Consider the following 56,277-nt stretch of genomic DNA (forward strand, 5'->3'; position numbering starts at 1 on the left):
GTCCAGCACCAACCGCCGACGCTCCGGCGACAACTTCGATCTCCCCACAACAGCCCTCCAACTCTGAAAGGCGTTGCGACAATCCCCTGACACCAGGGTCGCCAGGTGCAAGTTTGTTTCCACCTAAGCCCTTCCCTCAAAGGGTTCCTAGCTCGGCTGGCTGTCCCGAGCGACAGGACATAGTCGGCCGTTCGGCCGGCCACCACGCTCACGAAGGGCTGCGGCCGGCAGCGGTAAAGGCACTATGTCCTGTCGGTCGGGACACTGCAGATCATCGTCGAGGCAGATGCCGATCCGCGTGTTCAAAGGCCATTACCCAACAGGTAATCGCAGTGCCATAGCCGGACCGAGGGCGAGCGTAGCCGGTCGTCTATCCGGCTGCGCGGGCCGTGGTCCGGGATTCGAGGACCTTGGCCAGTAGGCGGTGTAGTTGTTGCTGTTCGCGGTCTCCGAGGGCGGTGAACGGGGAGCGCGCGTAGGCGCCGGCGAGGAGGCGGTCCCTGGATCGCTTGCCTGCTCTGGTCAGGACGAGGGTGCGGACTCTTCCGTCCTGGGGATGGGGCGCTCGCTTGGCGAGACCCTTCTCCTCGAGTTTCGCGCTGAGCAAGGTGACGTTCGACGGGTCGCACTGCAGCCGGAGGGCCAGTTCTCGCAGGGGCACCGGATCCGCCTGTGGGTCGATGAGCCACAGCAGGTTGGCCTGCGATTCGTTCAGGCCCTCCTTCTCGACGACTTCCTTGGTCATCGCGGTGACCAGGGAATTCAGCCCGAGCAGTTGTTCGACCAGGACGGCATTCAGCTCGAGGTTCTCCATCAGCCGATCATACTACTTGAGCTGCTCAACTATATTCGCTAGGCTGCGAGTTCTCCACCTCAGGGATGACTCGCGCCGGCGCAGGCTCATCACATCGCTCGATGGGTGAAGCGCCCGGCGGCTCTAGCGTCGAGGGCAGGACCGATCGACGGGAGAGCAGTAGATGATCGAAGTAGCAGGACTGACGAAGAGGTACGGCGACCGGGTGGCCGTCGACGACCTCACCTTCACCGTGCAGCCAGGGAAGGTGACCGGCTTCCTGGGGCCGAACGGTGCAGGCAAGTCGACGACCCTGCGGATGATCCTCGGCCTGGACGCGCCGACGGCAGGAACGGCCCTGGTCGACGGGAAGTCGTACGCCGACCACAGGGCTCCGATGCGCGCGATCGGCGCTTTGCTCGAAGCGCGGTCGATGCACGGCAGCCGCAGTGCCCGCAATCATCTCCTGGCGCTCGCCGCAACCACTGGGATCAAGGCGCAGCGGGTGGACGAGGTGATCGAGCAAGTCGGGCTGACCGACGTCGCGGGCAAACGCGCGGGCCAGTTCTCACTCGGCATGGGCCAGCGACTCGGAATCGCCGTCGCCCTGTTGGGCGATCCGGCGACGATCATGCTGGACGAGCCGGTCAACGGCCTCGACCCGGAAGGCATCCGCTGGATCCGCGGCCTGCTCCGCGGACTGGCCGTGGGCATCTACAAGCGCTACTTCGATCTGATCGCCAACGGTCGGAAGACCACCGAGATACGGGTCAACGACTCCAGCCGCAAGAACATCAAGGAAGGATCGCTGATCCGGTTCCGCTGCCAAGGCGACCAGCTCCTCACCCGCGTCACCCGCGTCACCCGCGTCACTCGCTACGCCGACTTCGATGCAATGTTCGACCGCGAGTCCGTGGCATCGGTCAACCCATTGGCCACCCGCGAAGAGCAACTCGCCAACATCCGCCAGATCTACCCACCCGAACGCGAAGCCCTCGGCGTCGTGGCCATCGGCATCGAACTCCTCGACCCGCCCCGGGCGCCTGACGCAATTCCCCCGGCCGAGGCAGAGAGTCAATCGACGTCCAGATCAACACCGTCTCATTGATCGATCTACACCGTGACGACCGCAGGTACATATGGCAAATCCGAGCAGCCCGCGACACGGCTGCAGTCGCTAAGCGGGCGACGGAGGAGGTCGCGCGACCAGGGGTGGGCGGGAGCGGGCGGCGGAGGGAGCGTAGCGAGTGGAGCTGGACGGGTCGGAAGGAAGTACTAGCTGACGAAGACGGCGGTGGGTTTGGCTAGGGGGCCGTGGGGTTCGTACAAGGCTAGGAAGGTGCCGTCGGGGGCGAACATGGCGGTTTGCTGGTCGGGGGTCAGCTTTAGGCCGGGGAGGGGGCGGCCGGTGCGGATGGCGGTGGCCTGGTCTTCGTCGGCGTCGAAGCGGGGGAAGGTGTCCGCGGCGACGTCTGCGATGGGGAGCATGACGAAGGACTCCCCCAGGGACTCGAGAGTGTGGGCCGATGAGATGTCGAAGGCGCCTACGCGGGTTCGGCGGAGGGCTGTGAGGTGGCCGCCGACCTCCAGGTCGGCGCCTAGGTCGCGGGCCAGGGCTCGGATGTAGGTGCCGCTGGAGCAGTCGACGGAGATGTCGACCTCGATGCCGCCGTCGACAGCCCGGACGTCTAGTACGTCGTACCGGCTGATCGTTACGTTGCGGGCCTTCAGGGTGACTTCTTCGCCGGCTCGGACGCGTTCGTAGGCGCGTTTGCCGTCGACTTTGATCGCCGAGACCTTCGACGGGATCTGGGAGATCGGGCCGCGGTAGGCGGCGACGGCGGTTTCGATCGCCTCGGCGGTTACCTCGGCCAGGGCAGCGGGAGACGCCGTCGGCTCGATCTCCCCCTCGGCGTCGTCCGTGGAGGACGTGGCGCCGAGGAGGATGGTCGCGTCGTACGACTTGTCTGCCAACTGGAGATGACCCAGCAGGCGCGTGGCCCGGTTGAGTCCGACCACCAGTACGCCGGTGGCCATCGGGTCCAGCGTGCCCGCGTGACCCACCTTGCGCGTGCCTGCCAACCGCCGGACGCGAGCGACCACCGTGTGCGAGGTCAGCCCCGCCGGCTTGTCCACGATGACGATTCCATCGGCAGTCGAGGCATCAAAGGCAACAGAGTCGACAGTCACGTCGACCGCGTCACTCGTCGTCGGAGTCATCGTCCTCGCGGCGCTTGTACGGGTCTGCGTCGCCGGCCGGCTTGGCGCCGGCGGCGGACTTGGCTACCTCGGCGTCGGCCTGGCGGGCCTTTGCCAGCAGCTCTTCGATCTGGCCGGCGGTCTCCGGGACCGCGTCCAGGTAGAACGCCAGGGTCGGGGCCCGGCGCAGGCCGAGGGCCTTGCCGACCTCGCTGCGGATCAGCCCACGGGCCGACTCCAGCGCGGCCGCGCTGGAGACGCGGTCCTGCTCACCGCCGTACACCGTGTAGAAGACGCTCGCCTCGCCCAGATCGGCGGTCAGCTTGGCGTCCGTCACGGTGACGAAGCCGAGCCGCGGGTCCTTGATCCGGCGCTCGAGCAACTCCGCGACCAGGACCTGGATCCGGTCGGCCAACTGCTTCGCCCTTGCTTGGCCCATCAGGGCTCACTCCTTCTGTGTCCTGCTTGACGTCCATCATGCGTAACGTCCGGGGTGACGGTAGCGAAACCCGTCACCCCGGACGTTACTAGTGCCTCAATGCTGTGCCCAACGACGGGCAGATCAGCTGCGCGGCTTCTCCCGCAGTTCGAACGCCTCGACGACATCGCCGAGCTTGATGTCGTTGTAGTTCTGCACGGTCAGACCACACTCGAAGCCCTCGCGGACCTCGGACGCGTCGTCCTTGAACCGCTTGAGCGACGACAGGTCGCCGTTCTCGACCACCACGACACCGTCGCGGATGAGCCGCACCTTGGCGTTGCGCTTGATGACGCCACTGGTGACCCAGCAACCGGCGATGTTTCCGACCTTCGAGGAGCGGAAGATCTCGCGGATCTCCGCCGTACCGAGCTTGAACTCCTCGTAGATCGGCTTGAGCATGCCCTTCAGGGCAGCCTCGATGTCGTCGATCGCCGAGTAGATGACCGAGTAGAACCGGACATCCACGCCCTCGCGCTCGGCCAGGTCCCCGGCCTTGCCGGCCGGCCGCACGTTGAAGCCGATGATGACGGCGTTCGACGCGATAGCCAGGTTGATGTCGTTCTCGTTGATCGCACCGACGCCGCGGTCGATGACGCGGAGGTTGACCTCGTCGCCGACCTCGATCCGCACCAGTGCGTCCTCGAGTGCTTCCACCGAACCGGACACGTCGCCCTTGAGGATGAGCAGGAGCTCCTGGCTCTCGCCCTTCTCCATGGAGGCCATGAAGTCCTCGAGCGTACGACGCACGCGGCGCTTGGCGTTCGAGGCCGCACGGGCTCGCGCTTCCCGCTTCTCAGCGATCTGGCGGGCCATCCGGTCGTCGTCGACAACGAGGAAGTTGTCGCCGGCTCCCGGTACGCCGGACAGACCCTGAACCAGGACCGGTCGCGACGGCAGCGCCTCGGTGACGTTGTTGCCGTGCTCGTCGAGCATCGCCCGGACCCGGCCGTACGCCGGACCCGCGACCATCGAGTCGCCGACCCGCAGCGTTCCGCGCTGGACCAGCACGGTCGCGACGGGGCCACGGCCCTTGTCCAGGTGCGCCTCGATCGCCAGACCCTGCGCCGGCTGATCCGGGTTGGCCCGGAGATCCAGCGAAGCGTCGGCGGTCAGGACGACGCCCTCGAGCAGGCCGTCGATGTTCAGTCGCGCCTTCGCGGAGACGTCGATGAACATCGTGTCGCCGCCGTACTCCTCGGGGACCAGGCCGTACTCGGTCAGCTGACCGCGCACCTTGACCGGGTCGGCGTTCGGCACGTCGATCTTGTTCACCGCGACCACGATCGGGACGTTCGCCGCCCGGGCGTGGTTCAGTGCCTCGATCGTCTGCGGCATCACGCCGTCGTCGGCCGCTACCACCAGGATGACGATGTCGGTGGCCTGCGCACCACGAGCACGCATGGCGGTGAACGCCTCGTGACCCGGGGTGTCGACGAAGGTGATGGCGCGCTCCTTGCCGTCCACCTCCGTGGTGACCTGGTAGGCACCGATGTGCTGGGTGATGCCACCGGCTTCCTTGGCCACGACGTTCGCGTGCCGGATCGCGTCCAGCAGCTTCGTCTTACCGTGGTCGACGTGACCCATCACGGTCACGACCGGCGGACGGGCCGCCAGGTCCGCTTCGCCACCGTCGTCGGTGCCGAAGTCGATGCTGAACGACTCGAGCAGCTCGCGGTCCTCGTCTTCCGGGGACACGACCTGGATGTCGTAGTTCAGCTCGGTGCCGAGCACCTCGAGCGTCTCTTCGTTGACGGACTCGGTCGCGGTCACCATCTCACCGAGGTGGAACAGCACCTGGACCAGCGCCGCCGGGTCGATACCGACCTTCTCGGCGAAGTCCGTCAGCGACGAGCCACGAGCAAGCTTCACGACCTCGCCGTCACCGTGCTTGACGCGCACGCCGCCGACGGCCGGAGCCTGCATGTTGTCGAATTCCTGGCGCTTGGCGCGCTTGGACTTGCGACCACGACGGGCCGGACCACCCGGACGCCCGAAGGCACCCTGTGTTCCGCCACGGCCCCGGTTGCCCGGGCCCGGACGACCGCCGCCGCCACCACCGGGGGGACCGCTGGGGCCACCACCCGGACGGAAACCGCCACCGCCACCGCCGCCGCCACCGGGACGCGGAGCGCCACCGGGACCGCCGCGAGCGCCACCGGGACCACCGGAGCCGCCGCGTGCACCACCGGGACCACCAGAACCGCCGCCAGGACCTGACGGGCGGCCGGTGAACGTACCGGCTGAAGACTTCGGCATCATTGCCGGGTTCGGACGCGGTGCGCCCGGAACTCCGCCACCTGACGGACGCGGACGGTCGGAACCGCCGCTACGGGCCTGCGCCGGCCTCGGCGGCATACCTGCCGGGCTACCGCTGCCACCCTGGGCCGGGGCCGCCGGAGCGCCACCCGGACCCGGACGTGCGCCACCGCGCTGCATGCCCTGGGTCGAGCTGAAGGGGTTGTTGCCCGGACGCGGTGCACCCGGACGGCCACCGGCGGCACGATCGCCACCGGGAGCTCCCGGACGCGGAGCGCCACCCGGACGGGGTGCACCCGGACGCGGCGCGCCACCAGGACGCGGAGCACCACCCGGAGTACTCGGACGGGCCGAGCCACCCGGACGGGGCGAATCGCCCGCAGGACGCGGAGCGGACGGGCCGGGACGCTGAGCCGGAGCCGAAGGCGCCTCGGAGGCGGCCGGAGCCTGAACCTCGGGCGTCTGCGGAGCCTGTACTACCGGTGCCTCTGCTGCCGGAGCCGGAGCGGCCGGGGCCTCGGCGGCCTTCGCCGCGGGAGCCTCGAACGCCGGCGTGGCAACGGGGGCAGGGGTTTCGACGCGCGGACCAGGCTTCGGGCCGGGACGCGGTCCCGGACGGGCCGGAGCCGGCGTCGCGGGGCTCGCCGGGGCGGAGCTGACCGGAGCCGGGCTGCTGGCGACCGGGGCCGGGCTGCTCGGGGCAGCCGTCTCGGTGACCTCGGCGCCGGACGTGCCTGCGCTCGCGGCGGTCTCGACCACCGTGGGCTCAGCCTTGACCGGAGCTGCCGGTACCGGCGCTGCGGCCGGTGCGCTGGTCTCCGCGGCCGGAGCCTGCGGAGTGGCCGGGGTGACCGGTGCGGTCGCCTGCGGCGCTGCTGAGGTGCTGGCGGCGGCCGTCTTGGCCGCGCGCTTCTTCGGCGGGTTCTTCTCGAACTCTTCCGCCAACCGTCGGACGACGGGTGCCTCGATCGTCGAGGACGCCGATCGGACGAACTCTCCCATGTCGTTCAGCCTGGTCAGGACGACCTTGCTGGTAACTCCGAGCTCTTTCGCGAGCTCGTAGACTCGGACCTTTGCCACTACTCTCCCTCTGGTCCGAGCCTGGGGGGCCGCGGACCGTTAGTTGACGTACATGCTCATCGCATTGCACTCATCGTTCGACACTCATCGAGTGGTCATGAGTCGATGACCCGCCTTCATGTCTTCACGGTTTTCACCATGGGCGGCCAGGCGGCCGCTCTTCTTGAAGCAACTCATTACTGCTGCTCGACCTGTGCCCGCACGAGCGTCAGATCAAGCGGACCCGGGACCTTGAAGGCCCGCGGAAACGCTTTTCGCCGCTCGGCGAGGTCGAGACACTCGGTCACCGGGTGCAGATGCGCCCCACGGCCGGGTGCCCGATGCGCGGGATCCGGGAGGACAAGTCCTCCGGACACCGTCATCCGCAACAAGCCGGACGGGCTGTCTCGTTTCCGACACCCGATACAGGTGCGCTGCTGAACCTTCTCAGAGCGCGCTTCTGCAGTTTGGATCGCAATTCCTCAGGGTGTGGTGACGACTCAGTCGACCGACCGAGAGATCAGTCTACCTTCTCGTCCCCACGAGTCACATCCGTATCCGGTCTGATGTCGATCCGCCACCCGGTCAGCCGGGCCGCCAGGCGGGCGTTCTGCCCTTCCTTGCCGATCGCGAGCGACAGCTGATAGTCCGGTACGACGACCCGCGCGGCGCGGGCCGCCGCGTCCACGACCTCTACCGAGGAGACCTGCGCGGGCGAAAGCGCATTCCCGACGAAGGTCGCCGGGTCGTCGCTGTGATCGATGATGTCGATCTTCTCGCCGTGCAGCTCGTGCATGATGTTGCGCACCCGCTGGCCCATCGGGCCGATACAGGCGCCCTTGCCGTTCACGGACGGGTTCAGCGTCCGGACGGCGACCTTGGTCCGGTGCCCGGCCTCGCGCGCGATCGCGGTGATCTCGACGGTGCCGTCGGCGATCTCCGGCACCTCGAGCGCGAACAGCTTCTTGACCAGGTTCGGGTGCGTCCGGGAGACGGTGATCTGCGGGCCCTTGAAGCCCTTGCGGACGCCGACCACGTAGACCCGCAGCCGGGAGCCGTGCTCGTACTTCTCCCCGGGCACCTGCTCCGGCGCCGGCAGTACGGCCTCGATCTTGCCCAGGTCGATCATCACCGATCGCGGGTCGCGGCCCTGCTGGACGATGCCCGACAGGATGTCGCCTTCCTTGCCCGCGAACTCGCCGTACCGGACCTCGTCCTCGGCGTCGCGCAGCCGCTGCAGGATGACCTGCTTGGCCGTGGTGGCGGCGATCCGGCCGAAGTCGGCGGGGGTGTCGTCGAACTCGCGCGCGACCGTGCCGTCCTCGGCGATCTCCTTGGCGTGCACAGTCACGTGCCCGCTCTTGCGGTCAAGCTCGACCCGGGCCTGCTGCTGCGCGCCCTCGGTCCGGTGGTAGGCCACCAGCAGGGCCTGCTCGATCGCCTCCACCACGATCTCGAAAGCGATGTCCTTCTCGCGTTCCAGGGATCGCAGGACGGCCATGTCGATATCCATCAGTTCTCCTCTACCGCGCCGTCAGCGGCGGATTCTGGTTCAGGTTCGTCGGTGCCGGCGGGCCGGTTGAACTCGATCTGGATCTTGGCCTTCGTCACATCGCCGTACGCGATCGTCCGCGGGCGTCCCTTGACGTCCAGCTCGGCGGCCTCGTCGGTGGCGGCCGTGATCCGGCCCGTCACCTTGCCACCGGCCACCAGGGTGACCTCGACCAGGCGGGAGATGTTGCGGCGCCAGTGCCGCGGCAGCGTGAGCGGCCGGTCGACGCCAGGGCTCGACACCTCCAGCGTGTACGCGCCGTTCCCCATCACCTCGTCGGCGTCGAGCGCCTTGGAAATGGCCCGGGTCACCTCGGCGACGTCGTCCAGGTTGATACCGCTGTCGCGGTCCACCAGTACCCGGAGCAGTCGCCGCTTGCCGATCGGCGTGACTTCGGCGACCTCCAGGTCGCAACCGAACTGCTCGACGATCGGGCGCAGGAACTTTTCGAGGCTCTCAGGGTCCGTGTGGTCAATTCTTCGGCTCACAGGTAGACCTGCCTCTCTCTCCAGTTGTGTGCACCCCGTTTTTGTGGCGCAGTGCGGCCCCGGCGTTCCAACCGAGGGCAGTGGGCCATCATATCCGGCCCGCCGGAGTGGCTGAGCACATACCTGGGTTCGGGTTAGGGTTTCGGCCTATGCCGAACGATCCTGAGCCCCTCACTCGCTGGACGGCAGCGCTGGTCTCCCGCCGGACAACCCTGCGGACGGCTGCCCTGTCCGCCGGTACTGCGGCCCTGCTCGCGGGCTGCAAAGACGACCCGGACGGCCCTGCGGCTGGAGGCGGCACCCAGAGCGGCGGTACGAAGGGTCCGGACGGCACCAAGCAGCCCGAGCCGAGCACCGACCCGGCCGTGGTGGCCGCCATGTCGACCGCCGCCGGCCAGGTGGCTCAGGTCGCCCAGCGGCTCACGGCGGCCGGCAAGCGCTACCCCGCGTTGGCTGCTCAGTTCGCGACCGCTGCGAAGTACCACGCTCAGCATCTGGCGAAACTCAACGAGGTATCCGGGGCCGCGCCGGCGACCGTCGCCCAACTGCCACCGCTGCCGCAGGGATCCGCCGCCGCGCTGGCAGACCTGGCGACGCGCGAGCAGAAGCTGTCCGTCGCACACGCGACCGCCGCCGCGAAGCTGTCAGGGACGAACGCGCGCCTCCTCGCGATGGTCGCCGCCTCCGAGACCCAACTGGCCGCCTCCTTTACCGTCAAGAAGAAGCAGGCTGCCCGGTGACCCAGGTTGAGGCGCTCCAGGCAGCCCTGGCCGGCGAGCACGCCGCCCTGTACGGCGTCGGCGTGGCGGGCGGCAAGCTGAGCGGGGCCAAGTTCCAGGCGGCCAACGAGCTCTACGAACAGCACCGCAGGCAACGCGACAAGCTCGCCGACCTGCTCACCGCGGCCGGGGAGACTCCGGTCGCAGCCGAACCGGCGTACGACCTGCCGATGGCTGTGACGACCGCGCAGACCGCGGCAAGCCTGATCCTGGTGATCGAGCGCCGCCTGGCCGCCGTCTACGGCGACCTGGTCGAAAACGCCGAGGAAGCGCCGGTACGCGCCCTGGCGATCCAGAACCTGCTCACCACCTCGTCGGCGCAAGTCAGCTGGGGCAGCGCGCCGGTTGCTTTCCCCGGCGCGGTCTGACTCCGTCACCAAGGGTTAGCTCGGGCGCCGGTTGGTGGACACCGGAGTACTGGAGACTGCCGGGCATGAGGCTGGGAGAGCTGGCTCGTGGGCGGCGGCGGTTGGCGGCGTACTGGGGTGCGACCGTCGTACAGGTGGCTGCTGTTGCCTTTGACATCAAAGTGCTGAAGCAGGCCAGCAAGGTGACGTTGATGCCGTTGCTGCTGTCGTGGACGCGGGCGCAGGACGACATCCCCCCGCTGATCCAGGCTGCTCTGCTCGCGTCGGCGGCCGGCGATCTGCTACTGGAGACCGATCTGCAACTAGCTGGCATTGCCGCGTTCGCCGCAGCCCATGCTTGCTACCTCGCGGTGTATCTGTCCAAGCCGGGCGAGCGGTCGTGGCGGGTACTGGCGGCGTACGGCGCGTTGTGGGCGGCGCTGATCGCGCTACTGTCGCGCGATCTCGGGTCGCAACGAGTACCGGTCGCCGCCTACGCATTGTTGCTGACGGCAACCGCTGTCGCCTCGAAATGGCACGGCCCGCGCAGTGGGCTCGGTGGCGCGCTGTTCCTCGTCTCCGACGCGCTCATCGCCATGCGCCTGGCCGGCCGCGACTTCCCCGGACGCGGCGCCCTGGTGATGTCCACCTACGCCACCGGCCAGTACCTGCTGGCCTCGGGCGCCAGGAAGCGGGAGCATCCTTCACAATCGGTGCATGGCTAAAACCCCTTGCCCGTGCGGTTTGCCCGCACCGTACGCCGACTGCTGCGGAAGCATCCACGACGGCCGTACGGCGGCGACGACGGCCGAGCGACTCATGCGCTCGCGCTATACCGCGTTCGTAGTACGCGATGCGCCTTATCTCCTTCGCAGCTGGTACTCCGCAACCCGCCCGCGCGACCTCCAGCTGGAAGACGACATCGAGTGGACCGGCCTGGAGATCCTGAACACCACCGGCGGCAGCCCCTTCCATACCGAAGGCACCGTCGAGTTCCGCGCGAACTACATCGCCGAAGGCGAACCGGGTAACCAGCAAGAGAACAGCCACTTCACCCGAGAGGCCGGCTCCTGGGTCTACACAGGCCCGGCGAGCCGCGCCCCGGGGCGGTAGGCGCGGCTGGCCGGGGGGTCAGCGGCGGCGGCGGCGCCAGGGACCGGTGATGGCGAAGGTCAGGCCGGGGGTGTAGATGTTGAAGAACATCGTGCGGCCGTCGGCGGAGAAGCCGACGCCGGTCAGTTCCCCGTACTCCGGGGCTTCGGGGGTGCCGTTGTTGACCCGGTTGCGGGCGAACTTGAAGACCTGGCCGTCCTCGGTGGTACCGAGCATGTGCTGCTCGCCGAGGCCGTCCTCGCACATCATCAGGCCGCCGTACGGTGACATCGTGATGTTGTCGGGGGCATCGAACTCGGGGTCGTCCGAACCGGGCGAGGGACGGGTGAAGATCACTTCGAGGCGCAGCGTCTTGCGGCGCGGGTCGAACTTCCAGACCTGGCCGTCGTGGTTGACCTTCGGGCCGAGCTCGGTCCGGGCGAACGACGAGACGAAGTACACGCAGCGGTCCAGGGCGCCCCACCAGCAGCCCTCGAGCTTGTAGCCGCCGGTGATCGGCTTCGCATAGTCCTGCGCGCGCACCGACTCGGTGGTGGCCAGCGGGTCGGGCACTTTCACCCACTGCACGTTGTGGAAGAGCGAACCGGGCTCCTGTACTACGGAAAGGTCCGGCAGCCCGTCGATGTGCATGGCCTGGAGCTCGCCGCCGGCCCGCAGACTCCCCCAGCCACCGCGGGGGCGGTTCGGGAGGAAGCGGTAGAAGCCGCCGAGCGGTGCGACGAAGGCGTCCTCGGTCTCGTAGACGATGCCGTTGGACGGGTCGATCGCCACGGCCTCGTGCTGGAACCGGCCCATCGCCTTGAGCGGCGTCGGGTGCAGGTTGCGGCGGTCGTCGTACGGGTCGACCTCGAAGATGAAGCCGTGGTCCTTGGTGTAACCGCTGACTCCGGCCTTGAGCTCGGTCTCCTCGCAGGTCAGCCAGGTGCGCCAGGGGCTCGGGCCGCCGGAGCAGTTGATCGCTGTCCCGCCGAGGCTGACGTACTCCTTCGTGGCGTGGCTGTGCCGGTCCACGACCAGCGTGCTCGTACCACCGGCGCCGCCCGGGTCGTAGGTGCGCTCGGGCGGAGCGACGACCTTGATCGGGGCGGTCGGGCTGCACTCGTGGTTGCGGACCAGCCGGCTGCCGCCGTGCCGGTCGGGGAAGGTCCCCATGCCGTCGAAGCGGGACGGCACCTTGAGCCCGTCCGGCCGGACCGTCCCTTCCCGCGAGACGATTCTGTAGCTGAACCCCTTCGGCAGATCGAGCATGCCTTTCGGGTCCGGGAGCAGCGGGCCGTAGCCGACCTTCGGGCCGGACGTGCCGAGCGCCGGCTCGGCCGTGTACAGAGCTTCCACCGACCCGGCAACACTGACGGCAACACCCGCCGCGGCCGCGCGAGCGACGAACTGGCGTCTGGACAGGGGGTTCTCAACAGTCACGGGCGGTCTCCTTGTCAGCACAAGCAGTGGTCGCCAGTGAACTTACGGTGAACGGCACCCGAACGGCAAGAGAACGCGCGCGCGGATCTCGAAAGACCCGCGCGCGCCGGACGTCAGCTCCTTACTGGTAGCAGGGCTTGCTGAAGTCGTACTTCGCCGCGGTCTTGCCGGTGAAGAAGTCCTTCTCGACCTTTACCCCGGTGGGCGCCGCCGGGTCCACCTTGGAGATGATGCTCTGCCGGAAAACCCGGTCGTTCGGCTCGCCGCCGAACTTGCCGGCCTCCGCGGGCAGCATCCCCTCGTAGTCGACCGTCGTCAGCGACTTCACCGCCGCCAGCAGCCCGGCCCGGGTGAGGTCCTTGGAGTCGACGGCCTTCTGCAGCGCCGCCTTCATCGGGTAGGACCAGACCCAGCCGGCCGTGTAGCCGTCGTTGGGTGCGGCCTTGAACGTCGCCGGGTCCAGCGACTCGGTCAGCGCCTTGTGCCCCGGAGTGTCCGTGCCGTACGGCGCCCACGGTCCCGACTGCCGGTAAAGCGCTGTCAACGCGGGAGCGGCCGGGCTCTTCAGCAGCGCCGGGTTCCAGGTCGGGCTGGTGCCGATGAACTGTCCCTTGAAACCGGCCTGGGCGGCTCCACCGACGATGGTCGCCGCCTCGGTCGGACCGGTGGTCAGGATGACCAGGTCGGGCTTGGCTGCGACCAGTTTCTGGATCGCCGCGCCCTGGTTCTCCTGGCCGGCCGCGGTCGGGATGTCGGTGAACTTCATCCCGTTCGCCTCGGCCGCGACCTTCGTACCGGCCGCCGCGTCGTCGCCGTAGTCGCCCGGGAAGTGCACCGCGGCCACGCTCTTGGCCTGCAACGTCTCGGCCCCGAAGTCGACCGAGTTCATCGACTCGAAGCAGTAGTTCGTGCCCGACTCCAGGATGGTGTCCTCGAACGCCCAGGCCGACGTCCACGAGGCCGGCACGCCGACCATGCTGCTCGATTTCAGGTCACCGAGGATGGCCGCGGTGGTCGGCGAACCGAGAGTCTGGGCCAGGCCGAGCACGTCCGGCTTGATCTCGGAGTACACCTCGTTGTGGATCTGCGGGTTGTACTTGTTGTCCTTGACGAACTTGGTCACGTCGACCTCGTAACCGCCGATCCCGCCGGCGGTGTTGACCCGCTTCCAGAACGCCTTCTGGCTCTCGGTGATCGGCACGCCGAGCGCCTTGAACGGGCCCTCGGTCAGGTCGGAGATCGAGCCGAGGTAGATACATCCCTTGGCCTTGTCCACCGCGGCCGGGCACGGTTCCTTGGTGACGCCGACGTCGAACTTGACGCCTTCGCTGCCCTCCTGCGTCTCCGGGGCGTCGTTGCGGCACCCTGCGACGGCCAGTACGGCGGCCACCAGGCCCACCGCGACCGTCCTGCGACTTCTGTACATCGCTCTTCCTCCTCAGGCTGCCGGCACCGACAAGGTGGGTCAGTGCGAGAACGGCCATGACTTCCAGTAGGTGCGAATGCGGACCCAGATCCCGAACAGCCCCCGCGGTTCGAAGATCAGGAACCCGATGATCAACAGGCCGTACAGAATTGTCTCGACCTGGAAGACCGTGATGCCGCCGGCCGTCGAACTGCTGCTGATGAACGGCAGCACGGCCGGGAGTTCGCGGGTGACCCGCGGTAACAGCGTGATGAACAGCGCGCCCATGATCGATCCCGAGATGGTGGCGACGCCACCGACCAGGATCATCGCGATGTACTGCACCGACATCGCCAGGTTGAACGATCCGGGCTCGACGAAGCCGATCATCACGTACAACAGCGCCCCCGCGACGCCGGCGTAGAACGACGACACCGCGAAGGCGATCATCTTGTACCGCGTCACGTCGACGCCGATCACCTCGGCGGCCAGGTCGCGATCACGGACGGCGGCCAGCGCCCGGCCGATCCGCGACCTGACCAGGTTCCGCGCCAGGACGCCGAAGATCACCAGCAGCACGAACATCAGCAGATAGAGCTTCTGCGCCTTGGTGAACATCGCGCCGTCGACCGCGAACTGCAGCCCGAACAACTCCGGTACCGCGGCCGGCCGCCCGACGCCGACTCCCCCGGTGAGGTCCCGCCAGTGCTTGAACAGGTGCTCGCCGATGAACACCAGGCCGAGCGTGACCACGGCCAGGTACAACCCGCGCAGCCGAGCAGCGAGCGGGGCCACGATCAACCCGGCCAACCCCGCCACCAGGCCCGCGGCCAGCAACCAGATCGGCAGCGAGGTGATCCCGAATCCGATCAGCCGGGTGCTGTCCGGATCACCCGACAACGCCGCCGCGGTATACGCGCCGATCGCGAGGAAGAACGCGTGCCCGAGGGACACCTGGCCGGCGTACCCGGTGACGATGTTGAGGCCGATCGCGCCGATCGCGGCGACGAACGCGGTCGCCAGCACGACGAGCAGATCGTCCTCGAGCATGAACGGCAGCAGTACTGCGACCAGAACCAGGGCGAGCGTCCACCACCGTTTGGCCGGGGTGTTCAGCAGTGCCATGTCCTGCCCGTAGGACAGGTAGAGCTGTGGTCGACCGGTCCGGGTGCTCATCGCATTGGTCGCGGGGAGATTCCGTCCTTCTGGTTGATGGGAAGGAACCGCGACTTCCTCCCTTCAGAAACCGGGGACTGTCGGTCCGGCCTGATTGGGTTAGCGGCGTGTCCAGGTTCCGGATGTACCCGACCGCCGCGCAGCAGACTGCGTTGCTGGTGCAGGGCGGGCACGCCCGCTACCTGTGGAATCTCGCACTCGAGCAATGGTCGATGTGGACCCCTGACAAAGGCGCGACGCCTGGGTACGTCGAGCAGGCGCGGCAACTGACCGAAGCGCGGGCCATGTTCGACTGGCTGCGGGCCGGGTCGCAGACCGTGCAACAACAGGCGTTGCCGGACTTCGACCAGGCGGTCAAGTACTTCTACGCAGGTACTCACCGGCGTCCGACCTGGCGCAAGGCCGGGCTGCACGAGGGGTTCCGTATCGTCGGTGGTCAGGCGTCCCGGATCGTGAAGCTGAGCCGGAAGTGGGCCGCGGTAAACGTGCCCAAGGTCGGCTGGGTGCGAGTGCGTCTGTCTCGTGGTATCCCAGCTGCGCAGTCGTACCGAGTCACCCGCGACCGGGCGGGTCGCTGGCACATAGCCTTCGCTGTCATCCCGGAACCGATTCCCGCGCCTGGTACGGGTGAGGTGGTCGGTGCGGACCGCGGCATCGCGGTGTCGGCGGCGTTGTCCACCGGTGAACTGCTGTCCTGCCCCAGTCTGTCGGACGGTGAGCAGATGAGGCTCAAGCACCTGCAACGTCGTCTGTCGCGCTGCAGGCGCAGCTCCAACCGCCGCCAGCGGGTGAGGGCTGCGATCGCGAAACTGCATGCCCGGGCCGGTGACCGCCGCAAGGATTGGGTGGAGAAGACCAGCACAGACCTCGCCCAACGGTTCGATGTCATCCGGGTAGAAGGTCTGCGCATCGCATCGATGACCAGACGACCCAAGCCCAAACCCGACCCCGAACGACCAGCCGGGTACCTGCCGAACCGTCGCCGCGCCAAGGCCGGACTCAACCGAGGCATCCTGGCCAACGGCTGGGGGGACCTGGTACGTCGTCTGGAGCACAAGGCCGCGGGCCGAGTCGAGAAAGTGAAGGCTGCGCACACGTGGCAGACCTGCAGCGTCTGCGGCCACTGCGCACCGGAGAACCGCGAGAGCCAAGCGGTGTTCCGGTGCGTAGCCTGCGGGCATCAGGCGAATGCGGATGTGAACGCGGCAGTCAACATCGCGGCCGGACGGGCCGTCAGCGCACGCCGAGAGACGCCCGTACCGGTCTCGCCGAAGCGTGAACCTCAACACGCTACCTCCACGTAGTAGTAGTTGGAATCCCCGCCCTCGGCGGGGAGGACGTCAAATGCGCTCCACCTCTCGCGTCCCGAACAGGCCGTACGGTTTGACCAGCAGGACGAGCAGCATCAAGAGGTAAGGCACGACCAGGAAGAAGTCCCCGCCGAAGACCGGACTGAGGTTGCCGCCGTAGTTGCCCACCAGCGCCTCCACCACGCCGATCGCGAGCCCGGCGACCACCGCGCCGCCCAGCGAGTCGAGACCACCCAGGATGATCACCGGCAAGGCTTTCAAAGCGGTGAGCCAGAGGTTCTGTTCCAGCCCGATCCCGGTCGACAGGAAGACGCCGGCCAGTCCGGCCAGCATCGCCGCGAGCGCCCACGACAGCGAGAACACCCGACCGACCGAGACACCCTGGGCCTGCGCCACCTCCTGGTCCGACGAGGCCGCGCGCATGGCCAGGCCGGTCCGCGACCAGCGGTAGAAAGCGAACAGGGCCGCGACCACCACCACCGTGGTGACGAGAGTGGCGAGGTACCGCTGGTCGATCGTGACCCCGAGGAAGGTCGTTTGCTTCAGGCCCCAGGGATCGCCCATCTGGCGGATGTCCAGGCCGATGAAGGAGTTCACCACCGTCCGGATCACGATGTCGACGCCGAGGGTGATGATCGCGATCACGAAGACCGGCTTGCCGATCATCGGCCGCAGCGCGACCCTTTCCACCCCGATCCCGAGCAGCGCCGTCAGCAGCAGCGAGACGAGCACGGCCAGGAAGAAGTTCATCGACAGCACGAGATGGCTGACCAGGACGCCGCCCGCCATCATGAAGGCCGGCTGGGCGAAGCTGATCACCCGCATGGACTTGTAGATGATGACGAACCCCAACGCCAGCAGGGCATAGATCGAGCCGTTGCCGAGGCCGCGGACCACCGTGGCCAGGAGATCGTTCACCGCACACCTCCGCGGTACATGGACTCCACCAGTTCGGCGAAGGCGCTGGTGACGGCGCCGCGTTTGACCTTCTGGGTCGCGGTGAGCTCCCCGTCCTCGTGTTCCAGCAACTTCGGCAGCAGCCGGAACGACTTGACCTGCTCGACCGTGGCGAACCGCGCGTTGATCTCGTCGACGATCCCCTGCACGAGCGCGACCACCTCGGCCTTCGAGGCCAGATCGCCGTACGTCGAGTACGGCAGCCGGCGCAACTGGGCCCAGTGGCCGACGGTGTCCGGCTCGATCCCGATCAACGCGGTCAGGTACTTGCGCCGGTCCCCGATCACCACCACCTCCTTGATGTACGGCGAGGCCTTCAGCGCGTTCTCCAGCTCGGAAGGCGCGACGTTCTTGCCGCCCGCGGTGATGATCAGGTCCTTCATCCGGTCGGTGATCCGCAGGTGCGTGCCGTCGACCCACTCCCCCACGTCGCCGGTGTGCAACCAGCCGTCCGGGTCGAGCACCCGCTCGGTCGCCTCCGGGTCGTGCCAGTAGCCGGCGAAGGTGCCCGCGTGCCGGGTGAGGATCTCGCCGGTGGTCTCGTCGATCCGCAGTTCCACGCCGGCGTGCCGCTCGCCGACCGTGCCGAGCTTCACCCGGCCGGGCCGGTTCGCCGTCGCCACGGCCGAGTTCTCGGTCATCCCGTACACCTCGTGCATCGGCAGCCCGAGCCCCATGAAGAACCGCAGTACTTCGGGCGCGATCGGCGCGGCGCCAGACGCGGCGTACCGGACCTTGCGCAGGCCGACCCGGTCCAGCAAGGCCCGGTAGCAGACGACGTACCCGATCGCGTGGACCAGCCTCGAAGCCGCCGTGTGCTTGCCGCCGTTGGCAGCGAGGATGCTGCCGATCCAGTCGGCTCGGCGCAGCCAGAAACCGCCGACGCTCCGCTTCACCAGACCGGCCGACCCGATCCGGATCTGCACACCGGCCGCGATCTTCTCCCAGATCCTCGGTACGCCGAACAGAACCGACGGCTGGACCTCGTGGAGATTGGCGGCGACGGTCTCGATCGACTCCGCGAAGTGCACGCAGACCCCGGCCCCCGCGCCGAACCAGCAACTGAAGACCCGCTCGGCCACGTGGCACAACGGCAGATAGGACAGCACGCTGTCCTTGGACGATGGCGGCGGCGAGGCGAAGCCGCCGCGCTCGACCAGCTCCTGGATCGCGTAATCGACGTTGGCGACCGTCAGCATCACGCCCTTCGGCGGCCCGGTCGTCCCGGATGTGTAGACCAGGGTCGCCACGTCGTCCGGCCTGACTGCGCCCATCCGCTCGTCCACGGCACCCGGGTGGCTCTCGCGATGTTCGGTGCCCAGGGCAAGAAAGTCGGGCCAGGCGAGCAACCGCGGATCGTCGTACCGGTGCCTGATACCGCGCGGCTCCAGATAGACGATGCGTTCCAGGTCCGGCAGCTCATCGGCGACGGCGAGCGCCTTGTCGACCTGCTCCTGGTCCTCCGCGATCAGCACTCTGGTGCCGGAGTGGCGAAGCAGGTAGGCGACCTCCGCGACCGGGTTCGTCGGGTAGAGCCCGACCGTGACGGCGCGTACCGACACCGCGCCGATGTCGGTGTACAGCCACTCCCGCCGGTTCTCCGAGTGGATCGCGACGCGGTCGCCCGGCTCGATGCCGAGGGCAAGCAAAGCGTGGCCGACCAGCTCGGCGGTCAGCCAGTACTGCGACCAGCTGACCTGCTGCCACAGGCCCAGGTCCTTCTCCCGCAGGGCGATCAGGTTCGGCGTCGTGACGGCCCGATCCCGGACCCGGGTCGCGATCGTGGCCGGCCGGACCGGCGCCGTCACAGTGCTCATGGCCGGTCCACGATCCGGTGCTCCTCGCCCAGGTAGGCGCGCACGACATCGGGATCGGTAGCCACCTCCCGCGGTTTGCCGGTCCGGATCGGGCGGCCGAAGTCGACCACCATGATCCGGTCGGCCAGATCCATCACCAGCCCCATGTCGTGCTCGACCATCACCATCGGCAGGCCGAGTTCGTCGCGGATGTCGAGGATGAACCGGGCCATGTCCTCGGTCTCCTCCAGGTTCATCCCGGCGACCGGCTCGTCGAGCAGCAGCAACTTCGGCTCCGAGGCGAGCGCCCGGCCGAGTTCCACCCGCTTCTGCACGCCGTACGGGAGCAGGCCGACCGGCATCCGCCGCCACTGCGCGAGCTCGAGGAAGTCGACGATCTCCTCGACCGCCCGCCGATTGGCGAGTTCGTTGCGGCGAGCCTTCCCGAGCCGGCCGAACGCCGCGAGGACACCGTACGGGTGGTGATGATGGCGGCCGAGCATCAGGTTGTCGAGCACGGTCAGGTTCGAGAACAGCTCGATGTTCTGGAAGGTCCGGGCGATCCCGAGCCGGGCGATCGCGTGCGGACGCAGGCCGATCAGGTCCTGCTCGCCGAACCGGACGGAGCCCCGCTGCGGCCGGTAGACCCCCGAGAGCACGTTGAAGATGGAGGTCTTGCCCGCGCCGTTCGGGCCGATCACCGCGAACAGCTCGCCGGCCCCCACGGCAAAGCTGACTCCGTTGAGCGCGGTGACACCGGAGAACTCGAGCAGTACGTCGTCGAAGGTGAGCACCGGCGGCGGAGCCGGCCGGGTGGACTCGGGCCGGGTCTCGGTGGCGGTCATGACAACCACCGCTTTCGGCGCCGGTAGTGCTTCACGTCGCGAAACGATCTGGACGATCCCTCTGCACCGAGGCCGAGGTAGAACTCGCGGACATCGCCGTCCTCCAGCAGTACGGCGGCCGGCTTGTCCATCACCATCGCGCCGTTCTCCAGCACATATCCGTGCTCGGCGATCGCCAGCGCCATCGCGGCGTTCTGCTCGACGAGCAGCACCGTCGTACCGGCTTTATTGATCTCCACGATCACGTCCCGGATCTGCTGCACGATCATCGGCGCCAGCCCCAGACTCGGCTCGTCCATCAGCAGGTACCGCGGATCTGACATCAGGGCCCGCCCGATCGCGAGCATCTGCTGCTCACCGCCGGACAGGTAGCCGGCGGTCTTGCGCCGCCGGTCGGCCAGTACCGGGAACAGCTGGTAGGTCCTGTCCAGGTTCGTCTTCAGCGACCGCGGGGCGACATGCCCGCCGATCCGCAGGTTCTCCTCGACCGTCAGGTCGGCGAAGATCCGCCGGCCCTCCATCACCTGTTTGATGCCCAGGGCAGCTATCCGGCTGGCGCCCAGGCCGTGGATGGGTTCACCGTCGAGGGTGATCGCGCCGCGGCGTACGTCGCCGCCGTGCACGTCCAGCAATCCGGAGATGGCCCGCAGCAGCGTGGATTTGCCGGCGCCGTTGGCCCCGAGCAGGGCAACGATCTGCCCTTGCGGGACCTCGAGGCTGACGCCCCGCAGTACCAGCATCACATCGTCGTAGACGACCTCGAGATTCGTCGCTGCCAGCACGTACGGCCTCCTGGATCCCCGAAGGTTCCAACCGTTCTGGCGAGTGAGTGTGACAGTACCGATGTCATCTATGGAAGAGTTCCGGCCCGAAAATCGGACGCCACTCCCCAAACTGTGATCGAGCCCGAAAGGGTCCCCAGACAAGCGACTTCCAGCCAGTCAGGAGCAAACCAAGGCAACACCTTGGTACAAATGCTAGGCGCGACCGCCGCGCTGCCAGCGCCTCGCGGTGAGCACCGCCGGCGCGCCACACCATTCGTCCGCGACCGGCTGGACGATCGCCAGCGCCTCGTCCGGGAGCACGCTGAGGGCCGCGACCATCCCGACGGACCGCGATCCGTCATCCTCAACGAGCCTGGCCACAAAGCTCAACCGACTGTCCGGCGCCCGGAGCTCGGCAACAGCTCCCCGTGTGGTCCTCGCCATCGGAGGACAGCGTCGGTCCGCGCAGAATGAGCCGATCGGCGAACCGATCCAGATAAGACCAGTGCGCCTCGCTGTGCTCGATCAGCCCTGGCAGAACGCCAGGCTTGTCCTCGGCGTGGACGTAGTACGCCACTAGAAGGATCGGATCCAGTTGGCCAGCAGCTCGGCGCCGGCGTCGCCCGACTTCTCCGGGTGGAACTGGGTCGCGGTGAGCGGCCCGTTCTCGACCGCGGCGACGAACCGGTCCCCGCCGTACTCCGTCCAGGTGACCGTCGGCGTCACGGAGGCCCTGGTGTCGGTGAGGTGCCATTCGCGCACGCCGTACGAATGGACGAAGTAGAAGCGCTCCTTCTCGATTCCCTCGAAAAGCTTCGTCGCGCCCTCGACGGCGACGGTGTTCCAGCCCATGTGCGGCACCGGCTCGGCACCCGTCGGCTGCAGCCGCTCGACCGTCCCCGGCCACTGGTGGCAACCGTCCGTCTCGACACCATGTTCGATGCCCTTGGCAAACAAGATCTGCATGCCGACGCAGATCCCGAGCACCGGCCGGCTGCCGGTCAGCCTGCGATCGACGATCTCGTCGCCCCGAACCGCCTTCAGCCCGGTCATACAGGCCTCGAAGGCGCCGACGCCGGGGACCAGTAGTCCGTCGGCGTTCAGCGCCTCGTTGTAGTCGCTGGTCACCGTGACGTCCGCGCCGACGCGTTGCAGAGCGCGCTCCCCCGAGCGGATGTTGCCCGAGCCGTAGTCGAGCAGAACGACCTTCTTCGACGTCACAGAGCGCCCTTGGTCGACGGGATGCCCGGCTGCCGCGGGTCGAGCTCGGCGGCGGCCCGCAGTGCCCGCGCGAACGCCTTGAACTGCGCCTCGACGATGTGGTGCGGATCGCGACCGGCCAGCACCCGGATGTGGATGCAGATCGCGGCGTTGAACGCGAGCGTCTCGAACACGTGCTGGGTCAGCGAGCCGGCGTAGTCGCCACCGATGATCGCGTAGACCTGCCCGTCGGGCTCGCCCGTGTGGACGCAGTACGGACGGCCGGACAGGTCGACCGTGCAGTGCACGAGCGCCTCGTCCAGCGGCACGGTCGCGTCGCCGAAGCGGCGGATCCCGCGCTTGTCGCCCAGCGCCTCTTTCAAAGCCTGGCCGATGCCGATCGCGGTGTCCTCGACGGTGTGGTGCGCGTCGATCTCGAGGTCGCCGACCGTGTTCACGTGCAGGTCGAGCAGCGCGTGCTTGGCCAGCGCGTTGAGCATGTGGTCGTAGAAGCCGACGCCGGTGGAGATCTCCGCGCGCCCGGTACCGTCGAGGTCGAGCTCGACGAGCACCTTGGACTCGCTGGTCTCCCGGTCGATCCGGGCCGTCCTAGTCATAGTGACCTTCCTAGATCAGTCTTGAGCACCTTCTCCAGCGAAGCACGGAACGCGGCCATCTCTGCGCTGGTACCGATCGACACCCGCAGCCAGCCGTTCGGTCCGGTCTCGCGGATCAGTACGCCGTCGTCCAGCAACGACTGCCAAACGGCGTGCCGGTCAGCAAAGGTGCCGAAGAGGACGAAGTTCGCATCCGAATCGACCGCGCGCAGCCCCTGCGCCCGCAGCCAGTCCACGGTCTCATCCCGCTCCGCCCGCAACTGCTCGACGCGACCGAGCAGCTCGTCGGAGTGCCGCAACGCCGCCCGCGCGACCGCCTGGGTCACCGCCGACAGGTGGTACGGCAGCCGGACGATGCGCAGGGCATCGACCAGTTGCTTGCTCGCGGCAAGGTAACCGACGCGGGCCCCGGCGAGCGCGAACGCCTTGGACGTCGTCCGGGCGACCGCGAGATTGGGGTACGACGGCAGCAACGTGACCGCACTCGGCGTCCCGGTCCGCCGGAACTCCGCGTACGCCTCGTCCACCACCAGCACGGCGCCGATCGCGGCTGTCCGGGCGGCGACCGCCTCGACCAGCTGGATCGGTAGCGCGGTACCGGTCGGGTTGTTGGGTGAGGCAAGCAGTACGACGGAGGGCCGGTGTCGCGAGATTGCCGCGAGCGCCTTGCTCTGGTCGAGGGTGAAGTCCTCGGACCGGCGACCCGTGACCCATGCGGTGTTGGTGTTGCGCGCGTACTCCGGGTACATCGAGTACGTCGGGGCGAACGACAGCGCAGTACGGCCTGGTCCGCCGAAGGCCTGCAGCAGGTGCAGCATGACCTCGTTGGAGCCGTTGGCCGCCCAGACCTGCTCGGCGGTGAGCTGAGCACCGGACTCACGACCCAGGTACGCCGCGAGGTCGGCGCGCAGAGCCAGGAACTCGCGGTCCGGGTAGCGGTTGAGCCCGCGCGCCGCCTCGGCCACCGACGCGGTGATGTCCGCGACGACGGCCTCGCTCGGCGGGTACGGGTTCTCGTTGACGTTGAGCAGGACGGGGACGTCCAGCTGCGGCGCGCCGTACGGCTCGAAGCTCTTCAGCTCGTCGCGGATCGGCAGCCCATCGAAACGGCCCATCAGTTCCCATCCTTGACTGACGCTGCCTTGGCTGACGCTGCCTCGAAGCGCACCGACACGGCCGAACCGTGGGCCGGCAGGTCCTCGGCGTTCGCAAGCGCGACCACGTGCCCTGCGACCTCTTGCAGGGCTTCGCGGGAGTAGTTGACGACGTGCATCGCCTTCAGGAAGCTGCGCACGGACAGACCGGACGAGTGGCAGGCGCAACCCGCCGTCGGGAGGACGTGGTTCGACCCTGCGCAGTAGTCGCCGAGCGAGACCGGCGACCAGCCGCCGACGAAGATCGCGCCGGCGTTGTTGATCAGCAGCGAACGCTCCTCGGCGTCGACCGTCTGGATCTCGAGGTGCTCGGCCGCATACGCATCGACGACGGCCGTGCCCTGGTCCAGATCATCGACCAGTACCACCGCCGACTGCTGCCCATCGAGCGCCTCGGCGACCCGCTCTGCGTGCCTGGTCGCCGGAACCTGAAGCTCGAGCTCAGCCTCGACAGCAGCGGCCAGCGTCTCGCTCGGAGTCACCAGCACGCTCGCGGCCATCGGGTCGTGCTCGGCCTGGCTGATCAGGTCGGCGGCAACGTGCGCTGCATTGGCGGAGTCGTCGGCCAGTACTGCGATCTCGGTCGGACCCGCCTCGGAGTCGATCCCGACCTCGCTCTGCACGAACCGCTTGGCCGCGACGACGTAGATGTTGCCCGGACCGGTGATCAGGCTGACCTTGCGGCAGCCCTCGAAGCCGTACGCGAGCCCGGCGATCGCCTGAGCGCCGCCCATCGCGTAGACCTCGTCGATCCCGAGCATCGCACACACAGCGAGCACGGTCGGGTGCGGTAAGCCATCAAATTCCTTCTGCGGCGGCGATGCCAGGGCCAGACTCGTGACACCGGCAACCTGTGCCGGTACGACGTTCATCACCACGCTGGACGCGAGCGGCGCGCGGCCGCCTGGAACGTAGAGCCCGACCCGCTGCACAGGAACCAGCCGCTGAGTCACTCGCCCACCCGGCGCGGGCTGCGACTCGATGTCGCTGCCACGCTCGTCCAGGCTGACCTCGCGAACCCGCCGGATCGACTCCTCCAGCGCGCTGCGCACGGCGGGGTCGAGCTCCTCCAGCGCCGTCTTGAGCGCCTCGGCCGGGACCCGCAGCTCCTCCACGCGCACATGGTCGAACTTCTCGCCGTACTCCCTGATTGCCTCGAGGCCGCGATGACGGACGTCCAGGCAGATCGGTCGGACGACGTCGAGGGCGGCCTCGACGTCGAATACGGCTCGGGGAACCAGGGCCTGGAGGTCAAGAACCTCACCAGCAGCCACTCGGCCCCGCAGGTCGACGCGGCGAATCATGACGCTCAGTCTAGTGGTCTGCTCCCCTGGCTTCCGCGCGCCGTCTACTGCGCGGACCACGGTCGTGAGTGGTTGCCATTAGGCTCGACCACATGGACTCCCGCCTGCCGCTTCTCACTGTTGAGACAGTGATCTTTCCTGGGCTGGTGCTCCCGATCCCGGTCACGGACGTTCAAGGGCGATCGGTGGTTCGCGATCTGGTCGAGAACGGCGGCGAGATGGTGTGCGGCGCAGTGGCGGTCAGGGACGGGTACGAGCTGGGTGACCGGGTGTTCCGGTCGCTGTACGGGACGGGCTGCGCGGCCACGATCTCCGAGATCTCTCTCGACGCCGACGACGACGGCCCGGTCGAGATCACCCTGACCGGCAACCGGCGCTTCAAGGTCGCCGAGCTCGACAGCGGTGGCGACTACCTGGTCGCCGATGTCGAGTGGCTCGACGAGGAGCCGGGCGACGACCCCCTCGGCGCCGCGACCGTCGCCGTCGCGCGCTTCCGCCGGTACGCCGCTGCCGTCACCGAGATCTCCCAGCCCGGCCTGCGCATCGGCTCACTCCCCGACGACCCGGGCACCCTCTCGTACCTGATCTCCGCCGCGATGACGCTGGTGACCCCCGACCGCCAGAAGTTGCTGGAAGCCCTCGACACCACCACCCGCCTGGCCCAGCTCGTCGGCCTCCTCGACACCGAGCTCTCCGCAATCACCGCCCTCCCCTCGCTCCCCGCCGTCGACCTCGCCTGGTCGGACATGTCCCCCAACTGAGATGGCCGTAGAGCCACCGGAATTGCAGACAGCCACCACCCTCCTCCTGGCCGCAGTCAAAGCCGGCTGGCAACCGACCGACACCGACCAGCACTGGCTGGGCCAGGTCGTCTACACCTGCGGCACCTACCTGAACCTGGACGGCGAGTGGACCGCGGGCCACTTCGACGTCTACCAACACGGCGTCGAGATCGAGTCCGACATCGCCGACATCTACCTGGTCGTCACCACCGCCTTCACCCAGGCCCTGGCCGCCGACCTCTCTCCCCCGGTCCGCACGCTCCTCCAACTCGCCGCCGACTGGGAACCCCAACCCCACTCCGACTGGACCCCCTGGAAACAAGCCGCCTGGTCCCTGATCCCCGACGAACACAACCCGTACTGATCACCGGGTCGTCGATCGCATCCCGGCGACCTAGAGCTATTCCTTGACGCGAATATTCTTCGTGGTGAATGATTTGGGTCATGGACGCACTGCTTACCGCCCTTGCCGACCCGGCTCGCTGGCGGCTGGTGAAACTGTTGGCTGAGCGGCCGCGGTCGGTTGGGGTTCTTGCTCAGCTGGCTGGGGCGCGGCAGCCGCAGACGACCAAGCATCTGCAGACTCTCGAGCGGGCTGGGGTGGTGATTTCCCGGCGCACTGGGCAGCGGCGCGTTTACGCTCTCGAGGCCGGCCCGCTGCGGGAATTGGCGGCTGCGCTCAACCAGCTTGCCGACTCAGCCGATCAGGGCGGCGGGTCGCGGGAAGCCTTCGATCGCCACCGGATCAGCCTTGACGCTGAGCGGCTGGCCGCAGAGACCGCGGGGTGGGCCGACGGGCGATCCTTCCAGTTTCTCCGGTCACTGACGGCCCAGCCCGCGGTCGTTTGGCGCTACCTGACGGAGACCGATCTGCTCGCTCGATGGTGGGCGCCTGACGACCTCAGGGTTTCGGAGCTTGTCTTCGAGGCGCGACCGGGTGGGCGGGTGGTTCTGGAGTATCGCGACGCCGAGGACGTCGACGGCTCCGATCTGGTCGCCGGGCGCTCCGAAGGCGTTGTCACCGACGCGCGGCCAGGAGAGCACCTCGCCTACCGCAACTCCCCCGTGCTTCCCGACGGGAGTACCGCCTTCACGGCCCACCTCGAGTTCGACCTTCAGCTCACCGAGGCCGGTACAGACCTCGCCGTCCACTTCCGGGTCACCGACAGCACGGTCGACTCCGCTGACTTCATCGCCGGGATCGAGCTCGGCTTCGGCCAGAGCCTCGACAAGCTCGCGGCGACCCTCGCCGCCGCATCGAACGACATCACCCCGAGGAGCACGAAGTGACCGACCGCATCGTGACCGCGAACCTGTCCCTGTCCCTCGACGGCCGCTACAAGGGCCCCGGCGGGGCGTACGACCTGGGCGCGATCGTCCCGTACGCGACCACCGACGTCGCGCGCGATCACCTGAGCCGCATCTGGGAGAACGCGACCACCGCCGTACTGGGCCGCCTGAATGCCGAAGGATTCCTGGGGTTCTGGCCGACGATCATCGACAACGAAGACGCCGATCCGCGGGATCGCGGTTATGCGCAGTGGCTGGTCGACACCGAGAAGGTCGTCTTCTCGACCACGTTGACCGAGGCGCCCTGGGAGCGCACCCGTCTGGTGAACGCGCCTGCTACCGACGTCATCACCGAGCTCAAGAGCACTGGCGAAGGCGAGATCCTCGTCAACAGCAGCGCCAGCATCATCAAGGCGCTCCTCGCCGCCGACCTGCTCGACCGGCTGTACCTGATGATCACGCCCGAGATCGCGGGCGGCGGCCGGCGGCTGTTCGACGACGGCCTGCCAAGCACCAAATGGACGGTCACCCACCAGGAAACGGGCGATCTCGGCGAGCTCGCGCTGGTGTACGACCGTACCCGGTAGAGAATTGAATCCCAGCGCGGTATGGTTTTGGTATGAGTAAGCAGATCACGGTGCGCCTGCCGGACGAACTCGTCGAGTTCATGGACCGGCTGGTCGATGACAACAAGGCGTCCAGCCGGGCGTCGGTGGTCGCGCGCGCGATGGAGCGGGAGCGGCGGCGCGAGCTGGCCGAGCGGGACGCGGCCATCCTCGCGGCCCACGGTGGCTACGACGATCTCGACGGGCTGGCGGTCGCCGCCGGCGGGACTGTGCTGGCCGACCTCGACTGATGCGGGCGCTGCACATCGCGCGGCTGGACAAGCCGCGCCCGGTCGTGGTCCTGACGCGTGAGCTGATCAGGCCGCGCCTGACCAACGTCACCGTCGCCCCGATCACGAGCACGATCCGCGGCCTGTCGACCGAAGTGCTGGTTGGCGCCCAGAACGGTCTGGATCACCCCAGCGCGATCAGCTGCGACAACATCCAGACCATCCCGAAACTCCAGCTCGGCCGCCTGATCGGCTACCTCCTCCCCGACCAGGAACTAGCCCTGGCCGAGGCAATCACCCTCGCCTTCGACCTCGAGCTCGCCCTCTGAAGCGCACTTGGTGCACGACCTGAGCGTTTCGGCCCCGCCAGAACGCTCAGGTGGTGCACAAAGTGGGGCTTAGCCGAGCTTCGTGACGTCGCGGACTGCGCCCTTGTCGGCGCTGGTGGCCATGGCGGCGTAGGCGCGGAGGGCTGCCGAGACCTTGCGCTCGCGAGCGCGAGGGGCGTAGACGCCACCCAGGGCCTCGCGGCGAGTAGCCAGTACTTCGTCTGGGACCAGGAGGTCGATGGAGCGGCCGGGGATGTCGATGCGGATCCGGTCGCCGTCCTCGACGAGGGCGATCGTGCCGCCGGACGCCGCCTCCGGGGAGGCGTGGCCGATGGAGAGGCCCGACGTACCACCGGAGAAGCGGCCGTCGGTGACCAGCGCGCAGACCTTGCCCAGGCCGCGGCCCTTGAGGAAGGACGTCGGGTAGAGCATCTCCTGCATGCCGGGCCCGCCCTTGGGACCCTCGTACCGGATCACGACCACGTCGCCGGGCTGGATGGCCTTGGCGAGAATCTTCTCGACCGCCTCCTCCTGCGACTCGCAGACGACGGCCGGGCCCTCGAAGGTCCAGATCGACTCATCGACGCCGGCCGTCTTCACCACGCAGCCGTCGAGTGCCAGGTTGCCCTTCAGCACCGCCAGGCCGCCGTCGACGGAGTACGCGTGCTCGAGGTCGCGGATGCAGCCGCCGGCGGCGTCGGTGTCGAGCGTCTCCCAGCGCTCGGACTGCGAGAACGCCGTCGCCGACCGCTTGCAGCCGGGCGCCGCGTGCCAGAGCTCGACCGCCTCGGCCGAGGGCGAACCGCTACGGACATCCCAGTTCTTCAGCCACTCGTCGATCGAGCCACTGTGCACGGTGTAGATGTCCTCGTTCAGCAACCCGGCGCGGTACAGCTCGCCGAGGATCGCCGGGATGCCGCCCGCGCGGTGCACGTCCTCCATGTAGTACGTGCCGCCGGGCGCGACGTTCGGCGCGACCTTGGCCAGGCAGGGCACCCGACGGGAGACGGCGTTGATGGCGTCCAGGTCGAAGTCGATCTCGGCCTCCTGGGCGGCCGCGAGCAGATGCAGGATCGTGTTCGTCGACCCGCCCATCGCGATGTCGAGCGCCATCGCGTTCTCGAACGCGGCGCGGGAGGCGACGGTCCGCGGCAGCACGGTCTCGTCGTCGGTCTCGTAGTACCGCTTGGTGATCTCGACGACCGTCCGGCCGGCGTTCTCGTACAGGGCCTTGCGGGCGGTGTGGGTGGCGAGCACCGAGCCGTTGCCCGGCAGCGCCAGGCCGATCGCCTCGGCCAGGCAGTTCATCGAGTTCGCGGTGAACATGCCCGAGCACGAACCGCAGGTCGGGCAGGCGTTCTCCTCGATCCGCAGGATGTCCTCGTCGGAGACGTTCTCGTTGACCGCCTCGGACATCGCGTCGATCAGGTCCAGCTTGCGCACGGTGCCGTCGACGAGCGTCGCCCGGCCGGCCTCCATCGGGCCGCCGGAGACGAACACGGTCGGGATGTTCAGCCGGAGCGCGGCCATCAGCATGCCCGGGGTGATCTTGTCGCAGTTGGAGATGCAGATCAGCGCGTCGGCGCAGTGCGCCTCGACCATGTACTCGACCGAGTCGGCGATCAGGTCGCGCGACGGCAGGCTGTAGAGCATCCCGCCGTGGCCCATCGCGATGCCGTCGTCGACCGCGATCGTGTTGAACTCACGGGCGATCCCGCCGGCCGCGTGGATCGCCTCGGAGACGATCCGGCCGACCGGCTGCAGGTGGGTGTGCCCCGGGACGAACTCGGTGAAGCTGTTCGCCACCGCGATGATCGGCTTGCCGAAGTCCTCTCTGGCGACGCCGGAGGCCATCATGAGGGCGCGGGCGCCTGCCATGTTGCGGCCGTGGGTGACGGTACGGGACCTCAGTTCAGGCACGACGATCTCTCCAAATTCGCAGCGAACAACTCCTTAGCATGGTGCCACTTGCGGTCCAGATGCCGAAACGCCGGTCCCGTATGACGGATGGCCAGGGCCGGATCACGGGCCGGCCGGCGCGTATCTTGGGCCCATGGACGACCCCGAGCTGGTACGAGCGGCGCAGGCCGGCGACGTCAGCGCGCTCGGCCTGCTGCTGGCGCGCCACCGCCCCGGGATGACCGCGGTCGCGATCAGCCTGCTCGGCTACGGCCACGATGCCGAGGACGCCGTGCAGGAGGCGACGGCGGTCGCGCTGGCCCGGATCGGCGACGTGCGCGACCCGGATGCGGTCGGCCCGTGGCTTCGCCAGGTGGTTCGCAATGCTTGCCGGATGCAACTACGGACCCGGCGCCCGCTGTCGCTCGACGACCACCTCCTCTCGGTACCACCGTCCGCCGAGCCCGATCCGGCCCAGCTACTGGAGCAGCACGCCTCGCGTGACTGGGTCTGGCACGCGCTGGAGCGCCTGTCGCCACCCCTGCGCCTGGTGGTGATGCTGCGCCACTTCAGCGGCGTTACGGCGTACCAGGACATCGCCGACGCCTGCGGAGTACCGGTCGGCACCGTGCGCAGTCGGCTCTCCGAGGCGCGCGGGAAACTCTGTGCGAGCCTGCTGGCGACAGCAGATGAGGCGTACGACGACGTGACGGCGCTCGCCGCGGTGCGCCGCCGCGAGGTCGAGGAAACCCTCGTCGCGGCCGAGCAAGGCACTCTGGCCGAGACGATGCGGGCGTACTGGTCGCCGGAGGCCGAGTTCACCTATTCGAACGGGCACCGGTCGATCGGCCACGACGACTTCTTGCGCGGGCTCTACCAAGACATCGACGACGGCGTCCGCGGCCGCGTCACCAACGTGGTGGCCAGCCAAGACCTGTCGATCTGCGAGATCGACCTGATCAACCCGCTCGAGAACCCGTTGCACTGTCCCCCGACCGTGGTCTGGGTCCAGCAACTGGAAGCGGGCCGGACCAGCCGGTGCCGGCTGCTCCACGCCCGCCGGCTGGAGCACACCATCCCGGCGTGACGCAGGACACATTCAAACGATCGAACTCCGGCTGAGCTCGCGCATCCTGTCCTTGTGAGCACCCTTGACGAGGACAACCCACTGGAACGATTCGCCCTGGCCTCCCGGGCCCGGGAAAGTCTGGCGGCCTGGACCACCGGAGCACAGGTCCTGACGCTGGTCACCACCCTGCGGGACCGGGGCTGGACGAAGTTCCTCGCCGAACCGCGCGACCTCGAGACGCTGACCGAGTTCTCCGGTCTCCCGCCGACCCGGCTGGCCGACATCCTGGCGGTGCTCGAGGCGCACGGCATCGTGCGGCAGCAGGACGGGACCGTGCAGCTGACCCGGCAGTTCGAGGCGCTGGCCGCCGCCGACTCCTACATTGGCCTGGACGAGCTCCTCGACCAGGCCGAGGTGATGTCGCGGCTGATCCGTACGGCGGCCGAAGACCCCGGCCCGCTGCCGTTGACCGAACCCGATGCCCTGGTCATCGCGCGTGCCACCGGCGGGAACGCCACCGCGATCACCAGGGCCTTGTACGAGCAGAGCTTCCTGCCGCAGCTGCCCGAGATAACCGAACTGGTCCGTGGTGAGCGCTGGCTCGACGTCGGCTGTGGTGTCGCCGGGGCAACGCTGACCCTGGCCACGCTGATCCCCGAGTTCCGGGCGGTGGCCATCGAGCTGGTCCCTATCGTGGCCGCCGAAACGCTCCGCAGGGTGAAGGAGCACGGGGTGGCCGATCGGGTGGACGTCCGCTGTATGGACGCGCGGGATTTCGATGAGCCGGCCTCGTTCGGCGGCGCTTTCTGGGCCCAGCCGTTCTTCCCCGAGCCGACCCGGGCGGCGACGCTCGCGGTGACCCTGCGATCGCTGAAGCCCGGTGGCATGCTCTTCGTGCAGGAGATGGAGCCCGAACCGGACGAGGCCCGCCGGCCCGCCTACACCTTGCGGAAGCTCGTCTCCCGGGGCTGGGAGGTTCCGTTCGGACGGTCCGCCGAAGATCTGGCCGCCGAAGGGCAGGAGGCCGGCTTCGAACTCGTCCGGCTGGCCCAGACCGACTTCGGCCGGATGATCATCCTCCAGCGGCCGCTGAGCTGATCCACGGCTTTTGTCGGAGGGCACGTCTAGCCTGGATGAATGGAAGGCTTCGAGTATCACGTGCGCAGGGCGCATCCCGCCCTGCGCCCGTATCTCGGCGACCTCGTCGGCTACGCGTACTACGGCGAGCCGGCGGAGCTGCATCGCGGCCTGCCCTCGCGGTATCTGACGATCGTGATCAGCCTCGACGAGCCACTCGGGATCGCCTGGCCCGACTCCCCGGTGGAGAAGTTCCAGACCGTCGTCAGCGGACTGCACTCGACGGCGGTACGGATCGGCGACTCCCCCAATCTGGCAGGCATCCAGCTGGCGCTCACGCCGGAGGGGTCGCGGGCGCTGCTGGGCCTGCCGTCCGGCGAGCTCGCGACCACGATCCTGGACGTCGACACACTGCTCGGGATACCGGCCCAGGAGGTCGGCGAGCGGCTCCGCGCGACACCGAGCTGGCAGGACCGGTTCGACATCGTGGAGCGGCTACTGCTCGAAGCCTGGCGCGATGAGCCGATCGGTGAGCCACGCGCCGAGCTCGGCTGGGCGTGGCGGCGATTGTGCGAGACGGCGGGCGGCGTCGGCGTACAGGAGCTGGCGTCCGAGGTCGGGTGGAGTCGGCGACATCTGACTGAGCAGTTCCGGGTGGAGTATGGGTTGGCCCCGAAGGTTGCTGCGCGGGTGCTGCGGTTCGAGCAGGCGGTCGGTCGGCTGAAGGCGAGACCACAGACCAGGCTCGCGGATCTCGCGGCCGACCTCGGGTACTCCGATCAGGCGCACCTCACGCGCGAGTGGCACGCGATCGCGGGGTGCTCGCCGCGGCAGTGGATCGTCGAGGAGCTCCCATTCGTCCAAGACGACGTCCGGACCGAGGTAGCAGAGTCGGGGGTATGAACACGACAACGAACGGCACCGTGATCGGGGTCTGGCCGACGCTGGTCTACCGCGACGGTCAGGCCGCATTGAAGTTCCTCACCGAAGGGCTGGGGTTCACCCTGGTCGCCTCCCACCCCGGCGTGGCGGAGGGGTCGATCGCGCACGCCGAGCTGACCTGGCCGGCCGGTGGCGGCGTGATGGTCAGCTCGCTCGACCGCAACGCCGAGCCGAACGAGTTCGACCAGCTGGCCGGGCAGATCGCCTCGGTCTACCTGGTCTGCGACGACCCCGACGCCGTGTGGCCGACAGCGATGGCGGCGGGCGCGACGGTAGTACGGGAGAAGCGCAAAGAGGACTACGGGTCGTACGGGTTCAGCGTGGCCGATCCGGAGGGCAATGTGTGGAGTATCGGCACCTATCGCGGCGAGATCGGCGCGTTGTCCACAGGGGGCGAACAGTGACTGCGGGAACTCCGTAGAATCGCCGGGTGACAGAGACGAGCGAGCCGCTGGACGACACCTCGAGCGAGGCCTTGCAGGTCTTGCATCGAGTGTTCGGGTACGACTCGTTCCGGGGCGAGCAACAAGACATCATCGAGACCGTCGTCGGTGGCGGTGACGCGCTGGTGCTGATGCCGACCGGCGGCGGGAAGTCGCTCTGTTACCAGATCCCTGCTCTCGTCCGGTCGGGCGTCGGAGTGGTCATCTCGCCGCTGATCGCGTTGATGCAGGACCAGGTCGACGCACTGACGGCGCTCGGTGTCCGGGCCGGCTTCCTCAACTCGACGCAGGACTACGAGCAGCGGCGCGAGGTCGAGCAGGCCTTCCTGTCCGGAGACCTCGACCTGCTCTACCTGGCGCCCGAGCGACTCCGGGTGGAGGCGACGACGCGGCTGCTGGACCAGGGCAAGATCGCGCTGTTCGCGATCGACGAGGCGCACTGTGTTTCGCAGTGGGGACACGACTTCCGGCCCGACTACCTGATGCTGTCGGAGCTGCACGAGCGCTGGCCCGACGTCCCGCGGATCGCGCTGACGGCGACCGCGACCGCGACGACGCACGCCGAGATCGCCACCCGGCTGAACCTGGGGTCGGCGAAACACTTCGTCGCGAGCTTCGACCGGCCGAACATCCAGTACCGGATCGTGCCGAAGGACAGCCCGCAACGCCAGCTGCTCGACCTGCTGCGCACCGAGCACCCGGGTGATGCCGGCATCGTCTACTGCCTGTCCCGCAACAGCGTCGAGAAGACCGCGACCTTCCTGACCCAGAACGGGATCGAGGCCGTCCCGTACCACGCCGGTCTGGACAGCCGCGTCCGCGCGAAGAACCAGTCGCGCTTCCTGCGGGAGGACGGCCTGGTGGTCGTCGCGACGATCGCCTTCGGGATGGGCATCGACAAACCGGACGTGCGCTTCGTCGCGCACCTGGACCTGCCGAAGTCGGTCGAGGGCTACTACCAGGAGACCGGCCGCGCGGGTCGCGACGGACTGCCTTCGACGGCCTGGCTGGCCTACGGGCTGCAGGACGTCGTCCAGCAACGCAAGATGATCGACACCTCCGAAGGCGATGCGGCGCATCGCCGACGCCTCGGCACGCACCTCGACGCCATGCTCGGGTTGTGCGAGACCGTCCAGTGCCGGCGGCAGCAGCTCCTCGCGTACTTCGGCCAGAACGGCGAGCCGTGTGGCAACTGCGACACCTGCCTGACCCCACCCGAGTCCTGGGACGGCACGATCCCGGCGCAGAAGCTGCTCTCGACGGTCTACCGGCTGCAGCACGAGCGCAACCAGAAGTTCGGCGCCGGTCAGGTGATCGACATCCTGCTCGGCAAGACGACCGAGAAGGTGAAGCAGTTCCGGCATGACGACCTGTCCGTGTTCGGCATCGGCACCGAGCTGAAGGACACCGAGTGGCGCGGAGTGGTCCGCCAGCTGCTCGCGCAACGTCTGCTCACGGTCGAAGGCGACTACGGCACGCTGCTGCTGACCGAGGACAGCGCCGAGGTGCTCGGCCGTCGGCGCGACGTGATGATGCGCCGCGAGCCAGAGCGCGCCGCCCGGTCCAGCTCGCGGTCGGGCGGTGGCGGCAAGAAGAAGGCAGTCGTCGACCTCGCCCCCGAGGCCGCTCCGGTGTTCGAGCGCCTGCGCGCTTGGCGAGGCGCGGTCGCCAAGGAGACCGGCGTCCCGGCGTACGTGATCTTCCACGACGCGACCTTGCGGCAGATCGCCACCGACCTGCCGGGCAACCTCGCCGAGCTGGGCAAGATCAGCGGCGTCGGCGAGAACAAGCTCGCAAAGTACGGCGAAGGCGTCCTGGAGGCGCTCGCCGCCGAGTAGGACCTTTAGCTCGCAGCAGACACCGAAACTCCGTCGAGGGTGCGGGCGTTGAACGTCACATGAGCAACCTGACGAGTTCGTACGACGCACTGGCCGACGCTTACCACGCAACCGTCGACCCCGACGGAGCCGGCCTGAACGATCCGACCTTCGACGAACTGGTCGGCGACCTCCGAGGCCAACGGGTCGCGGCGGTCGCCTGCGGGCAAGGGCGGGACGCGCGCCGGCTCGCCGACCTCGGTGCGGACGTGGTCGGCATCGACGCCTCCGAATCGCTGCTCGCTCACGCCCGCGATCTCGAGCAGCAGACACCGCGCGGGGTCTCGTACCTGCACGGTGATGCGCAGGATCTCGCGCCGCTCGCCGATGCGTCATTCGACGGGGTGGTCTGCCACATGGCGCTGATGGACATCCCGGAGCTCGAGCCGACGCTGCGGTCCGTCGCCCGGATCCTCAAGCCAGGCGGCTGGTTCGTCGCCTCGATCACCCATCCCTGCTACAAGTCGCCGGCTCACGGAGAGCTGGTCGACCACGTCGAGGGCACGTATCGGCGGATCTCCGGCCGCTACTTCGAGGAAGGGCCGCACAACAGCGCGACCCGCTGGGAGATCCTGCCTCGGGTCGCGTATCACCGGACGCTGTCGACGTACGTCAACACCTTGGTCGTCGCCGGACTGCCCATCGTGCGGATGGCTGAGCCCCTCGGCGACAAGCCCGTCTGGAAGGAGGCCGCCTGCATTCTCTGGTTCCGTTGCCTAGCCCAGTAGTGGTTGGAGAGCGGTGATCAGTTCGGTGACGACCGTCTCGGGGCGCTTCTGGCCGTCGGCGAGGATGACCGCGACGGACAGTTTGTGGTCGGGGATGACGACCAGCAGGCTGGTGTAGTCGGGCATGTCCCCGCGATGCCCGTACGCCGTACCGAGTCCGTATGACTGCGAGAACAGCATCGTCCCGAGCCCGTAGTCGCCATCGCCGCTCGTCATCTGCTGGACCAGCCCACCCGGTACGACGCGGTCGCCGTACAACTGGTACCCCCAGCGGGCGATGGTCGGCGTATCGGCGGCGAGGCCGGCGTTGGCCGCGGAGAGGCTCGCGATCGCGCGGCACGGGGTGTAGCCGTCGACGGCCTTGCCGCAGGCCGGGTTGCGATCCTCGGCGACCGGCGCCATCGGCTTCTGGCCGTCTTGGAAGGCCGCGCGCTCCAGCCCGGCCGGCTTGGCCAGGTCGCGGCTGAGCACGGTCGCGAGCGGCTGGCCGGTCACCTTCTCGATCAGCATTCCGAGCAGTACATAACTGGGATTGCTGTAGTTGTATGGGCTGTCGGGCTGGGTCGGCTCGGCCGTGTCATACGACAGCGCCTGCTCGGGCGTCCAGTGTTTGCCGGGCGCGGCCTTGATCGCGATATCCATCTTGGCGTAGTCGCCCGGCAGATAGTTCGGTACCCCGGACCGCATGCTGAGGTGTTGCCGCACGGTCGCGTTGTTGGCGGTCAGTCTGTGGTGCACGTACTGCGAGAGCGGTGCGTCGAGGTCGATCTTCTTGGCCTGCGCGAGCAGCATCACCTCCGACGCGACAAACGTCTTGGTGATGCTCGCGACGCCCATACTCGTCTGGGGCGTGAGCGCAGTACCGGCGGCGTCCTTGCCTGCTGCACCCGACCAGATCCACTGGTCGGTCACCACAGCTGCCGTGACGCCTCGGGAGCCGGCTTCGATCGCCGGATCACTGACGACCTTCGTCAGCACCGCCTGAAGCGCTGCGGCCTTCCCGGGATCGAGCACGGTCGTCGCCGGATCGGGCAGCTTCTGGCCGGCCTGGTCGGTAAAGGTCGAGCTGGGTGGCGGCGCAGCGGTGTCACCGGAGGAGCAGCCACTCAACAGCATCGCGACTGTGACCGTGACCGCCAGCACCACCCTAGATCGACCCATCTTGCGATGGTCTCGCGCCCGGAGGGTCACGTCGAGGGACGATCGGGCAGAGTTGATTGGGCACTAAGGGCTCTTGAGCTTGCGCCAGCCGCCGGCCCGGTTGTTGGCGATGATCTGGCGCAGCATCGCGGTCAGCGCCGGCTCGTTGATCGGCTCGCCCTCGTGGAACGAGATCATCCGGGCCGTCTTGTTGTCGTGTCCGCCGGTGATGATGCCTTCGGGGTCGGGCACGATCGCGCCGTCGTACAGGAAGACGTTCACGTGCGTCTTGGCAGCCAGCAAGGCGCACACATTGCCCTGCAGGACGAAGTACGGCTGGACGGTGCGCTTGATCGTCTCCGCCAGCTCGGGGTCGGCGGCGTGCACGAGGTCGCGCACCCGATGGCAGATCTCCTGCTGCCAGTCCGGCAGCTTGTCGATGTACTCGTCGACGCGTGGGTCCTTCTGGTAGCTCATCAGTTGCTCCAGGCAAGTCCGGTCGCGATCTCCGCGAAGTCTTGGATGGTTCTCGCCCGCCGGGTCGCCGTCCAGGCGAGGCAGACCTGGTTGGGGCCGATGTCCTCGATCGGCACCGCGACCACGTCGGGGCGGGTGTAGAAATGCGCGGTCGACAGCGGCAGTACCGAGATTCCGTTGCCCGCCGCAACGTGTTCGAGCTTCTCCTCGACGTTGTGGAAGACGGGCACCCGGCCGGGCCGGCGTTCCCGGAGCTCGACGGCGATGTCGCGCCACTCCGGTACGGCGTCCGGGTCCTGCAGCAGGTGCTCATCGGCGAGGTCGCTGATCCGGAGGGACGGTTTGCCCGCCAGCCGGTGATCCGCGGGCAGCATCACGACCCGCGACTCCTCGAACAACGGGCGCACCGTCAGGCCCTGCTGGTCGATCGGCAGCCGGACGATGCTCACGTCGGCGCGACCGTCCCGTAGCACCTCGACCTGGTCGTGCCAGGAGGTCCGGAGCAGCTCGACGGTCAGCTCCGGGTACTGCGCGGTGAACGCGCGCACCGCCGTCGTCACGGTGATCCCCGGCATGAAACCGATCGTGAAGGTGCCCGCCGACCGCGCGGCCCGGACCACCCGCAGCCGCGCCGCCTCGGCCGCGGCGAGCAAGGGGCGTCCATCCTCCAGGAGTTGCCGGCCGGCCTCGGTCAGCTCGGTCGCCCGCTTGGTCCGGACGAACAGCTGTACCTTGAGCTCGTCCTCCAGGGCCCGGATCTGCCGCGACAACACCGGCTGCGCGATGTGCAACCGCTCGGCCGCCCGGCCGAAGTGCAGTTCCTCGGCCACCGCGACGAAGTACCGGACCTTCCGCAGATCGACGTCCATACCTGCAGGGTATTACCCCCAGGTCGAGACCGCAGAGGAGGCAGGACGATGGCGAAGGTTCTCTACCACGTGACGATGTCGCTCGACGGTTTCATCGCCGGGCCGGAGCATTCGATGAGCTGGATGGCTCAGGGGGACAGCGGGCCGCAGGACGAGGGGATGGCGGTCGCCAAGACGTCCGGCGCGGCGCTGGCCGGGCGGAACGGGTACGAGATCGGGCGGCAGGCGGGGAGCGAGCTGTACGGCGGCGCCTACAGCGGGCCGATCTTCATCCTCACCCATCGGCCGCCCACCGACGAGACGAACCCGGCGTACACGTTCCTCAGCGGCGACATCCGGCCCATCGTCAAGACCGCTCTCGACGCAGCCGGCGGCAAGGACCTGCTGATCCTCGGTGGCACCATCGCCGCCCAGTGCATCGAGGCCGGTCTACTCGACGAGCTCTTCGTCCACGTCTCCCCCGTCTTGCTCGGCCAGGGCATCCCGCTGTTCCGTAGTACCGGTCCGCTCGTCACCCTCGACCCCATCAGCAGCACCCAGGTAGGCAGGACCACCAACCTCCGCTACCGCGTGGTTCGTTAGCTACTTGACTTCTTGCGGCGGTCCAGCAGCGAGGTAGGCCGCCAAGTCGGGCGTATCGGCGTCCAGGAGATGCCGCACCCACGCCTGCCGTTCATGGTCGGTCAGCGCCAGTTCCCACACACAGCCGGTCGAGTGCGCCGGCATGGGCGTGAGGTCGTCGGGTTGGTCCAACGGCGAACGGAAGTAGGCGAGCGACAGGTCTACCGGGCTGGCCCACCAATAGATCAGTACGAAGCACGCAGGGCGGGCCCGGTGGGCGATCACGAACGCGGCCCGGGGGTCGGACGTGGTCGGCAGGGTGGCTGCGGCCAGAACTCTCGCCGCATCCAGCAACTCCTGCCCGGGCTCTCCCTCGACGGCCAGGCCGTAGAGCTTGGTCGGCCAGCCGTTGAACACTTCCACGCCGTACTGCGTGACGTACCGCGCTTGGTGGCCACTCGTGGCGTCAGAGTTCCGCACGGGGCAAGCATGCCCTGAGATTGGAGAAGCCCGGACAGCCATGGGCTGTCCGGGCTCTTTGGAGCTGGGTTACTTGGCGACTACCCGGAGGGTGAACTCGCCTTGGCCGTCGCCGGTGATGCGGCTGGTCAGGCCGGCGGAGCGGAGGGCGGCGAAGTCCTTGTCGCTGCTGATCTCCTCGTCCAGCGAGGCGATGGCCGCGAAATCGACGTAGCCGACCATGACCGCGCCGGACATGTCCGGTACCGCCTGCTTGAAGCTCTCGGACTGGCCGAGGTTGCCGCCCTTGAGCACCTGGTCGGCGTAGTCCTGGTCCGTCGCGATGACGAGGTGCTTGTCGTCCTTCGCCTTCTTGATCGGGATGTCCAGCGTCGCCCGGGTGGTGATCAGCTCGGTCACCTTGTCCACCACCGCTTCGGCCTTGGCCGGGTCGGTCTCGATCCGGGCCGCGATCTTCGGGCCGTTGCTGCTGTCCTTGTCGACCGCGATCGACAGGTTCTTGCCGAGCAGCGGCTTCAGGTCGTCCGGCAGTACCAGCCCGTACTCGTCGGTGAAGTCCTTCGTCAGCTCGGGCAGGTTGAGGTCCGAGCCGGACTTCTCCAACTGCTTCCAGATCGTGTCGACCAGGTTCGCGCCGTCGGACAGCGTGAGCGCCCCGGCGGTGCTGTCGGGCAGCTTGGCGATCTGGTCACCGGCGTTGGCCGAGTTGACCTTGATGGACTTGTCGCCACGCGCGATGCCCTTCAGCTCGACGTACTGCGCGTCGAACCGCAGCGCCGCGGCCGCACTACCCTGCGGCAACGTGGTCTTCCCGGCGAGGCCCTCGGTGGGCGCCAGCGCCGCGAGGCCCTTCATGTCGGCCCACAGCGAGACGAAACCCTGCTCGCCGAGTGCGTCCATGTCGGCCTTGAAGGTGGCGTTCTCGGCCAGCGACGACTCCTTGCCGCCGGCAACGGCTGCGTCGAGGACCGACTGCTCGTCGGCGATCAGCACATAGCCGTCCTTGAACGCGCGGGCGGGCTTGTCCTCCTCGTTCGCGAACAGCTTGTCCAGACCCGCGGTCGCCTTGTCCTCGTTCTTCACCTCGACGGCGATGATCGGCTCAGGCTCCTGGCCGGACTCGCCGCCCTTGCCGGGCACCGCGGCGACGCCGGCCCGGTCACCCAGCCACGGCTTGATGTCCTTGTCGAAGTCGACTGCGGCGAGGTCGTCGCCGGCGTCCTTCTTGATCAGGTCGAACAGCTTCTGGCGCAGGTCGTCCTTGTCGCTCGTCAGCCCGATCTTCTCCTTGGCCGACGGGAACTTGAGCATGAACCGCACGGCGGCGACCTTCTGGCCGGCCGACGGGTTCAGGTCGATCCGCGCGTAGGCGACGGCGTTGCCCGGGAGCACCTCGGCCGGCTGGCCTCCGCCAGTGAGCCGGGCGTAGGCGAAGACGCCGCCACCAGCCACCACGGCGACAACAGCGAGCCCTGCGACCAGCGGGATCAGCTTGCCGCGCTTCTTCGGCTCCGGCTGCCACTGCATGGTCTCGGGCGCTCCGTACGGCGGTTGTCCCCCGCCGCCCTGCCCCTGCTGCGGGTAGTCAGGCGAGCCAGGCTGCGGCCACAACTGCCCGCTCTGCTGGTACTGCGGCCCCTGCGGAGCGTATTGCCCCGGCTGCGGCTGGCCTGCCCCGTACTGCGGCTGCTGCGGCTGCCCGTATTGCGGGCCCTGCGGCTGCTGCCCCTGCGGCTGCTGCCCGTACTGCGGGCCTTGCGGCTGCTGCCCTTGCGGCGGCTGGCCCTGCCCGGGCTGCTGCCCCTGCGGAGCGGAGTACGGGTTGTGCTGCGGCGTACCGCCGTATGGACCCTGCGGACCGCCTGCGGCACCCGGGTGGTGCCCGCCGGCCGGCGGATTCGTGTTGTCGGACATGTGCCCCCCTCGCGTCACCCGGCAGCCTCACCACCGGGCCGATACAGGTTAGTTCACCTGCGGTGACGATTCTGACGCGCCAGATACCGATCCGGTTGCAACGGGATCGGCCCGCCAGGTGGTGGCGGCGATGATCGCGGCCGCGAGCGCGGCACCGACGAGCCAGGCGGCCAGCGGCGTCCAGGTGTGCAGTTCCAGCGGCGCGGCCAGCAGATCGCCGGGTTTTGCAGCCTGCAGGCGCGGCTGCAACGGGTCGTGCCCGAGCAACATCCCGACCCCCCAGGCGACTCCCCCGCCGAGCGCGGAGCCGAGCACGACGATGCTCACCGACCACGGACCGTAGTTGCGCAACCACCAGAACAACAGCGCTCCGAGCACCAGCGCGGTCAGAAACCCGATCGAGGTGAAGGTGCCGTCGGGCCCGAAGACCTTCGTCATCTGCTCCTCGCCGAGCGACCCACCGTTCTCGTCCACTGTGTACTGCGCGAGCGGCGCGAACTGCTGCCACGCCCATCCGGCGATTGCTCCGGCAACCAGGAACACCGCGACCGTGACGGCGATCGCCCGGCTCCACGGCAGCTTGGGCTCCTGCACGACCACAGGCGTACCGAACGGATGTTGTCCGTATCCCTGGCCGTACGCCGAAGGCTGACCGAGCGGGTTGTCTACTGGCTGACTCACCTCGCCAGTGTTGCAGGTCCGCTCAGCTCGCCAGGCACGACGGGCCCAGCAACGCCTTCAGGTCGGCCATCAGCGATGACGTCGGAGTCACCCGGAACCGGTCGCCGATCCGCATCACGGTCGTCTTCTGCCGCGCCTGCAGCCGCAGTTGCACCTCGGTCATCCCCGGGTGCGACTGCAGGATGTCGCGCAACTGATCGACCAACGGCGGCGTACAGCGGTTGACCGGCATCGTGATGACCACCGGACCGCTCGGGCCCTCGGTCAGGTCGGGCACGGTCACGTCCGACCCGTTCAACTCGAGCCGGTCGTCGCGGCGCCGGATCCGGCCCTTCATCAAGATGATCGCGTCGTTGGTGAGCAGGTGCGCCGCGAGCTGGTACGCCGAGGAGAACATCATCACCTCGATCGAGCCTTCGAGGTCCTCGATCGTGACGATCGCGTAGATGTCACCGCGCTTGTTCACCTTGCGCTGGACCGCGGTGACCAGGCCGCCGATCGTCACCTGGCTGCCGTCGGGCCGCTCCTCGTCGGCGAGCAGCTGACCGATCGTGCAGTCGGTGCTATTGACGAGCACGTGCTCGACGCCGAACAACGGGTGGTCGGAGACGTACAGACCGAGCATGTCGCGCTCGTGCGCGAGCTTGGTCGCCTTGTCCCAGTCCTCGATCTCGGGCACCCGCACGGTCAGCCGGCTGTTGCCGTCGGCCGGCTGGTCGTCATCACCCATGCTGAACAGGTCGAACTGGCCGTGGGCCTCGTTGCGCTTGAGGTCGATCGCCTCGTCGACGGCCTGCTCGTGCACCGCGACGACCGCGCGCCGGGCGTGGTTCATCGAGTCGAATGAGCCGGCCTTGGCCAGCGACTCGATCACGCGCTTGTTGCAGACCGGCAGCGGCACCTTGTCGATGAAGTCGACGAAGTCGATGAACCGGCCCTCGGACTCGCGGGCGCCGACGATCTCGGCCACCACGTTGACGCCGACGTTGCGGATCCCGGACAGGCCGAAGCGGATGTCGGTGCCGACCGGGGTGAAGTTCGAGTCGGACTCGTTCACGTCCGGCGGCAGCACCTTGATGCCCATCCGGCGGCACTCGTTCAGGTAGATGGCCATCTTGTCCTTGTCGTCCTTCACGGACGTCAGAACAGCCGCCATGTACTCCGCGGGGAAGTTCGCCTTCAGATACGCGGTCCAGTACGAGACCAGCCCGTACGCCGCCGAGTGCGCCTTGTTGAACGCGTAGTCGGAGAACGGGACCAGGACGTCCCACAGCGCCTTGATCGACTGGGCGGAGAAGCCGTTGGCCTTCATCCCCTCGGAGAAGCCGACGTACTCCGCGTCGAGCACCTCGCGCTTCTTCTTGCCCATCGCCCGGCGGAGCAGGTCCGCCTTGCCGAGCGTGTAACCGCCCAGCTGCTGGGCGATCGCCATCACCTGCTCCTGGTAGACGATCAGCCCGTACGTCGTACCGAGGATCGGCTCGAGCGCGACGGCGAGCTCGTCGTGCGGGTAGCTGATCTCCTGCTGCTTGTTCTTGCGCAGGGCGTAGTTCGTGTGGCTGTTCGCGCCCATCGGGCCGGGCCGGTAGAGCGCGCCGACGGCCGAGATGTCCTCGAAGTTGTCCGGCTTCATCAGCCGCAGCAGCGCCCGCATCGGGCCGCCGTCGAACTGGAAGACGCCGAGGGTGTCACCGCGGCCGAGCAGCTCGAAGGTCGGCTGGTCGTCGAGACTGCGGCCCAGCGCATCCAGGTCGAGCGAGATCCCGCGGCTGGCCTCCACGTTCTTGACCGCGTCGTCCATGATCGTCAGGTTGCGCAGACCCAGGAAGTCCATCTTGACCAGGCCGAGCGTCTCGCAGCTCGGGTAGTCGAACTGGGTGATGATCTGGCCGTCCTGGTCGCGGCGCATGATCGGGATCAGGTCGATCAGCGGCTCGCTGGACATGATCACGCCGGCCGCGTGCACACCCCACTGGCGCTTCAGGTTCTCCAGGCCGCGCGCGGTGTCGACGATCTTGCGCACGTCGGCGTCCGCCTCGTACAGCTGGCGGAACTCGCCGGCCTCGGAATACCGCTTGTGCTGCGGGTCGAAGATGCCGGACAGCGGCACGTCCTTGCCCATCACCGCGGGCGGCATCGCCTTGGTGATCCGGTCGCCCATCGCGAACGGGTAGTCGAGCACCCGGCCGGCGTCCTTGATCGCCTGCTTGGCCTTGATCGTGCCGTACGTGACGATCATCGCGACCCGGTCGTCGCCGTACTTCTCGGTGACGTACCGGATCACCTCGGGGCGGCGACGGTCGTCGAAGTCGATGTCGAAGTCAGGCATCGACATACGTTCCGGGTTGAGGAAGCGCTCGAAGATCAGGCCGTGCTGGAGCGGGTCGAGGTCGGTGATCCGCATCGCGTACGCGCACATCGAACCGGCACCGGATCCGCGGCCCGGGCCGACCCGGATGCCGTTCTCCTTGGCCCAGTTGATGAAGTCGGCGACGACCAGGAAGTAGCCGGCGTAGCCCTTCGAGGTGATCACCTCGATCTCGTACTCCGCCTGCTTGCGCACGTGATCCGGGATGCCCTCGGCGTACCGCTTGTGCAGGCCGGTCTCGACCTCGGCGACGAACCAGGACTCCTCGTTGTGCCCGTCCGGGCAGGGGAAGCGCGGCATGAACCGGCCCTCCCCCTCGGTGAAGCTGACCTCGCACCGCTCGGCGATCAGCAGCGTGTTGTCGCAGGCCTCCGGGTAGTCCTTGAACAGCTCGCGCATCTGCGCCGCCGTCTTCAGGTAGAACTCCTGGGTATCGAACTTGAACCGGTTCGGGTCCGACAGCGTCGAGGCGGACTGCACGCACAGCAGCGCCGCATGCGCTGCCGCGTCGTCGGCGCTGGTGTAGTGCAGGTCGTTGGTCGCGACCAGCGGCAGACCCAGGTCCTTGGCGAGCCGGAGCAACTCCTTCTGGGTCTTTCGCTCGATCTCCAGGTCGTGGTCCATCAGCTCGCAGTAGAAGTTCTCGGCGCCGAAGATGTCGCGGAACTCCGCCGCCGCTTTGACCGCCTCGTCGTACTGGCCGAGTCGCAGCCGGGTCTGGATCTCGCCGCCGACGCAGCCGGTCGTCCCGATCAGGCCCTGGCCGTAGGTCTGCAGCAGTTCGCGGTCGATTCGCGGCTTGAAGTAGTACCCCTCCAGGCTGGCCAGCGACGCCATCCGGAACAGGTTGTGCATACCGGTGTTGTTCCGGGCCAGCAAGGTCATATGCGTGTACGCCCCGCCGCCGGAGACGTCGTCGCGACCGGAGCCCGCGTCGCCCCACTTGACCCGTTTGCGGTCGCTGCGGTGCGTCTGCGGTGTCAGGTAGGCCTCTACGCCGAGGATGGGCTTGACGTCGTACTTCTTCGCCGTCTTCCAGAACTCGTACGCCCCGAACACATAGCCGTGGTCGGTGGTGGCGAGCGCGGGCATGCCCATCTCCTGGGCGGCTTTGAACAACTCGTCGATCCGCGCGGCGCCGTCCAGCATCGAGTACTCGGTGTGGTTGTGCAGGTGCACGAAACTGTCGGCGGACGCCATGTCTTCGCAGACCTCCCAGAGGCGTGAATGAGCGGGACTGGAACACCATATGCGCGGCCATGGACAGTCTTTGAACTGGCTCACCGGGGGCGAGATCGGCCGCCCGGTATCCGGGCGAAGACAACACCACTTCCACACCAGTCGGCCATACCTCCGCCGCCCGGAGGTACGGCGTTTACTGGTCGCCGGCGAGCTGGTTCAGGGCGTTGTCGAGGTCTTCGGGGTACTGCGAGGTGTACTCGACGTACTCTCCGCTGCCCGGGTGCGCGAAGCCGAGGCGCATGGCGTGCAGCCACTGACGGGACAGCTGGAGCCGCTCGGACAGGACCGGGTCGGCGCCGTACGTCAGGTCGCCTGCGCACGGGTGGCCGATGGCGGCCATGTGGACGCGGATCTGGTGCGTCCGGCCGGTCTCCAGGGTGATCTCGAGCAGGGTGGCGAAACGGAAGGCCTCGAGCGTCTCGTAGTGCGTCACGCTCGGTTTGCCACCCGCGACGACGCCGAACTTGTAGTCGTGGTGCGGGTGCCGGTCGATCGGCGCGTCCACGGTGCCGGTGAACGGGTCGGGATGACCCTGGACCAGCGCGTGGTAGATCTTCGTGACCGTGCGCTCCTTGAAGGCGCGCTTGAGCACGGTGTAGCTGTACTCCGTCTTCGCGACCACCATCAGCCCGGAGGTGCCGACGTCGAGGCGGTGCACGATGCCCTTGCGCTCGGCGGCGCCGCTGGTGGAGATGTTGAAGCCGGCCCCGGCCAGGTGGCCGATCACGGTCGGGCCGGTCCAGCCCGGTGACGGGTGGGCGGCGACTCCGACCGGCTTGTCGACGACGATGATCTCGTCGTCGTCGTGCACGATCCGGAGGTTGTCGACGGTCTCCGGTACGACCTTGATCTCACCTGGCGGCGGGGGCAGCTCGACGTCGAGCATCACGCCGGCCGAGACGCGGGCCGACTTGAGCGCCGGGGAGCCGTCCATCTGGACCAGGCCGGACTCGATCATCTCGGCGGCCTTGGTCCGGGAGACGCCGAAGAGGCGGGACAGGGCCGCGTCGAGGCGTTCACCGGCGAGGCCGTCGGGAACCATCACCGTGCGTGCGTCGCCGCTCATTTTTTCCCTACATCTTTGCTGCCGTCGAGTTTGATGCCGCGCAGGGTCTGGATGACCAGCAGGATCGCGGCCGAGGTGACGGCCATGTCGGCGACGTTGAAGATCGCCCAGTGCGGCGTCTGCAGGAAGTCGACGACGTGCCCGTGGAACGGCGACGGCTCGCGGAACACCCGGTCGGTGATGTTGCCGATCGCGCCGCCGAACAGCAACCCGAACGCCACCGCCCAGCCGATCGAGCCCAGCCGGCGCGACAACCAGACGACGCCGATCGCCACGATGATCTGAATCGCGCTGATCACCGGCGTGAAGTCCGACCCGAGACTGAAAGCAGCCCCCGGATTCCGGATCAGGTTGAACTTCAGCAGCGAGCCGACAACGTCGACCGGCTCCCCCGGCGTCAGGTGGTGCAGCGCGAGCACCTTGGTCAGCTGATCAAGCCCGAGCACGAGCAGACCGACCACCCCGAACAACGCCACCAACCCGCGCCGCCCGCCGGCCCCGCTCGCGGGCGTAGTACCGGCGGCGGTTTCATCCGGGGACGACGAGGAACCGGCCGACTCGAGGTCGGCCGGTTCTGTCTGTGGTGGTACTGACTCGTCCCCTGGCAGGTGGGACTGTCCTGATTCGCTCAGCGGCGTTCTTCGCGTTCTTTGCATGACACGCACAGTGTCGCACGCGGGAACGCCTGCAACCGACCCTTGCCGATCGCCTTGCCACAGCTCTCGCAGACGCCGTAGGTGCCGTCGTCGATCCGGGACAGCGCCCGCTCGATCTGGTCGAGCATGTCGCTCGCGTTCCTGGCCAGCGACATCTCGTGGTCGCGCTCCAGCGTCGTCGAGCCGACGTCGGCCTGGTCGTTGCCCGCCCCGTCGCCACCGTCGCGGAGCAGCCCGACGATCTCCTGCTCGGCGTCGCGGATCTCTTCCTTCAGGTGCACCGCGTCGGCCTCGAGCTCAGTGCGGAGCTCCACCATCTCGGCCCTGGTCCACGGCGTCTCGCCGTCCTTGACCGTGAGGTTCTCGGCCTTTTTCGCGGGCGCCTTGGCCGGCGCGGTTGCCGGGGTCCGGTTCTCGTTCGTCTTCATGGCCACCCTCTTCGTCGATGTCTGCTTGGCAGGAGCTTTGATAGCTGACGACTGTTTGGCCGGGGCCTTGACGGCGACCGGCTCGGCGGAGCTCGCGGCGCTTTTCTTGGCCGCGGCGGGACGTCTGGGGGCGGACTTCTTCGGAGCCGGTGCAGCCATGGTCGACTACCCCCTGCCTTCGTCGGAGACTGAAGCGGACTGGTCGCAAGACAGTAGGTCACGTGAAAGCCACGCGCCAGCCCGACGCGCAGGCCGTGGACATACGGTAGTCGCTTCTTCAAGCCCACTCGATGTTCCGCGCGTCACAGCCGTATTTCGGACCTTGTTCAGGCAAGCAATTGCTTCAGTTTCGGCCGGGTCTCAGCCTCACTTCGGCACCCGCAGGAGCATTGTCGGCCAGGAACCACCGGCTGACCACCGATTAACGATTCGTAACCGGCTGGAACGGAGTCGTACACTTGTCCCGCACACCGCGAGGCAGTGATGGGGCCATCACCCCGGAGCCGCCGGAAGAACGGTCCGTCCAAGGACTCACTAGACCCGGCTGCGGAGCGTAACGAAGTGGGTCGCCATCCGGCGGCCAAGGAGGGTGGTACCGCGGAGCCCGGCGACGACGCCGGCGCCTCGTCCCTTCGTCCAGCAGGCACGACGCTCGACGAAGGACGAAGGAACATGGCGGATACCCCCACCACAGCGCCTACCAGCTCTCCGTGGAAACAGATCCCGGCCCAGGTCGATCTGCCCGCGATCGAGCGCGGCGTGCTCGCCCACTGGGACAGCCAGGACACCTTCGCCAAGAGTCTCGAGCAGACCGCCGGCGGTGAGCCGTGGACCTTCTTCGAGGGCCCGCCGACCGCGAACGGGATGCCCGGCACGCACCACATCGAGGCGCGCGTCTTCAAGGACGTCTTCCCGCGCTATCGGACGATGAAGGGCTTCTCGGTCGAGCGCAAGGCCGGCTGGGACTGCCACGGCCTGCCGGTCGAGGTCGCGGTGGAGAAGGAGCTCGGCTTCAACGGCAAGAAGGACATCGAGGCCTTCGGGATCGCCGAGTTCAACGCCAAGTGCCGCGAGTCCGTCGTCCGGCACGTCGACGCCTTCGCCGACCTGACCACCCGGATGGGCTACTGGGTCGATATGGAGCACCCGTACCGGACGATGGACCCCGAGTACGTGCAGTCCGTCTGGTGGTCGCTCAAGCAGATCCACGACAAGGGCCAGCTGGTCGAGGACTACCGCATCACGCCGTACTGCCCCCGCTGCGGCACCGGCCTGTCGGACCACGAGCTGGCGCAGGGCTACGAGACGGTCGTCGACCCGTCGGTCTACGTCCGCTTCCCACTCACCTCCGGCCCGCTCGCAGGCAAGGCGGCGATGCTGGTCTGGACGACGACCCCCTGGACCCTCGTGTCCAACACGGCCGTCGCAGTACACCCGGACGTCGACTATGTGGTCGCCACCGACGGCAATGAGTCGCTGGTCGTGGCTGAGCCGCTGCTGAGCTCGCTCGGCGAGGGCTGGACGGTCACCGACCGGTACGTCGGGCGCGACATGGAGCGGTGGACGTACCAGCGCCCGTTCGAGCTCGTGGAGTTCACTGAGCCGGCGCATTACGTAGTACTGGCCGAGTATGTGACCACTGAGGACGGTACTGGTCTGGTGCACCAGGCCCCCGCGTTCGGCGCCGACGACCTCATCGTCAGCCGGGCCTACGACCTGCCGGTGGTCAACCCGGTCGAGTCCGACGGAACCTTCAAGGCGGAAGTACCGCTGGTCGGCGGGCAGTTCTTCAAGAAGGCCGACGAGGACCTGGTCAACGACCTGCGCGACCGCGGTGTCCTGTTCAAGCACGTGCCGTACGAGCACCCGTACCCGCACTGCTGGCGCTGCCACACCCCGGTCATGTACTACGCGCTGCCCTCCTGGTACATCCGCACCACCCAGGTGAAGGACGCGCTGCTCCGGGAGAACGAGAAGACCAACTGGTTCCCGGAGTCGGTCCAGTGGGGCAGGTACGGCGACTGGCTGCGCAACAACATCGACTGGGCCGTCTCCCGCTCCCGCTTCTGGGGTACGCCGCTGCCGATCTGGCGGTGCGCCGACGACCACCAGGTCTGCGTGGGCTCGCTGGCCGAGCTCGGTGAGCTGGCCGGCCAGGACCTGAGCGCGACCGACCCGCACCGGCCGTTCGTCGACGACATCACCTTCGCCTGCCCGACCTGTGGCGAGGAGTCGACCCGGGTGGCCGAGGTGATCGACGCCTGGTACGACTCGGGCGCGATGCCGTTCGCGCAGTGGGGTTACCCGTGGGCCGAGGGGTCGCAGGAGAAGTTCAAGAAGTCCTACCCGGCCGACTTCATCTCCGAGGCGATCGACCAGACCCGCGGCTGGTTCTACACGCTGATGGCGATCGGCACGCTGGTGTTCGACGAGTCGTCGTACCGCAACGTCGTCTGCCTCGGGCACATCCTGGCCGAGGACGGCCGGAAAATGTCCAAGCACCTGGGCAACATCCTCGAGCCGATCCCGTTGATGGACAACCACAGTGCCGACGCGGTGCGCTGGTTCATGGCCTGCTCCGGCTCGCCCTGGAAGGCACGCGGCATCGGGCCGAACGTGCTCAACGAGATCGTCCGCAAGGTGCTGCTGACGTACTGGAACACGGTCGCCTTCCACGCGCTCTACGCGCGGCTGGCCGACTGGTCGCCGAGTGCGGAGGCGCCGCCGGTGGCGGAGCGTTCAGTGCTCGATCGGTGGCTCGTCAGCGAGACACACCGGCTGGTCCGCGACACGGACGAGGCGTATGCGGCGTACGACACGCAGAAGCTCGGTGCGCTGATCAGCCAGTTCGTCGACGCGCTGTCCAACTGGTACGTCCGTCGCTCGCGCCGCCGTTTCTGGGCGGGTGACGCCGGCGCGCTGGCCACGCTGCACGAGACGCTCGACGTGCTGACCCGGCTGATGGCGCCGCTCACCCCGTTCGTGACCGAGCGGGTCTGGCAGGACGCGTTCCGGCCGGTCACGCCGGGGCTGGCGGAATCGGTGCACCTTTCCGCCTTCCCGCAGTACGACGAGACGGTGATCGATGACCGGCTCGCGACGCACGTGTCGATGGCGCGGCGGGTCGTCGAGCTGGGCCGGTCGGCGCGGGCCGAGGCGAAAGTCCGGACCCGGCAGCCGCTCGGCCGGGCGCTGGTCGGGTCGGCCGCGATCGCGGATCTGGACGACGAACTGCTCCGCGAGATCGCGGAGGAGCTGAACGTCGGCGCGGTGGCGCCGCTGTCCTCCGCGGGCAAGGACCTGATCGACTACTCCGCGAAGGGCAACTTCCGCGAGCTCGGCAAGCGCTTCGCCAAGCAGACGCCGGTGGTCGCAGCCGCCATCGCCGCCGCTGATGCTGCGAGCCTGGCCGCCTCCTTGAAGGTAGCCGGTACTGCGACCGTGGTGGTCGACGGCGAAGACGTAGAGGTCAGCGCCGCCGAGGTGCTGCTCTCGGAACGCCCCCGCGAAGGCTGGTCGGTAGTCAACGAGCAGGGCGAGACAGTTGCCCTCGACCTGGAGATCACCCCGGAACTGAAGCAGGCCGGCCTGGCCCGAGAGGTAGTCCGCACGCTCCAGGAGGCCCGCAAGAACTCCGGCCTCGAGGTCGCCGACCGAATCACCGTCTGGCTCACCAGCACCGACCCCGAACTATCCGATGCCCTGGGCAAGCACGCCGACGAGATCGCCCGCGAGGTCCTGGCCACCACCCTCACCCAGTCGGCGCCCCCGGCCACCGGCACCCTCACCACCGACACCGACGAAGACCTCGGCCTCACCTTCTGGCTGACAAAAGCCTGACAATCGGCCGCCGTTTCGCAGCGCGATCACTCAGCGCGGCGGGGAGACTCGCCGCGCCCCGTCGGATCCGCGGGAGAAACCGTCTCAGTGCTGAGATTGGCGCCGTATCGGCTGTGGATCACCGGGGTCGCCACGCTCAGTGGACAGAAGGCCCCACTGACCTGGCCGTAGATTCCGGCGGCCAGTGGTGGGGACCCTTAGTCAGGAAAGAACAACGCTGTGTCACAAAAGTCCGGACATGACAAAGAGGCGGTGCTGCCGGATTAGCACCGCCCCTAGTCACGCCAAGACCAGGTACTACTTCAGAGCAGGTACTGCTTAAACGCCGTGGCCGTGAGCCTGGGCGCGGGCCTCCGGGCGGAAGCCGTTGCGCGGGCTGAGCGTGTCGTCGCCGTTGCCGAGCGCCTTGAGCTGCTCGGTGAAGTACGTCTTCAGGCGGCTGCGGTACTCACGCTCGTACGCGTGCAGGTCGTCGATCGTGCGCTCGAGCTGACCCTTCTGCTTCTCCAGCGTGCCGAGCATCTGAGCGCGACGCTCGGCGATCTCGCCGTCGAGCTTCTCGGCACGGGCGCGGGCCTCACCGGTCATCCGGTCGGCCTTGCCGCGAGCCTCGTTCTCCAGTCGCTCGGCCTTGGCGCGGGCCTCGCCGATGATCTTGTCGGCGGTGTCCTTCGCCTCCTGGACCAGGTCGTCGGAGTGCTTGGTGGCCATCTCCAGCAGCCGCACAGCGGAGCTGGAGGCGTCGCCGACGGTTCCTGCTGCCGCAGCAGCCCCCGCGACCGCTACTGGCGGAGCGACGACTGGCGGTGGCTTCTCTTCTGGCTTCTCGACGACCACTGGGGCCGGCTTGGGCTGCTGCACAACAGGCGGCAGGGCGGCGGTCTGGTCGACCACCGGGCGGTCCTGCCCACTGCCGGCACGCTGGGCCGCGGCGAGCTTGGCCCGCAGCTCCTCGTTCTCGGCGAGAAGTCGCTCTAGTTCGGCTTCGACCTCGTCGAGGAAGGAGTCGACCTCAGTGACGTCGTAGCCCTCCCGCAATCGGACGGGCGTGAACTGCTTCGAGCGGACGTCATCCGGCGTCAGCGGCATCTTTCACCTCGTTTGTCTGTGTCTTGGCGGAGTCGTCTTGGCCTGGACCTCGGCGACTCAGTAGATCACGTTATCGCTTCGTTGTGTTCTGGCGGAATCCGGGCGGGCGATAACTGTCATGGATCTCCCCGTCGTCCGGTCTGCTCCTACCCAGGTGGTGGAGTCCTCACGCTCCGACTTCCCTGCGTACCGGCGGGTTCGGGCGATCTCACAACGACCTGATCGCGGTCGAGTTGATCGACATCGCCAGTGAGACGAGGACGAACAGCATCAGCATCGACAGGTCGATCCTGATACCGCCGGCGCCGATCGGAGGCAGGATCCGCCGCAACGGCCGCAGACACGGATCGGTCACCGAGTAGATCAGCTCGAACAGCAACAGCAACGGCCCTTTCGGGTGCCATTGCGGCGCGAACATCACGATCAGGCTGAGCACGAACCGCGCCACCAGCATCAGGAAGAAGGCGAGCAGCAGCCAGCTGAGAACACCGAGGACGAGCACGAGAGCATCCATGTCAGACAAGAGTGTAGAAGACGGCCGAAGCCACGTCCTCAGCTCTGGTTGTAGAACCCGTCCGCGGCGATCTTTTCCTTCTCCTCCGCGGCCAGCGTCACGTTCGGCGGGCAGACCAGGAAGACCTTGGTGGTGATCCGCTCGATCGAGCCACGGCAGCAGAAGATCAGCCCGGCGGCGAAGTCCACCAGCCGCTTGGCGTCCGCGTGGTCCATCTCGGTCAGGTTCATGATGACGGGGGTGCCGTCGCGGAAGTGCTCACCGATCACGCGCGCCTCGTTGTAGCTGCGCGGGTGCACGGTGGTGATGCGGGCCAACTCGGTAACCTCCGGCGGTGTTGCTGTCACGCCACGTCGATCTGGGAACTTGCTGACCGTACCGACCTGCTCGTCCGTTCGCACCGGGACCGGCGCGGTCTGCTCGGACTCCCCGTCGACGGCTTCCTCGTCGTACTCGTCTTCGTAGCCGTCGTCGTACTCGTCGTCATAGCGCGCGTTGTACCGCTCGCCGTCCTCGACCAAGCCGAGGTACACACCCATCTTGCGCAACGCGCCGCTCATGGCCCTCCAGCCCTTCGGTCGAGTCTTGATGTCGACACTAGCCCAGAGAAGTACGTGTACCGAGTAATGCGCGCCCGAGCCGAACGTGTGTCGCCCCACGCCTGATGGCGGCCTCCAGATCGCCGCTCATCCCCGCGGAGATCCAGTCGGCGCCGGGATGTTCGGAGCGTAGCCGGGAAGCTACTGATTCCAGTCCCCCGAACGCCTCGTCCGAGTCCGATCCAAGAGGCGCCACGGCCATCACACCACCGAGCTCCAACCCGTCCGCCGCCGCCACCTCCGCGGCCAGCTCCGGTACGTCGGCCGGCGCGACGCCACCGCGGCTCATCCCGGTCGCCGCGCCGTCCGGCCCGTACTCGGCCAGGCTCACCTGCAGCAGGCAGCGCAGTACTCGGCCTTCCTCCACGGCGGCCCGGGACAGCGCTTTCACCAGGGACGACCGGTCGACCGAGTGCAGGACGGACGCGTTGCGAACGACCGAACGGGCCTTGTTCGACTGCAACTGCCCGACGAAGTGCCAGGTGACGTCCGCACAGTCCGGCGCCTTGGCCTTGAGCTCCTGTTCCCGGTTCTCCCCCAGGTCCTGGACTCCGAGAGCCGCCAGCGCCCGTACATCGCTGACGGGGAAGGTTTTGGTGATCCCCACGAGGGTCACCGACCCCTCCGGCCTCCCGGCCGCCTCACAGGCCGCCTGGATCCGCTCGCGGACCGCCTTCAGGTTGGCGGCCAGCTCTTCCTCACGGGTGCCGGTCACGCGGCCAGCCTGATCAGCCCGGCCAGCCGGCCGCTGACCGGACCTTCGCGCCGGTACGAGTAGAGGTCCGCCGACTCGATCGTGCAGGCGGTCTCCCGGATCACGTCGCAATCGAGCTCGGCCAACTGAGCCTCCACACCGGCAGCCACGTCGATCGCCGGGGTCCCCCAGCTCGTCTCCGAGTACGACGCGGGCACCCGCTCGGCGACCTCGGCACGCATCTCGGCGGGGACCTCGTAGCAGTTGCCGCACGCGTACGGCCCGAGGACCGCGGTGATCCGGCCGGCGCCGAGAGCACGCATGGCGGCGACCGTGGCCGGTACGACGCCTGAATACATCCCCCGGCGACCGGAGTGGGCCGCGCCGATCACGGTGCCGGCCTGGTCGGCCAGCAGGACGGGCAGGCAATCGGCAGCGCGGACGCAGAGCACGACATCGGTCTGGGTGGTCACCATCGCGTCGGCCCGCGGGCGCGGGTCGATCGCGATATCCCCGGGCCCGACCACGTGGACGTCGGGGCTGTGCACCTGGTTGACCCGGATCACCCGCTCGGGGGCGACTCCGAACTCGGTCGCGATCCGCCGGAAGTTCTCGGCGATCGCCCCGGCCTCGTCCCCCTGCGCGCTGCCGAGATTCAGCTCCCCGTACGGCGGTTGGCTCGCTCCCCCGTACCGATCGGTGAAGGCGAAGCGGACACCATCTCGAACCTCGTCATAACCGAACACACCTCAAGGCTATCCGGCAGTCAGCACAGCGCGCGCCGCACGCGCTTCTTCCGAGACAGCCCGGCGGCCGGGGTCCGCTGCCAGCTCGAGCACGTGGTCGAGCGCAAGGCCGTACGCCTCCGCAAACGCGTCATCGGCAGCCACCTCCACATCGGGTACTACCCCGACGCGCTCCCAGTTGGTACCGGAGATTGGGTTTTGGGCGCGGGCGATCGGGATGGTTGCTTCGAGGTGGGGGTGCAGCTTGAAGCCTTCGCGGGGGTGGGCGCCGCCGCCGGTGCGCTCGCCGACGATGGTGGCGCGGCCGAGTTGCTGGAGGTCGTAGGTGAGTTCTTCGCCGCCGGAGAAGGTGGCCCGGCTGGTCAGCACCCAGATCGGTTTGGCGCCGCCGAAGCGGGGGCCTGGGAGATGGGGAGTGGTCCAGAACTGCCGCAGGGTGTTGTCGGCGGGGCTGACCAGGTCGTTCAGGTGGACCGGCTCGCCGTCGAAGAAGTGGCTGCAGACGAAGGCGACCATGTCGGGCGAGCCGCCGCGGCACTCGCGCAGGTCGATCAGCAAGGCATCTGTTGCTGACAGCAACGACATGGCGGCGGTCACGGCGGCGCCGGCATGGGTGGGATCGAACAGC

General features: G+C 68.1%; 56 protein-coding genes (1 of these 56 only partly in view). 20 read left to right on the forward strand and 36 right to left on the reverse strand.

Annotated features, from left to right (window positions below; all coding sequences use genetic code 11):
* Positions 1 to 370 precede the first annotated feature (370 nt).
* Entirely contained in the window at positions 371 to 814 is a 444-nt protein-coding gene (locus G3I17_RS34545) for a MarR family transcriptional regulator (RefSeq protein ID WP_164602668.1), read from the reverse strand.
* A 163-nt stretch (positions 815 to 977) separates the two neighbouring features.
* Here G3I17_RS34545 and G3I17_RS34550 point away from each other — a divergent pair, with 163 nt between their 5' ends.
* Complete coding sequence (locus G3I17_RS34550; RefSeq protein ID WP_164602670.1) at positions 978 to 1,901, forward strand: ATP-binding cassette domain-containing protein; 924 nt, start codon at positions 978 to 980, stop codon at positions 1,899 to 1,901.
* 167 nt (positions 1,902 to 2,068) lie between these two features.
* On the opposite strand, the gene truB is transcribed toward G3I17_RS34550, so the two are convergent.
* The 6 genes from truB to rimP all read right to left on the reverse strand — a co-directional run bounded on the left by truB (position 2,069) and on the right by rimP (position 8,828).
* Positions 2,069 to 3,013, reverse strand: coding sequence for a tRNA pseudouridine(55) synthase TruB (gene truB / locus G3I17_RS34555; protein WP_164602672.1), 945 nt, complete (start codon positions 3,011 to 3,013; stop codon positions 2,069 to 2,071).
* Complete coding sequence (gene rbfA, locus G3I17_RS34560; protein ID WP_164602882.1) at positions 2,994 to 3,434, reverse strand: 30S ribosome-binding factor RbfA; 441 nt, start codon at positions 3,432 to 3,434, stop codon at positions 2,994 to 2,996. Before rbfA ends, truB begins: the two co-directional genes overlap by 20 nt.
* Positions 3,435 to 3,554: 120 nt before the next feature.
* The gene (gene infB, locus G3I17_RS34565; protein WP_164602674.1) at positions 3,555 to 6,809 is read right to left on the reverse strand and encodes a translation initiation factor IF-2; all 3,255 of its coding nucleotides are present in this window, start codon (positions 6,807 to 6,809) and stop codon (positions 3,555 to 3,557) included.
* 176 nt (positions 6,810 to 6,985) lie between these two features.
* Positions 6,986 to 7,267, reverse strand: a complete 282-nt coding sequence (locus G3I17_RS34570) for a YlxR family protein (protein ID WP_343238531.1) — start codon at positions 7,265 to 7,267, stop codon at positions 6,986 to 6,988.
* A gap of 41 nt (positions 7,268 to 7,308) precedes the next feature.
* Positions 7,309 to 8,301, reverse strand: coding sequence for a transcription termination factor NusA (gene nusA, locus G3I17_RS34575; RefSeq protein WP_164602676.1), 993 nt, complete (start codon positions 8,299 to 8,301; stop codon positions 7,309 to 7,311).
* Complete coding sequence (rimP, locus tag G3I17_RS34580) at positions 8,301 to 8,828, reverse strand: ribosome maturation factor RimP (RefSeq protein WP_164602678.1); 528 nt, start codon at positions 8,826 to 8,828, stop codon at positions 8,301 to 8,303. The genes nusA and rimP overlap by 1 nt, the downstream gene beginning before the upstream one ends.
* A gap of 149 nt (positions 8,829 to 8,977) precedes the next feature.
* Between rimP and G3I17_RS34585 the strand changes: the two genes are divergently transcribed.
* From G3I17_RS34585 to G3I17_RS34600, 4 genes are all read left to right on the forward strand, one after another.
* A complete protein-coding gene (locus G3I17_RS34585; protein ID WP_164602680.1) occupies positions 8,978 to 9,568 on the forward strand; it encodes a cell division protein FtsK in 591 nt (196 codons plus the stop codon).
* The gene (locus tag G3I17_RS34590; RefSeq protein ID WP_164602682.1) at positions 9,565 to 9,975 is read left to right on the forward strand and encodes a ferritin-like domain-containing protein; all 411 of its coding nucleotides are present in this window, start codon (positions 9,565 to 9,567) and stop codon (positions 9,973 to 9,975) included. Before G3I17_RS34585 ends, G3I17_RS34590 begins: the two co-directional genes overlap by 4 nt.
* Before the next feature lie 65 nt (positions 9,976 to 10,040).
* Entirely contained in the window at positions 10,041 to 10,679 is a 639-nt protein-coding gene (locus tag G3I17_RS34595) for a lysoplasmalogenase (RefSeq protein ID WP_164602685.1), read from the forward strand.
* A complete protein-coding gene (locus G3I17_RS34600; protein WP_164602687.1) occupies positions 10,672 to 11,067 on the forward strand; it encodes a YchJ family metal-binding protein in 396 nt (131 codons plus the stop codon). The genes G3I17_RS34595 and G3I17_RS34600 overlap by 8 nt, the downstream gene beginning before the upstream one ends.
* 18 nt (positions 11,068 to 11,085) lie before the next feature.
* Here G3I17_RS34600 and G3I17_RS34605 read toward each other — a convergent pair whose 3' ends face one another.
* From G3I17_RS34605 to G3I17_RS34615, 3 genes are all read right to left on the reverse strand, one after another.
* Positions 11,086 to 12,486: an alkaline phosphatase PhoX gene (locus tag G3I17_RS34605; protein ID WP_164602689.1), complete on the reverse strand. Its 1,401-nt coding sequence runs from the start codon at positions 12,484 to 12,486 to the stop codon at positions 11,086 to 11,088.
* Positions 12,487 to 12,607: 121 nt separating this feature from the next.
* Positions 12,608 to 13,912: an ABC transporter substrate-binding protein gene (locus G3I17_RS34610; RefSeq protein ID WP_164602691.1), complete on the reverse strand. Its 1,305-nt coding sequence runs from the start codon at positions 13,910 to 13,912 to the stop codon at positions 12,608 to 12,610.
* A gap of 39 nt (positions 13,913 to 13,951) precedes the next feature.
* On the reverse strand, positions 13,952 to 15,067 hold the full coding sequence (locus tag G3I17_RS34615; protein ID WP_164602693.1) for a branched-chain amino acid ABC transporter permease: 1,116 nt from the start codon (positions 15,065 to 15,067) through the stop codon (positions 13,952 to 13,954).
* 107 nt (positions 15,068 to 15,174) lie between these two features.
* On the opposite strand from G3I17_RS34615, the gene G3I17_RS34620 reads away from it, so the two are divergent.
* On the forward strand, positions 15,175 to 16,371 hold the full coding sequence (locus tag G3I17_RS34620) for an RNA-guided endonuclease TnpB family protein (protein WP_164602694.1): 1,197 nt from the start codon (positions 15,175 to 15,177) through the stop codon (positions 16,369 to 16,371).
* Positions 16,372 to 16,407: 36 nt separating this feature from the next.
* On the opposite strand, the gene G3I17_RS34625 is transcribed toward G3I17_RS34620, so the two are convergent.
* From G3I17_RS34625 to hisD, 9 genes are all read right to left on the reverse strand, one after another.
* Positions 16,408 to 17,295 (reverse strand): branched-chain amino acid ABC transporter permease, encoded by an 888-nt coding sequence (locus G3I17_RS34625; RefSeq protein WP_164602696.1) that lies wholly within the window; start codon positions 17,293 to 17,295, stop codon positions 16,408 to 16,410.
* Positions 17,292 to 19,151, reverse strand: a complete 1,860-nt coding sequence (locus G3I17_RS34630; RefSeq protein WP_164602698.1) for an AMP-binding protein — start codon at positions 19,149 to 19,151, stop codon at positions 17,292 to 17,294. Before G3I17_RS34630 ends, G3I17_RS34625 begins: the two co-directional genes overlap by 4 nt.
* Entirely contained in the window at positions 19,148 to 19,975 is an 828-nt protein-coding gene (locus G3I17_RS34635; protein ID WP_164602700.1) for an ABC transporter ATP-binding protein, read from the reverse strand. The genes G3I17_RS34630 and G3I17_RS34635 overlap by 4 nt, the downstream gene beginning before the upstream one ends.
* Complete coding sequence (locus G3I17_RS34640) at positions 19,972 to 20,757, reverse strand: ABC transporter ATP-binding protein (RefSeq protein WP_164602702.1); 786 nt, start codon at positions 20,755 to 20,757, stop codon at positions 19,972 to 19,974. Before G3I17_RS34640 ends, G3I17_RS34635 begins: the two co-directional genes overlap by 4 nt.
* Before the next feature lie 195 nt (positions 20,758 to 20,952).
* Positions 20,953 to 21,120, reverse strand: a complete 168-nt coding sequence (locus G3I17_RS41320) for a hypothetical protein (RefSeq protein ID WP_239063229.1) — start codon at positions 21,118 to 21,120, stop codon at positions 20,953 to 20,955.
* A gap of 195 nt (positions 21,121 to 21,315) precedes the next feature.
* The gene (gene hisH, locus G3I17_RS34650) at positions 21,316 to 21,960 is read right to left on the reverse strand and encodes an imidazole glycerol phosphate synthase subunit HisH (RefSeq protein WP_164602704.1); all 645 of its coding nucleotides are present in this window, start codon (positions 21,958 to 21,960) and stop codon (positions 21,316 to 21,318) included.
* Positions 21,957 to 22,556, reverse strand: a complete 600-nt coding sequence (gene hisB / locus G3I17_RS34655) for an imidazoleglycerol-phosphate dehydratase HisB (protein WP_164602706.1) — start codon at positions 22,554 to 22,556, stop codon at positions 21,957 to 21,959. The genes hisH and hisB overlap by 4 nt, the downstream gene beginning before the upstream one ends.
* Complete coding sequence (locus G3I17_RS34660) at positions 22,553 to 23,671, reverse strand: histidinol-phosphate transaminase (protein WP_164602708.1); 1,119 nt, start codon at positions 23,669 to 23,671, stop codon at positions 22,553 to 22,555. The genes hisB and G3I17_RS34660 overlap by 4 nt, the downstream gene beginning before the upstream one ends.
* Positions 23,671 to 25,014 (reverse strand): histidinol dehydrogenase, encoded by a 1,344-nt coding sequence (gene hisD / locus G3I17_RS34665; protein ID WP_164602710.1) that lies wholly within the window; start codon positions 25,012 to 25,014, stop codon positions 23,671 to 23,673. Before hisD ends, G3I17_RS34660 begins: the two co-directional genes overlap by 1 nt.
* Before the next feature lie 92 nt (positions 25,015 to 25,106).
* On the opposite strand from hisD, the gene G3I17_RS34670 reads away from it, so the two are divergent.
* The 6 genes from G3I17_RS34670 (at position 25,107) to G3I17_RS34695 (ending at position 28,250) form a co-directional block, all read left to right on the forward strand.
* A complete protein-coding gene (locus G3I17_RS34670; RefSeq protein ID WP_164602712.1) occupies positions 25,107 to 25,775 on the forward strand; it encodes an LON peptidase substrate-binding domain-containing protein in 669 nt (222 codons plus the stop codon).
* Position 25,776: 1 nt separating this feature from the next.
* Positions 25,777 to 26,160 (forward strand): hypothetical protein, encoded by a 384-nt coding sequence (locus G3I17_RS34675; RefSeq protein ID WP_164602716.1) that lies wholly within the window; start codon positions 25,777 to 25,779, stop codon positions 26,158 to 26,160.
* An 80-nt stretch (positions 26,161 to 26,240) separates the two neighbouring features.
* Complete coding sequence (locus tag G3I17_RS34680) at positions 26,241 to 27,086, forward strand: metalloregulator ArsR/SmtB family transcription factor (RefSeq protein WP_164602719.1); 846 nt, start codon at positions 26,241 to 26,243, stop codon at positions 27,084 to 27,086.
* The gene (locus G3I17_RS34685) at positions 27,083 to 27,673 is read left to right on the forward strand and encodes a dihydrofolate reductase family protein (RefSeq protein WP_164602723.1); all 591 of its coding nucleotides are present in this window, start codon (positions 27,083 to 27,085) and stop codon (positions 27,671 to 27,673) included. Before G3I17_RS34680 ends, G3I17_RS34685 begins: the two co-directional genes overlap by 4 nt.
* Before the next feature lie 32 nt (positions 27,674 to 27,705).
* The gene (locus G3I17_RS34690; protein WP_164602725.1) at positions 27,706 to 27,942 is read left to right on the forward strand and encodes a ribbon-helix-helix domain-containing protein; all 237 of its coding nucleotides are present in this window, start codon (positions 27,706 to 27,708) and stop codon (positions 27,940 to 27,942) included.
* A complete protein-coding gene (locus G3I17_RS34695) occupies positions 27,942 to 28,250 on the forward strand; it encodes a type II toxin-antitoxin system PemK/MazF family toxin (RefSeq protein ID WP_164602727.1) in 309 nt (102 codons plus the stop codon). The genes G3I17_RS34690 and G3I17_RS34695 overlap by 1 nt, the downstream gene beginning before the upstream one ends.
* Positions 28,251 to 28,319: 69 nt before the next feature.
* Here G3I17_RS34695 and ilvD read toward each other — a convergent pair whose 3' ends face one another.
* Complete coding sequence (ilvD, locus tag G3I17_RS34700) at positions 28,320 to 30,170, reverse strand: dihydroxy-acid dehydratase (protein WP_164602729.1); 1,851 nt, start codon at positions 30,168 to 30,170, stop codon at positions 28,320 to 28,322.
* Between the two features lie 133 nt (positions 30,171 to 30,303).
* Here ilvD and G3I17_RS34705 point away from each other — a divergent pair, with 133 nt between their 5' ends.
* Genes G3I17_RS34705 through G3I17_RS34730 form a run of 6 tightly spaced genes read left to right on the forward strand, consistent with a single transcriptional unit; the run spans position 30,304 to position 36,285 of the window.
* Entirely contained in the window at positions 30,304 to 31,236 is a 933-nt protein-coding gene (locus G3I17_RS34705; RefSeq protein WP_164602730.1) for a sigma-70 family RNA polymerase sigma factor, read from the forward strand.
* Positions 31,237 to 31,290: 54 nt separating this feature from the next.
* On the forward strand, positions 31,291 to 32,316 hold the full coding sequence (locus tag G3I17_RS34710; protein WP_164602732.1) for a class I SAM-dependent methyltransferase: 1,026 nt from the start codon (positions 31,291 to 31,293) through the stop codon (positions 32,314 to 32,316).
* Between the two features lie 39 nt (positions 32,317 to 32,355).
* Positions 32,356 to 33,198 (forward strand): AraC family transcriptional regulator, encoded by an 843-nt coding sequence (locus G3I17_RS34715; protein ID WP_164602735.1) that lies wholly within the window; start codon positions 32,356 to 32,358, stop codon positions 33,196 to 33,198.
* Positions 33,195 to 33,641 (forward strand): VOC family protein, encoded by a 447-nt coding sequence (locus G3I17_RS34720; RefSeq protein ID WP_164602738.1) that lies wholly within the window; start codon positions 33,195 to 33,197, stop codon positions 33,639 to 33,641. Before G3I17_RS34715 ends, G3I17_RS34720 begins: the two co-directional genes overlap by 4 nt.
* A gap of 26 nt (positions 33,642 to 33,667) precedes the next feature.
* Positions 33,668 to 35,518 (forward strand): DNA helicase RecQ, encoded by a 1,851-nt coding sequence (gene recQ, locus G3I17_RS34725; RefSeq protein WP_343238527.1) that lies wholly within the window; start codon positions 33,668 to 33,670, stop codon positions 35,516 to 35,518.
* A 59-nt stretch (positions 35,519 to 35,577) separates the two neighbouring features.
* On the forward strand, positions 35,578 to 36,285 hold the full coding sequence (locus tag G3I17_RS34730) for a class I SAM-dependent methyltransferase (RefSeq protein ID WP_164602740.1): 708 nt from the start codon (positions 35,578 to 35,580) through the stop codon (positions 36,283 to 36,285).
* Here G3I17_RS34730 and G3I17_RS34735 read toward each other — a convergent pair.
* The 3 genes from G3I17_RS34735 to G3I17_RS34745 form a co-directional block, all read right to left on the reverse strand.
* Positions 36,274 to 37,446, reverse strand: a complete 1,173-nt coding sequence (locus G3I17_RS34735) for a serine hydrolase domain-containing protein (protein ID WP_164602742.1) — start codon at positions 37,444 to 37,446, stop codon at positions 36,274 to 36,276. The two genes, G3I17_RS34730 and G3I17_RS34735, sit on opposite strands and share 12 nt — an antisense overlap.
* A 63-nt stretch (positions 37,447 to 37,509) precedes the next feature.
* Positions 37,510 to 37,902: a DUF1801 domain-containing protein gene (locus G3I17_RS34740; protein WP_164602744.1), complete on the reverse strand. Its 393-nt coding sequence runs from the start codon at positions 37,900 to 37,902 to the stop codon at positions 37,510 to 37,512.
* Positions 37,902 to 38,771 (reverse strand): LysR family transcriptional regulator, encoded by an 870-nt coding sequence (locus tag G3I17_RS34745; RefSeq protein ID WP_164602746.1) that lies wholly within the window; start codon positions 38,769 to 38,771, stop codon positions 37,902 to 37,904. The genes G3I17_RS34740 and G3I17_RS34745 overlap by 1 nt, the downstream gene beginning before the upstream one ends.
* Before the next feature lie 48 nt (positions 38,772 to 38,819).
* On the opposite strand from G3I17_RS34745, the gene G3I17_RS34750 reads away from it, so the two are divergent.
* A complete protein-coding gene (locus G3I17_RS34750; protein WP_164602749.1) occupies positions 38,820 to 39,353 on the forward strand; it encodes a dihydrofolate reductase family protein in 534 nt (177 codons plus the stop codon).
* Here the strand turns inward: G3I17_RS34750 and G3I17_RS34755 are convergent, their stop codons facing one another.
* The 7 genes from G3I17_RS34755 to G3I17_RS34785 all read right to left on the reverse strand — a co-directional run bounded on the left by G3I17_RS34755 (position 39,354) and on the right by G3I17_RS34785 (position 48,167).
* Entirely contained in the window at positions 39,354 to 39,812 is a 459-nt protein-coding gene (locus tag G3I17_RS34755; RefSeq protein ID WP_164602750.1) for a hypothetical protein, read from the reverse strand.
* A gap of 69 nt (positions 39,813 to 39,881) precedes the next feature.
* Complete coding sequence (locus G3I17_RS34760) at positions 39,882 to 41,726, reverse strand: DUF3352 domain-containing protein (protein ID WP_164602752.1); 1,845 nt, start codon at positions 41,724 to 41,726, stop codon at positions 39,882 to 39,884.
* Between the two features lie 48 nt (positions 41,727 to 41,774).
* Positions 41,775 to 42,407 carry a hypothetical protein gene (locus G3I17_RS34765; protein ID WP_164602754.1) on the reverse strand — a complete coding sequence of 211 codons (633 nt, stop codon included), beginning with the start codon at positions 42,405 to 42,407 and terminating at the stop codon, positions 41,775 to 41,777.
* A gap of 22 nt (positions 42,408 to 42,429) precedes the next feature.
* The gene (dnaE, locus tag G3I17_RS34770; protein ID WP_164602756.1) at positions 42,430 to 45,975 is read right to left on the reverse strand and encodes a DNA polymerase III subunit alpha; all 3,546 of its coding nucleotides are present in this window, start codon (positions 45,973 to 45,975) and stop codon (positions 42,430 to 42,432) included.
* A 175-nt stretch (positions 45,976 to 46,150) separates the two neighbouring features.
* On the reverse strand, positions 46,151 to 47,083 hold the full coding sequence (locus G3I17_RS34775) for an RluA family pseudouridine synthase (RefSeq protein ID WP_164602758.1): 933 nt from the start codon (positions 47,081 to 47,083) through the stop codon (positions 46,151 to 46,153).
* Positions 47,080 to 47,739 carry a signal peptidase II gene (gene lspA / locus G3I17_RS34780; protein ID WP_164602760.1) on the reverse strand — a complete coding sequence of 220 codons (660 nt, stop codon included), beginning with the start codon at positions 47,737 to 47,739 and terminating at the stop codon, positions 47,080 to 47,082. Before lspA ends, G3I17_RS34775 begins: the two co-directional genes overlap by 4 nt.
* Positions 47,712 to 48,167: a TraR/DksA C4-type zinc finger protein gene (locus G3I17_RS34785; RefSeq protein WP_239063230.1), complete on the reverse strand. Its 456-nt coding sequence runs from the start codon at positions 48,165 to 48,167 to the stop codon at positions 47,712 to 47,714. Before G3I17_RS34785 ends, lspA begins: the two co-directional genes overlap by 28 nt.
* Before the next feature lie 672 nt (positions 48,168 to 48,839).
* Here G3I17_RS34785 and ileS point away from each other — a divergent pair.
* A complete protein-coding gene (gene ileS / locus G3I17_RS34790; RefSeq protein ID WP_164602889.1) occupies positions 48,840 to 52,007 on the forward strand; it encodes an isoleucine--tRNA ligase in 3,168 nt (1,055 codons plus the stop codon).
* A gap of 318 nt (positions 52,008 to 52,325) precedes the next feature.
* Here the strand turns inward: ileS and G3I17_RS34795 are convergent, their stop codons facing one another.
* From G3I17_RS34795 to G3I17_RS34820, 6 genes are all read right to left on the reverse strand, one after another.
* A complete protein-coding gene (locus tag G3I17_RS34795; protein ID WP_164602764.1) occupies positions 52,326 to 53,096 on the reverse strand; it encodes a DivIVA domain-containing protein in 771 nt (256 codons plus the stop codon).
* 208 nt (positions 53,097 to 53,304) lie between these two features.
* Positions 53,305 to 53,610, reverse strand: coding sequence for a YggT family protein (locus G3I17_RS34800; RefSeq protein ID WP_164602766.1), 306 nt, complete (start codon positions 53,608 to 53,610; stop codon positions 53,305 to 53,307).
* A 38-nt stretch (positions 53,611 to 53,648) separates the two neighbouring features.
* The gene (sepF, locus tag G3I17_RS34805; RefSeq protein WP_164602768.1) at positions 53,649 to 54,170 is read right to left on the reverse strand and encodes a cell division protein SepF; all 522 of its coding nucleotides are present in this window, start codon (positions 54,168 to 54,170) and stop codon (positions 53,649 to 53,651) included.
* Positions 54,171 to 54,207: 37 nt separating this feature from the next.
* Entirely contained in the window at positions 54,208 to 54,924 is a 717-nt protein-coding gene (locus G3I17_RS34810) for a YggS family pyridoxal phosphate-dependent enzyme (protein ID WP_164602770.1), read from the reverse strand.
* Positions 54,921 to 55,649: a peptidoglycan editing factor PgeF gene (gene pgeF, locus G3I17_RS34815; RefSeq protein WP_164602773.1), complete on the reverse strand. Its 729-nt coding sequence runs from the start codon at positions 55,647 to 55,649 to the stop codon at positions 54,921 to 54,923. Before pgeF ends, G3I17_RS34810 begins: the two co-directional genes overlap by 4 nt.
* A gap of 9 nt (positions 55,650 to 55,658) precedes the next feature.
* Positions 55,659 to 56,277 carry the 3' portion of a S41 family peptidase gene (locus G3I17_RS34820; protein ID WP_164602775.1) on the reverse strand. 359 nt of this gene lie beyond the right edge of the window, so only the last 619 of its 978 coding nucleotides appear in the window; the start codon falls outside the window, past its right edge — the gene reads right to left on this strand; its stop codon occupies positions 55,659 to 55,661.

Origin of the sequence: Streptomyces sp. SID13031, assembly GCF_010548305.1 — a bacterium.
In the GTDB taxonomy this organism is placed as follows: Bacteria; Actinomycetota; Actinomycetes; order Propionibacteriales; family Kribbellaceae; genus Kribbella.

What these genes read in the sequence shown, in the direction of transcription:
- G3I17_RS34545 (WP_164602668.1), bottom strand. Translation starts at nt 814, where the DNA reads ATGGAGAACCTCGAGCTGAATGCCGTCCTGGTCGAACAACTGCTCGGG.
- G3I17_RS34550 (WP_164602670.1), top strand. Translation starts at nt 978, where the DNA reads ATGATCGAAGTAGCAGGACTGACGAAGAGGTACGGCGACCGGGTGGCC.
- truB (WP_164602672.1), bottom strand. Translation starts at nt 3,013, where the DNA reads ATGACTCCGACGACGAGTGACGCGGTCGACGTGACTGTCGACTCTGTT.
- nusA (WP_164602676.1), bottom strand. Translation starts at nt 8,301, where the DNA reads ATGGATATCGACATGGCCGTCCTGCGATCCCTGGAACGCGAGAAGGAC.
- G3I17_RS34585 (WP_164602680.1), top strand. Translation starts at nt 8,978, where the DNA reads ATGCCGAACGATCCTGAGCCCCTCACTCGCTGGACGGCAGCGCTGGTC.
- G3I17_RS34595 (WP_164602685.1), top strand. Translation starts at nt 10,041, where the DNA reads ATGAGGCTGGGAGAGCTGGCTCGTGGGCGGCGGCGGTTGGCGGCGTAC.
- G3I17_RS34600 (WP_164602687.1), top strand. Translation starts at nt 10,672, where the DNA reads ATGGCTAAAACCCCTTGCCCGTGCGGTTTGCCCGCACCGTACGCCGAC.
- G3I17_RS34610 (WP_164602691.1), bottom strand. Translation starts at nt 13,912, where the DNA reads ATGTACAGAAGTCGCAGGACGGTCGCGGTGGGCCTGGTGGCCGCCGTA.
- G3I17_RS34615 (WP_164602693.1), bottom strand. Translation starts at nt 15,067, where the DNA reads ATGAGCACCCGGACCGGTCGACCACAGCTCTACCTGTCCTACGGGCAG.
- G3I17_RS34630 (WP_164602698.1), bottom strand. Translation starts at nt 19,151, where the DNA reads ATGAGCACTGTGACGGCGCCGGTCCGGCCGGCCACGATCGCGACCCGG.
- G3I17_RS34635 (WP_164602700.1), bottom strand. Translation starts at nt 19,975, where the DNA reads ATGACCGCCACCGAGACCCGGCCCGAGTCCACCCGGCCGGCTCCGCCG.
- hisB (WP_164602706.1), bottom strand. Translation starts at nt 22,556, where the DNA reads ATGACTAGGACGGCCCGGATCGACCGGGAGACCAGCGAGTCCAAGGTG.
- G3I17_RS34660 (WP_164602708.1), bottom strand. Translation starts at nt 23,671, where the DNA reads ATGGGCCGTTTCGATGGGCTGCCGATCCGCGACGAGCTGAAGAGCTTC.
- hisD (WP_164602710.1), bottom strand. Translation starts at nt 25,014, where the DNA reads ATGATTCGCCGCGTCGACCTGCGGGGCCGAGTGGCTGCTGGTGAGGTT.
- G3I17_RS34670 (WP_164602712.1), top strand. Translation starts at nt 25,107, where the DNA reads ATGGACTCCCGCCTGCCGCTTCTCACTGTTGAGACAGTGATCTTTCCT.
- G3I17_RS34675 (WP_164602716.1), top strand. Translation starts at nt 25,777, where the DNA reads ATGGCCGTAGAGCCACCGGAATTGCAGACAGCCACCACCCTCCTCCTG.
- G3I17_RS34680 (WP_164602719.1), top strand. Translation starts at nt 26,241, where the DNA reads ATGGACGCACTGCTTACCGCCCTTGCCGACCCGGCTCGCTGGCGGCTG.
- G3I17_RS34690 (WP_164602725.1), top strand. Translation starts at nt 27,706, where the DNA reads ATGAGTAAGCAGATCACGGTGCGCCTGCCGGACGAACTCGTCGAGTTC.
- G3I17_RS34695 (WP_164602727.1), top strand. Translation starts at nt 27,942, where the DNA reads ATGCGGGCGCTGCACATCGCGCGGCTGGACAAGCCGCGCCCGGTCGTG.
- G3I17_RS34705 (WP_164602730.1), top strand. Translation starts at nt 30,304, where the DNA reads ATGGACGACCCCGAGCTGGTACGAGCGGCGCAGGCCGGCGACGTCAGC.
- G3I17_RS34715 (WP_164602735.1), top strand. Translation starts at nt 32,356, where the DNA reads ATGGAAGGCTTCGAGTATCACGTGCGCAGGGCGCATCCCGCCCTGCGC.
- G3I17_RS34720 (WP_164602738.1), top strand. Translation starts at nt 33,195, where the DNA reads ATGAACACGACAACGAACGGCACCGTGATCGGGGTCTGGCCGACGCTG.
- G3I17_RS34730 (WP_164602740.1), top strand. Translation starts at nt 35,578, where the DNA reads ATGAGCAACCTGACGAGTTCGTACGACGCACTGGCCGACGCTTACCAC.
- G3I17_RS34735 (WP_164602742.1), bottom strand. Translation starts at nt 37,446, where the DNA reads ATGGGTCGATCTAGGGTGGTGCTGGCGGTCACGGTCACAGTCGCGATG.
- G3I17_RS34740 (WP_164602744.1), bottom strand. Translation starts at nt 37,902, where the DNA reads ATGAGCTACCAGAAGGACCCACGCGTCGACGAGTACATCGACAAGCTG.
- G3I17_RS34745 (WP_164602746.1), bottom strand. Translation starts at nt 38,771, where the DNA reads ATGGACGTCGATCTGCGGAAGGTCCGGTACTTCGTCGCGGTGGCCGAG.
- G3I17_RS34750 (WP_164602749.1), top strand. Translation starts at nt 38,820, where the DNA reads ATGGCGAAGGTTCTCTACCACGTGACGATGTCGCTCGACGGTTTCATC.
- G3I17_RS34760 (WP_164602752.1), bottom strand. Translation starts at nt 41,726, where the DNA reads ATGTCCGACAACACGAATCCGCCGGCCGGCGGGCACCACCCGGGTGCC.
- dnaE (WP_164602756.1), bottom strand. Translation starts at nt 45,975, where the DNA reads ATGGCGTCCGCCGACAGTTTCGTGCACCTGCACAACCACACCGAGTAC.
- G3I17_RS34775 (WP_164602758.1), bottom strand. Translation starts at nt 47,083, where the DNA reads ATGAGCGGCGACGCACGCACGGTGATGGTTCCCGACGGCCTCGCCGGT.
- lspA (WP_164602760.1), bottom strand. Translation starts at nt 47,739, where the DNA reads ATGCAAAGAACGCGAAGAACGCCGCTGAGCGAATCAGGACAGTCCCAC.
- G3I17_RS34785 (WP_239063230.1), bottom strand. Translation starts at nt 48,167, where the DNA reads ATGAAGACGAACGAGAACCGGACCCCGGCAACCGCGCCGGCCAAGGCG.
- ileS (WP_164602889.1), top strand. Translation starts at nt 48,840, where the DNA reads ATGGCGGATACCCCCACCACAGCGCCTACCAGCTCTCCGTGGAAACAG.
- G3I17_RS34795 (WP_164602764.1), bottom strand. Translation starts at nt 53,096, where the DNA reads ATGCCGCTGACGCCGGATGACGTCCGCTCGAAGCAGTTCACGCCCGTC.
- G3I17_RS34800 (WP_164602766.1), bottom strand. Translation starts at nt 53,610, where the DNA reads ATGGATGCTCTCGTGCTCGTCCTCGGTGTTCTCAGCTGGCTGCTGCTC.
- sepF (WP_164602768.1), bottom strand. Translation starts at nt 54,170, where the DNA reads ATGAGCGGCGCGTTGCGCAAGATGGGTGTGTACCTCGGCTTGGTCGAG.